Origin of the sequence: Bacillus sp. TH22 (genome assembly GCF_016651015.1) — a bacterium.
Lineage (GTDB): Bacteria > Bacillota > Bacilli > Bacillales > Bacillaceae_G > Bacillus_A > Bacillus_A mycoides.
In genome coordinates this window covers 57,672-115,342 of sequence record NZ_JAEKER010000002.1, presented here as the reverse complement: position 1 = coordinate 115,342, position 57,671 = coordinate 57,672, and the positions used below count along the sequence as shown (strand labels likewise).

Sequence of the window (57,671 nt, the reverse complement as noted above, 5' to 3'; positions counted from 1 at the left end):
ACCGAATATTGGACCAATCATCATTCCGACAGAGTACGCAACATTGAAAACGGCAAATGCAGTAGCATATGCTCCCCCTCCTAAGCGATCAACAGAATTCGCTAGTTCTGGAAGTGTAGGTGTCAAAACCAAACCAGCCGCTGCCCCTAAAAAGAACAATATAACTCCTTCTAATACCAATGAATTTGGAATCGTTACTAAAGGTAAGAATGCAGCCAGAATGATTAAACCAATCATCATAATAGAAAAAGTCCCACTTTTATCTGATAACCAACCGGCAATTGGACTTGCCAATCCATATGCAAGAGTTGTAATCCCGAACAGAAAACCTATATGTACAGTATTTGCGCCTAGATGTTCCATAAGATAAATAGGCAATGTTGGTTCTAGAATGCTTATTGCGGATGACCCAAGTAAAACAACTCCAAAGATTTTTAACACTTCAAAGTCCTTAAATATTTTCAGGATGTCTATACTACTTGCTTCTTTATCTTTCGGTGGATCTTCTAATAAAAACATCCTTGCTAAACCATCTAATAACGCAATACCGGCTGCAAGTAGAAAAGGTAGTTGATATCCTCCCCATTCATATAACAATCCACCAACAGGCGCCCCTAAAAGTGTTCCAGCTGACATGAAAGTAATAACGGTCCCTAAAGCCTTACCTCTTTTATTTGCTGGGTATAGGTCGGTAATAAGGGCTAAGCCAGCGGTCCATGTGGCAGCGGCGGCAATCCCCTGTAATAGCCTTGCTAGAATTAATATGTACATATTACTTGCGAAAGCGAACATTAAAGTGCTTGCTATTAGTACTACCATTCCCCAAAGCATTGAGCCACGTCTTCCGAACTTGTCAGATACTACACCTAAAATCGGGGTAAAAACTATAAAAGTAAAAGCATAGCAACTTATTAAAATCCCAACAGTAGTCTGAGAAGCTCCAAATTTCGTAACATATAAAGGGACGATAGGAACCACTAAACTATATAGCAACATATCGATAAATACAGCCATAGAAATTACAAGTAATCCAGTTAGCGGATTTTTTTTCAGACTTTGAAATCTTGTCACTCAGTATTATCCTCCTTTCCGTTTAGATTCCGGAAATGATTGACGATTTTAACTCGTCTGAAAATTATGATATGACAATATGGTACCTTCTGTCAAATACTTCTAATTATTTTATCTAAAAATTAGGATATGACTCTATGTCATTTTGTGCTAAATAATTCTGATTAATTGCCACTTTCTATTAACATCTTAGTAAATTTTGCAACCTTATCCTGAGAAACTCCGCTTAATTTTATTTATATAATTTGTATATCATGTACATAAAATATAACTTGACGAAATTTTTTCTCAGTGATAGCATGAATTCTGGGTTTGTAAATTCCGTTTTTTTACAAATGACATCTCATTAGGTCACTCTAGTATTGTTGGTAGGTAGCCGTTTTAATTACTAATTAACTATTTACGGAGGGAAATTCATGTTAAACAAAGTCAAATTAGCAGCACGAGTAGCATGGTTTAAAGTTTCGAATCAATATGCAGATAGCTCCAAAGATTACGATAAAGCTAGTGATGATTATGATTCTTTCTTTTCTAGTACAATGGGAATACATTCACTAGGTTTACTAAACAAAATGAATATACAACCTGGACAACACGTATTAGAACTAGCTTGTGGAACTGGTTTTATTACTGCGGAGGTAGCCAATCGTCTAAATGGTGAAGGTACAATTTCAACTGTCGATCAATCTGCTGGTATGCTAGACGTTGCACGGAAAAAAATATCTAAATATTCTGGATTGAAATTCACTATGCACCAAGGAGATATGGTGGAATTTTTAAAACAAATCCCTAGCTCAAGCATTGATACGGTGGTGTGCGGTTGGGCTATTTGCTATACAAATCCAGCTATTTTTCTCAAAGAGGTCCATCGTGTTCTAAAATCTAATGGCCAAGTTGGAATAATAGAAACAAGATGTGATTCAGAAGAAATTCTTATGAAAGCATTTGAACGGGTTCTTAGTAATGACCCTACATATTTAAAACGTTACATCAGTATTAACTTGCCACCGAATTCTCTTACCCTACAAAAATGGTTTAATAAAGGGAATTTAAATACAATTGATCGCTGGGAAGGGGAACAAATCCTGCCTTGTAAAGATGCAGAAGATGCGATGGAATGGGTTTTTCGTTCTGGTGCCGCAGCTGGCTTCTTAGATGTACTCGATAGAGATAGAGAAGAAGAAATATTACATAAAATTAAAGAACAAATAAATCTACTTATTCAACAGGGCAATGAATTTAAATTAAGCCATACATTTGTTGCTGGGGTGGCATCTAAAGGTAGTAGTATATGAAAGGCGGAAGACGAGTAAATGGGCAATGAGAAGCTCCATTATATAAACAACTTAAAAGCATTTCTTGCTGTTTTAGTTGTCTTATTTCATACGAGTAGTGCCTACGGGGGAGCTGGAGGATGGTATTATATAGAACCGTCGGATGATACCATTTCCACATCTGTCCTTACTCTAATAAACGCTCTATGCCAAAGCTTTTTTATGGGCCTTTTCTTTTTTATCGCAGCATATTTTTCACCTAGGTCTTTTGACGACAAAGGCTTTTTCAATTTTTTGAGAGATAGAGTTCCTAAACTACTTATCCCTGCTTTTGTTTATTTCTTTGTTTTAAACCCCTTGAGTATCAACCTTGTAAAGAAACAAAGTTATCTCTCGTCATTAGGCTTTTATAATTTATGGTTTGTTATGGCGTTATTCTACTTTACTGTAATGTATGCCATTATAAGAAAAACTACGGCAATAAAAATACCACAGATTAGTTTCCCAAGCATAAAGAAAATATTCGTCTTTATTATATTTATGGGTATCTGTAACTTTGTTGTTCGATTACTGTTTCCAACTGATCGACTATACATACATGACTTCACACTTGGATATTTTCCTCAGTACATCGTATTATTTATAATCGGAATCATTGCATACAGAAATAATTGGCTGAATCAAATAAACGAAAGAGCTGCTTCCATCTATTTTAGAATTTCAATAGTTTCTTTCTTAACAATGCCTATTGTATTCTTTTTAGATGGGGATCGCATAAATTACTTTTTCGGCGGAGTTACTATGGAATCGCTATATTATTCTTTTTGGGAAGCATTTACTTTTGTAGGCATAATTTTAAAACTATTAGTTCTGTTCAAGAAGAAATTAAACTACACGACTCCCCTTCTTAGTAAAATTAGCCGTTCTAGTTATTCTATATATATAATTCAGGGCCCTATTATTGTTGGTTTGCAACTTATGTTTAGTTCATTTGAATTGAATGTTATTTTAAAAACAATATTAGTAACAATATTAACCTTTGTTTTATCACTAGGAATAAGCATGTTATTGCTTCGGATTCCTAGAATAAACAAAATAATATAATTCACATCCTAGATAAGGCACACTTTATACTAAATTTGTATAGGAGGAACGAATGAAATATTTAAAACCGTTTTTCTTCGTAACTGATATTGGGTTTATTATTTATTGGCTAGTTACTATTTTCCACCTTATACCGGAGAGTTGGGCGTTTAAGGATTATGATAATCCAATCATCGTGGCATGGAATTGGTCGTTTTTCCCTCTGGATATATTAATCTCTATTACCGGCCTTACCAGCATATACCTATATAACAAAAAACGTTCTTCTTGGAGTTCCCTTGCTTTAATATCGTTGATTTTAACATTTTGTTCTGGTTTACAAGCCATTGCATTTTGGGCTTATAACAATGATTTTGATATTACTTGGTGGGTATTTAACGGATATTTACTTATCTATCCATTGTTCTTCATTAAAACCGTTGTTGCCCCAAAAGATGATGATAATTTTGGTCGCAAAATATAGCATCTAAAATTCACTTAAAAGAAGGAGGCGCAGCTTAACATTATATAAGGGTATAGGAATAGAGGATAATTGGCCTATTAAAGAGGCTGGTTATCCTCTTTTCATATACATACTAATCTTAAAATTTAAGAGTTGATTCATAAGGATTCTGGTGCAAAAATAAAATATAGGAGAATAAAGCACATATATTCCTAACGGAATCGTATCTTATGCTGCAAGTCCAAACAATTGATGGATGAATTCTTTCTGATTTTGGACAGACTGGTCCCGTAAATCAAGCTGCTCTTTTTTAATCATATGCATGGCTTCTACTCCAGAAAGAATGGATGTAGCTGTGTCAAAACATTTGAACCCTAGCATAGAACAAGATCATCGCTTCTTTATAAAGCGATGATCTTGTTCTACTATGTTATTCAAGTACTTTTGTTGTCTAAGTTGCATACCATCAGGTATGCTTTTTTCTTTTTTTAACTGTTCAACTGCTATAGGATAAGCCGGGTTCTTATCGACTGTTATAACACGTGGCTTTGAAACATGAAAAGACCGCAAAGCTTTCTTGAAAAAGCGCTTTGCAGCCTTTTGGTCTCTTGTTTTGTTTAGGAAAAAATCAATTGTGTTTTCTTTCGAATCAACAGCACGATACAGATACATCCATTGACCTTTTACTTTGATATATGTTTCATCGACTCTCCAAGAGTCATTTGTTTGTTTGAGGTGACGGCGGATTCGTTTGTCCAATTCAGGACCATACTGATGAAACCAACGCATAATCGTTGTATGAGAAATGGATAAACCCCGTTCTTCTAGCATTTCCACCAAATCACGCACCCTTTTTAAAGTAATAGTAACAGTATGTCCAAGATTTATAGATTCCTTGCAATTGTCCTTAAGTTTTTGCACCAGAACCGGAGTGCGAAACAAGGAAGAAGCTGTCCACAAGGCTCTAGAAATTGGAATTATTGAATAAAAAAATGTTTTTTTGTTTCTTTACAGCAAGGGAAAATGTAGTTACAAGATACAATAAAGGATAAACTTACGAATTTAATTGAGTATCATTTTTGATAGATAATTTTTTAAAAATAGGGTTACTACATATTGAATGTAGTAACCCTATTGTTTTCTATATTAGAAATTAAACATCTTTATTATTGCTATATGGAAGACAGTTCCAGGTCTTTTCATCTGATAATTATTTATTTCTAATTCGAAATAAATATCTCTTAATTTCTCCACCTGCAGAACTATTTTCACGTGAGGATTTCTCTAAGCCCAATGCCACCTAATTCAATAGCTGTCTCTAAACTTATCTACTCAATTCGTATATCATATTAGTATTATATCCCCCTTTCTATCTAAGATGTAAAAAGATATGAAACTGGATACTTTTCAGACAAGAAAATGGGTACTAAATAAACTGTCTCCGTTGATAATTCAGCATTTCACACTATAAAGTAAGCTCATTCTTTCATTTTTAAAAGACTTAAATTCTATAACATACGCTTTAAAACCTTTAATACCTAGAACAAGGACTATAATTATAGACATTATACTATATCGTATTTATGTTTTTATAAAATAAAAAATAGGTGAATTGTACTCCCTGTTTGGGTATACATCCACCTATTTTTTTAATTTAATTAGCATGGCCTAGTATTTGTATGATTTTATCAGCTTTGGAGTTTTGAATATGATAGTACATCTCTAACCCTTTTCTTTCAGCTTTCAGCGCTTTCCCTTTCATTTTGGATAAATGTTGCGATACTGTTGATTGTGGAATATCCAAAATATTAGTTAATTGTGTTACATTTAATTTCTTGCTCTTAGCCAATTCACTAACAATTTGTAGACGTATTGGATGAGCCATAACTTTTAATAGTTCAACGTTTTCTTCAGAAACTAAACCTTGTACATTATCATTATTAAATTTGTTCATAATACAACCTCGCATTCAATTTATATTTTATTCGAATTTTTTAATGTATATTCCTAATATTATTATATTAAAATTCTTTGTTCGTTTAAATATAAGTTAATTATATAATTTCAACTTGTGCTATGTGCGAAGTTAATATGTGTTTGTCGTGAAATTTTTTAGATGTGTTTAGTAATTAAAAAAGCTACAAAGAAATTTTATTTCTTTGTAGCTTTGAATTAATGAATTATGCAGTATAAAAATACTAGTGCCATCAATATACCCATTTACACTTTAGATAAACTAGCTTAGGATATCAAAGGTATTTATTCCCTGAATAAAATTCATATAGAGTTTAATCTTTGGGAACCGTATTATAATTTATAAGGATTATTTTTTGTTGAATTTTTTAATTCGTTTTCAAGGGAAAGCTTAAGGTTTTTTCTTGTCAATGGATATGATCTTATGAAAAGTTAACAAAGATAACAATGTAATTTTCGCCAATTTCCTTTACACAACGTTGAAAGAATTTATATCAAGACGCGTGTATTTCTTCCTGCACCTTGTTTGAACCAGCACATTAGACGGAGGGGAAGGTTCCATTGTACTGGCTCAAACAAAGAGCCGAAGCTCCTTGCTCTCGTTTTGGTCATTAATAAGAATCGTGAGTAATTACTAATGAGCGAGATCACGTATACAACGTTGTACCAGAAACGCGATGTTCATTCAATCAAGAACAACCAACCCATTTCCATTTTCAAGAACCGACATAACAGAGTAATAGACTTATATTCATTATCAACCCAGAGGACGCATTCCGAGCTGAATAGTAAATATAAATCATTTCGGGAAGCTCTTATTCCCTCTAACCTCAGCATCACCGAGTAACGTTATTATAATGGGAACGCTATCCCCAAAACGTATTCTTTTTCCAAAGAACTGTTTATAGGAATAGCTTATAATTTTCATGTTTTTATTTAGTCCCCCAAAAAATTCGCGTTTTGTTCGCCATTTTTAAATGATTCCAAGCGCTGTAGCAATCAATTTAACGGTACTCTGCTTCTTCTCATAGAAGTATGTTTTCTTGAGTAGTAGATCGTGATAAACATCTGAATCCTTCACTCTCTCATTTGTCAGGAACTTCCGCTCAACAATATTACGCTCATCTTCATCTAATAAATTGTTAAGAGCCTTTTCAACCTGCTGCACCTTCCATTTACTCGTATTCCTTGAATCACGTAGTTCCGGAAACAAGCTGATTCCTTCCTGTTCCACTTCATTACTGAATCGCATCTTGAGTGCTCTGTATTCCTTTAATACGCTCACTACTTCCTTCTGTACTTTTTTATCATCGATAACTGGTAATAAAGTTAATTGTCTCTCCACGAAGGAATCGCCCTGTTTCTGTATTTTATTTTCTTATATTCACATCAGGTACGTGAAATTTTAATATCTCTTTATTGAATAAGAGAACCATGCATAGCGAGCAGCCCCCACCATCCAGCCTCTATGGTTCCATTATCCATTAAGCCTTTAATAATTTTCGTTTCTTGTTAGCCATCTTCTCTTTCACTGCTTCAATGTTATTCATTACTTTCTTATGGTCCTGATCAAATTGAATCATGCCATCAATCATAACTGGAGTTACTACTTCATCAATGTATTGTAAATAATCAACTGGTGCTCGTTCTGTCTGATCTACTAAATACCCGTAAATATCAAAGTCCGCTCTTGGTATAGACTTCTTACCTTTTGGCTGTTGCGACATCCTTACATAAGATTGAATGACTGATAGCGGTACTGCGAATACTGACTTGTCCTTGCTAAACCCAATAAGGAAGAAACAAATCGCTCCCATCTTCTCTGCTTTCTCCAGATAATCCAATTGATGCTGCGCAATGTTCTTTAAATCAAATCGTGTAGCATTCTCTGTAGACTTCGCTTCAAATGCAATAGCCCGTCCCTTATACACGCCATCATAGTCTACTGTACTCTTAGCTTCATAGAATCCATTTAGTACACGGCCACCTTTACTCTTTAACACCTTCACAGGAGTCGGACGCTTGTTTATAAGTGCCACTCCCCCTCTTTGATACATTTCATTCGCCAGATTGATAAGCATTTCAAATGCCATTCCGCGGTTTCCTAGTCCCATTGTTATTCCTCGCTTTCTATTTAAAGGATTATTTTGTTTAAATTTTGCTTAATTCTCACCAATAATTATCTAAAAATTAAAAAATCGTTATATAATGAATTTAATTTGAAATTAGGAGTGGTTAAAATTCCAGATACAATAAGACTCGTTCTTTTCATCCTTATAGCAATTAGTGCTGTTTTCTCTTTAATAAAAGAGTTTAAAAAACCTGAGAAAAAAGCACTTTGGATTACAATTGAATTTTTAGTTCTTTTCTGGGCGATATGGGTAATAGTGAATATCATAATCTAATTTATAGATTATGAGTTCCTCCCTGAATAAAACTTAATATTTCGTCAATAATATAGATAGGCGATGGCCATAACTCATTTAATGAAGTCCCTAACTTTTCTCCTTTCCCCCTTTTGGAGAACCAGCCGAGCAGTTAGTTTTTGCTAGCTGCTCTTTTATTTATGAAAAAAGATAAAATCCTTTATAATGATTCTTCTTTATTTCTCAATATAAGGAGCCTTGGATTTTCGTTAATAATCTTGTAGTGTATGAACAAAGAGTAAGGTAAGAGTTACTCTTTGCCATTTTAGGAAAGGTCCTGTTGGAGACAACGGGGCCTTTTTTCATATAGAAATAGTTTTGTTTAATTTTTCACCATTAACCACAAAAACATCTTATAATCGTTATATGCTAAATTAACCAATGGATTAGGAGTAGATCAAATGCCAGTTACACTAGAACTTATTCTTTTCATTCTTATAGCAATTAGTGCTGTTGGCTATTTAATAAAAGAATTTCAAAAAACTAGGAAAAGAACACTTGGAATTTCAATAGAATTTTTGGTTCTTTTCTGGTCAATATGGAGAATATCGGCTATCATAATCTAATTTGTAAAATATAATCTCCCTTGATTAAAATTCAATATTCCGTCAATACTGTAGACACATGGTTATCCTTTCTCTGTTTTCCTTATATGAGCAGTTAGCTTTTGTTAGCTGCTCTTATTTTCTGTAATTGGTTACATTTATCTGATTTTTTTAACGTAATATTACGTTAAAATATAAAAGAATAAAATATATTGAGCTGTTATACCATTACCCTAGGAAACTAGGTTTTTTATTTCTACCAAATGAAATTTTTATACTAATTACTTTCATCTCTCATAATCCAATTCAACTTCATAAGTACGTGGTCCAGGATACCTATTTGATTATTAACACCATCGCGATATTCCTCACTATGGATTCTCGAAAAGCCATTTTGGATCCGTTTTAAACCTGATTTTCTACGTTCTAAATTAGTAATAAGCTGTTTAACTTCTTCAGATTTCAAACTGCACATCCTTTTCCACCAAATAGCGTTTTTGTTTAGTTCTACCACACCAAGACATATAGACAACTATATATTTGGGTGTTAAAATGTTATTGCGATTCCCATATGGTTTCACATACGACTTTTTCTCTGTTTATGGGGCTCTTACATAATTGTAAGAGCTATTTTTTTATTCAAATTTTGATTTTTTTCACTTTTTCGATACATTTATGAAACATTTATATGTTACGTTATACAAGTCCTTTTTTGAATCATATTCATTCTGTCAAAAAGCCCTAGTCCCCTCTAGGGCTTTTTACGTTTAAATAAAGAGGTATACCAGATTTCTCAATGTGCAATATTACTTAACATGTAAAAAAAGATTTGGATAGGAGTTCAATACATATTATTAAAATTAGGATGGTTCAAGTTGGAGGAAGGCACCTTTGGGTGTCTTTTTTATGGAGAATCCGTTTAAAAATTAAAAATAAAAGAACCTCAATAAATGAGGTTCAAAAAATTTACTATTTTAAATTACCTTCGTAAAAAGCAACTCCATTTTGAACATGTTTTAAATACCACGTAATCGTCCCGCCACAAACATTTTCATTAAAACTATTAGCATATACTCCATTTGAGTAATAAAGAGTTCTTTTGAATTTACCATTAGAATACTCATAAGGAATTGAGCATGTTGCTTGCTTCGGAGAGCTCACAGATTGTTGCGTATCAGCTGAAGCTGCTCCAATTCCTCCTGTTAATGCAATACCAGTTGCTAATGTTCCTACTACTAATTTCTTGAACATAATAAATCCCCCTTTAATAGTTTTTATAGCTTACAACTTAAATGTATCATCTTTGTAATTTTTGTAAATATTTTGAATATGTAGAAATATTTATTTAAATTTTGATAATATTGGGATTCTATTTTTTCAACTGGAAAATAGAGGGTTTTAGAAGAGTATGTAGTAATGCATAATAAATCAACCAAATATTATGATATACTCTCAATGTGTGATACATAATTTCTTCAAATTGGAAAACTAAACCTTATCTACCCAATTGTGGGGGACGCCTTATGGCGTCTTTTTTTTAGGACCTGCTCAATTCAGGCGTAAAAACATAAGGTAAAGTGAACCCGTTAAAATACATGGAATGAACCCTAGTTTTACCCTCTTATCTAAAGGAGGAACTATTATTATGGGATATGGTGGTAGTTGCGGCGAAGGCTGCGGTTTTGCTGGAGGATTCGCTTTATTAGTTGTATTATTTATTTTATTAATCATTATCGGATGCAGTTGCTTCTGCTAAAAAACTATTGGAAAAGGCACCTTTGGGTGTCTTTTCTTTATGCGTTAAAAAGCCCACCTATTTCAGTAGGTGGGCTTTATCTTTATTACACAATACCAAAGTATACTCTCTTTTTCTCGTAAACTTAATGCAATTATACATATTCAGCAAAATTACACCAAATAAATATTATATGTAGTAAAATATAATTCGTGGACACGTTCTATAAAGCAGATTCTCCGATTAGAAGGCGTAACACATCTCAACCATATAGATGTGGCGTTTCTTTAATCTAGCCAAACAAACGATCTCGATTCTCTTGTATTTGTACACTAACAATCTGGTGAAAATAAATGATTCTGTTTTATAGGTCGTGTTTACTTGATGTCCAATACATATTATTAAAAGTGGTTCTGGTGCAAAAAGATGATAAATAAAAAAAGAATCAAGGATTCCTAACGGAATCACCTGTTAAGCAGTTAATCCAAACAGCTGGTTGATAAAAACATTCTGATTTTGGACAGACTGGTCCTGCAAATCAATTTGTTCTTTTTTGACCATATGCATGGCCTCAACACCACTCAATATAGATGCTGATGTTTTGTATGATTTAAATCCCAACATAGAGCGTATACGTTTTTTAATAAAACGATGATCTTGTTCTACTATGTTATTTAAATATTTTATCCTTCGGATTTTGGTGCCTATTGATATCCTTTTTTCTTTCTTCAACTGTTCGATTGCAATTGGATAAGCAGGGTTCTTATCAACCGTGATGACACGAGGTTTTGAGACATGAAAAGACCGCAAGGCTTTCTTGAATAATCGCTTTGCAGCCTTATGATTTCTAGATTTACTCAAATAAAAGTCAATCGTGTTTCCTTCCGAATCAACGGCACGATATAAATACATCCATTGTCCTTTTACTTTTATATATGTTTCGTCCACTCTCCATGAGTTATTCGTTTGTTTGAGATGACGTCGAATTCGTTTATCAAACTCCGGCCCATATTGATGTACCCATCGCATAATAGTTGTATGAGCCAGGAATAACCCTCGCTCCTCCATCATTTCCACCAAATCACGAAAGCTTAAGTTGTACCGTAGGTACCAACGTACAGTTAACAAGATGATGTCTGGTTGATAATGTTTCCACTTAAATAAATTTTCCTTTTCCATACTGATCACACACCTTTTATAGAGTAGTACTATCAGTATTTCCAAGTTTGATAGACCATTTTCATATACTTCAAAGTTTTTGCACCAGAACCCTTTTAATTATACACCTATGATTCTACAGAAAGAATAACGTATTTTTTCATTTTAGGGGGCTTTTCTTTTTCTTAGCTTGATAGCGATGTGGCGGTACCCCTAGTGGCTAATTACCATAAGGACTTATTTTTGAAATTTGCTATTTTTTAGAAAGTATGTTAATTTAAGAAAGACCTATTTTTGTTCGGTTTGAGATTGAGAATAAATTTTGTTTTTCGTCTAAGGTATTTGAGCAAGAGTAGTAACATATGTGTGGGTATCCACACTAGGAGGCAACAATTATGGAACAAGGTAAAGTAAAATGGTTTAATGCAGACAAAGGTTTTGGATTCATCGAGCGTGAAGGTGGAGAAGACGTATTCGTACATTTCTCAGCTATCCAAATCGACGGTTTCAAATCTTTAGACGAAGGACAAAGTGTAACGTTTGAAGTAGAACAAGGACAACGTGGTCCACAAGCTACTAATGTTCAAAAAGCTTAATATTAGCTGATGAAAGACCCTCTTGTAGGGTCTTTTTTTGATTTTGTTACAATATTCCGAATACAACTTTTTTAAGGGGATTTGGGGTGCTTAACTTTTAATGAAAAAGAAGATGTTAGAAATCATAATTTTAGCATTATGGGCTTTTTCTTTTGGTTATCTTGCAATTATATTAGGAATACCAAAAAACGGATTATATATAGTCGTAGGATTTCCAATCTTATTTGTTGGTGGACTTTTGATTGTGCATCTATTTCAAAATAAGAATGAAAATGGAAAATAACCTTGTTTGATTGTATATCTCATACACGTCAAGTTAACATAACGCATCATTATCGGTAGCAAGGAAAAGGGAGGAACCCTACTCTCACAAGGGAACCTTCTTTTTTTTCTATGGATCTATGCATTTTTTTATACATTCCTATCCTGGTGCGGTTTTAGGGTTCTTGTTTGTTACTGGATTATCCGAAAAATTGTATAAAATCTTGCATGCTCTTAGCTTGGTGTTTTTCCGAAATGCTGGCGGTACCCCAGTATGTATTACATAGCAAGTGTAGAGATTGCTTGTTTGTAGATTAGTTGTTGTTTACCATGAATCATCATTAGGACGGTAAATTTATCTGTTGCAAGGATCTGCCCACGTAATGGAACGCCATTCTTTAAAAACAAAGTAACTTCCCCTTTTTTCTCTTTCAATTGTTCATACATATCTTCTTGTAAATTAAACATGAAATGCGCCCCCTGGTTTGTTTGTATTTATTTTTCTTCTAATACCTGAAGCTTTTCACTGTTGGATATTTGTGATTCCCATTCACTTTCTATTTTTCTAAACCATTTTCCTATTTTGCTTAGATAATATCTTTTTACTTCACCATAAGGAATCCGAATTTCACGTTCCTGTATTTGATTCATCACTTCATGAAGAATCTCATCATGTTCATACTTTCTAGGTTTTCTTTGATATGTTTTTACAAACTGTGTATATTCTCTACGTAACCAATTAGAAATATGTTCTTTTTGTTTTTGTTTGAGATGTGACCATTTTTTATTTGTTTGAAGGAATTTTTCATTTACTTTTATATGGTTTTTCATCTTCATTCAGCCCTTTTATTTTCAGAACGAATATATAAATATCGTAACATCAAAGATATATATGTCGCAAAAGTTAAATGTAGACTAGTTCGTTGTGTTGTTATTTTTTATAATAAATACGGTACGTGAAATTATTTTATTGATCTTTAAAAAAGCCCCTTTTAAGGAGCCACTTATTTTACAAGGTACTGTTTTACTTCTTTTATTAATAGTTCCGCACCTTCTGGACTTAATGTTATCTTACCATTTGCTAATGCTATGTTATGATTTGACACCTCTCCTGTTAATGCACAAACACGACCCGGCTGATACTTCTGTAAAACAATATCTTCACCTTCTACAAAGATCTCTAATGGTGATTTTTCTTTAATACCTAGCGTATTTCTAAGTTCCTTTGGAATTACCACACGCCCTAATTCATCTATTTTTCTAGTTACTCCGGTTGCTTTCATCTAATATCTTTCCCCATTTCATTATCAATTGTACCCAAGTTATTCTTTACTATTGTAACAAGCTTTTCCCATACATGAAAATTTATTTGCATTTACAAAAGAACAAGTAAAATAAATAGAGGATTTTTGGCACGATAACAAGATAAGTAATTGAAATGAAGCAATTCGTCAGCTCGTAGAGAAAGCGTTAAGTCTTAAATAATGACTATCCTTTTTATTCCCCCTAAAAACCCAAAAAAACACATGTAAAGTCCTTATCTGCCTTTTCATATGTTTTTAAAATGAACAAGACCTATTGCATTAACTTGTCCATCGAAACACAAAATAAACAAATCTGAAGAGTCGTTTTTAAATTAAACCTTATTTTTTTAATACATACTTTAATCCTCTCATTTTCTGTTACTAGTGTAACCAAATATATTACTCTATTAGGCTTTGAATTATTGGTAAGAAATGCTAAAGTTAAATAAGTTAAAAAAATATACAAAGTGAGGCGATATTTTTGAAAAAGCTCAGTTTATTACTAACGGCATTTCTAATGATTGCTGCATTATTTATCCCTAATCTTGCAAGTGCTAAATCTTTCCCTGATGGTACATTTGGTGCAGACGTAAAAGTAACAAGTGAGCAGTCTGCTGCATTCTTGGCTCGCGTATTAGAACCAAGCTTCCGTCCTCCCCTTCCTCAACCAGAGGGCAATTTAGAAGTTCATTATATTGATGTAGGACAAGGTGATGCAACGTTTATAAAATCTCCAAGTGGAGAAACAATCCTCATTGACGGAGGAAACAATGGCAAAGGTAAGGTAGTGGCAAATTATCTAAAAGGACTAGAATTCCAAACCATTGATTATATGATTGCTACACACCCTGATGCTGATCATGTAGGTGGATTAGATGAAGTCCTAAATTCTATGAACGTAAAAAATGTGTATGCACCTAAAGTAAGCCATACTACCCAAACATTTAAAGACTTTTTAACTGCGGTAGCCAACAAAGGATTAACAATTAAAGAAGCAAAATCTGGTTTAAATTTACCAATCAATGGTTTAGACTCACAATTCTTAGCCCCTGTTAAAGAATATGGTGATGACTTAAACGAATGGAGCGCTGTATTAAAAGTAACGCACGGCAGCAAATCATTCTTATTTACTGGTGATGCTGAAGCAAAAAGCGAAAAAGATATGATTGCAGCACATGGTTCAAACCTAAAATCTGATGTATTAAAACCAGGTCACCATGGAAGCAAGACTTCTTCTTCTCAGCCATTTTTAGATGCAGTTAAACCAAATATCGCTGTTATCAGTGCAGGTGCAGGTAACAGATATGGACATCCTACACAAGAAACGTTAGCCAAGTTATCTTCAATGTCTGTTAAGGTATATAGAACTGATTTAAATGGAACTGTAGTTATTAATAGTGATGGTTCAGATATTTCAGTAAGAACGGAGAGATAACGATGCAAAGAGGTATTATTGACCGTTTTGAAGGAGCATTAGCAGTTATTGAAATCAATAACATAACAATTGATGTACCCAGATCCAAACTTCCTTCTAATGTAAAAGAAGGGGACGTTCTTATAATTGAAAATGATACGTATACAATTGATAATCATGAAACAGATAAAAGAAGATGTGAAATTCAAAATTTAATGGATAAGCTATTTGAATAATAGATTTTCAAAGTCAGCTCAATATAAGCTGGCTTTTTCCATTGCTATTATAAACAAGATCCGCCACTTGCATCGATTAATTCCCCAGTTATCCAGCGACTGTTTGATGAAGCAAGAAAAGCTACAATATCAGTTATATCTTTAGGCTCCATCTATTAAAGGTCGAAAAACTTGCAGCATATTTCTGTCCATCTTGATTTCCCAATGTTCCAGCATTCATTTCTGCATTAATTATGCCAGGAAGAATGGCGTTTACCGTAATACCGCGGTAACCAATTTTGTTGTGCTAAAGTATGAGTGCGTCTATTAATTGCCCCCTTAGATATACTGTAAGCAAAAACACTTGTCGAGGTGACACATGTAACAAACGATGAAATATTGATGATCCGTCCTCCATCTTTTAATCGTGGTAAAGCCTGTTGGATAATAAGAAATGGAGCCTTAACATTAATATTCATAATCTCATCAAAAGACTCTTCTGTGGATTCTTCTAATGTTAAAATCCGCCCGATTCCAGCATTATTTACAAGAATATCAACCGTATTATCGCCTATATGTTTTTGAAGGGATTTCTCCATCATTGGATACAATTTATTGATACCGTTAAGAGTGCTTAAATCCGCACTAATTATGAATGCGGAACCACCATCTTTTTTAATTTTATGCACCACTTCTTCTGCTTCTTCTTTTTCCATAGTGAACTACGACCAACGCACCATCCTGTGCCAAATTTATCGCAATATTTCGCACTATCCCCCTACTTGCACCAGTTACTAACGCGACTTTTCCCTTTAATGTATTCATTTCTTCAGCCCCTTGTTTAAAACTCATCCTAGTTATATCACAAGATGACCTTTGAAATGTTGCGCTCTTATTTGGCATCCATAAAACAGCAAAAAAAACATCTCATAAGAGTCGGCCTTTTCACTTCACACATACATTGGCTTTACAGCCCTTTTCGAACGAGAAAGCCCATTGCCTTTAGGAATGGGATGAAAGTGAGGTTGGATAAGGAGTACCACTAAAAATCACAAGGTTTGTGGTACTTTAAGTATCCAAAGTGTTGGTATCTTTTATTTTTCATCCTTTTTGTTGCAGTTAATTGAACAAACTAACACAATGTAACTATGATAAATGATTATAGAAGAACTAAAACAACCGTATCATTCATTAACTATCATTTTGTGTTTTGTCCACGATACAGAAGAAAGATTTTTCTAAATACAAAAGTAGAAGAATGCTTCAAAATGTTGGTTCAAGAAATATGTAATGAACTGGATATTGTTATTATCGCAATGGAATGTGAAAAAGACCACGTTCACTTGTTTTTAAATACACTGCCAACACTTAGTCCCGCCGATACAATGGCAAAAATTAAAGGAGTGACATCAAAGTGTTTGAGAGAAGAATTTCCCCATCTCATGCACCTGCCAAGTCTATGGACACGTTCCTATTTTATTTCTACTGCTGGAAATGTATCAAGTGAGACAATAAAACATTATGTTGAAAATCAAAAAACAAGGGGGTGAAACTTATGTCTCAAACCATAACAGTTAAAGTTAAATTGCTTCCAACAAAAGAACAAATCTGTTTATTGGAACAAAGTAGCCACGAATATATCAAAGTCATTAATGAACTTGTATCTGAAATGGTTGAAGCAAAGAAAAGCACTAAGAAAAGTACAAAAGATGTTCTTGCTAACCTACTAAGTGCGGTTAAGAATCAAGCGATTAAAGATGCGAAAAATGTGTTTTCTACAAAGGTGAAAAAAAGTAAATACCAAATCGTTCCGATTTTAAAGAAACTCGTTTGCGTATGGAATAACCAAAATTATTCATTTGACTTCACACACATCTCAATTCCGTTTAGCACATTGTTTTAGCTCCTTTTATCAGAAAAAAATGATTCATCCTCCACCTTCACTCCGCGCTTAGAGGAGGGGATCTTCTCGTTCACAAAATAAAAAGAGGGACAAATGCCCCTCTTACAATTACATATCACTATTTCACAAGGTTAAATAATACCTTTTAATATCAATCCTAAAACTGACATAACTATCGCACTAATAATGATTCGCAAAATCCAGGTTGTGTTTGTACTTATTTTTTCTAATTGCTTATTGATTGTAGCTATGTCTTTCTCATTAATAGTTGTACGCTTCTCTAAATTACGAATATCTCTCATGATTTCTTTTTGTTCCGTTTTTAGACTGTCAATTTTAGCGTATACATCTTCCATATATTCACACCCTCTGTTCATCTTAATAGAGAAATCTATATGTATATTATGAGACAACCCTCTTAACTGTGAATGCATTCCACATATTCACACGCCAAATCCTTTGGTAAAACCTAATTGAATTACTTACATCTTTCCGTGCTTACATATTAAAATCATTAGTAGGATAATCCGCAGTCTTGCAAGTTCTTTTTCACAATCTGGGCCTCTTCTCCTATCCATATTTAGCTACTCCACTGTATTTCCTAAAACACTCATATATTTATCTACATATAAATATATGAGTGTTTAAATCTTTGCTTATATGTGATTTAGATAAGTCGGAATTAGAAGAGGAATCCTTAGTGATTCCTTTTTCTATTTGATATGAAAAAAGAACGGATTTTTCTACTTTAATTACGTCTTCCAATCCTAGTATCTAGAACACTCTTTATATGCTGTTTCGAAATGGTTCTTATTTTCCTCTGAGTTATATCTCCATTTATATTTTGCCAATCCGAATTATTAAGGTCATACTCACAATCTAACATCCTCTTTTTCTCCAACGTTAAATTAGATGTACAGTGGTGCTTTATGTTTAAAAGCAAAAAATGATTCTATTTTGTTTATGGTTATTTGTTACTTTAAATGTTGTTGAATTTACTATTAGTTATAATCAAAGAGATTATAGACCTACTACAGGCAATGAGGTGTTAATCTCTAAAACATTGCGAATAACATTACTAGATGTCACTGAAGGAATATTTTGTTATTTCAGGTGCAATTTTCATATATCAATTCACAAAAAAATCACCGAACGAAAATGCATCTTTGTAGGTGCTTTTTTTCGGTGAACTATTGATAAATGAAATCCACATAAATCTTCACTAAATGTGACTATAGTCCCTTATTATTTCTTGAAATAATATGACACTTCCAAATTCAACATTTATGACTACTTTCTAATGCTTCTCTTATTACTGATTGCTTTACAAAAAAACTGAAGGAACATTATCAGAGAAGTTTTGGTATATATGTAAAACTACTATATTTCCAAAGAACGTGTATAAACTGTGACAAACAAAAGATATAGTGTTAAAGTACAAGTAAAATACACGATAGAAATACGCCTTATATTTACTTTCTAATTACGTATACTGGAAATCAGAAAATTTACTATCACCACAACAGATCCCTACTCACTAATAATAACAATACAAATGTTATTATTGCTAACAGTGAACGTACTACACGTAAATAAAAAATTATATAAAGATATTTTCGCTACCTACTTGACAGAGAGTTGATCATCCATCAACAACAGCTCTTTTCTAATACGTATATTTATACTTTATTAGCTTTATTTTTTTCTATATGTCCATATAAAATATCTCCTAGCTGTTGTACTGTTATTTCTTCCTTCTCGTAACTCTCTGTAGTTTGTAATAGAAACTCTAAATCAATTATTTCTTTCAAGATTTTATAAATAGAAAAAAAGCTTTATTTTCTACGTGTATATCCAAATCCATTAAAGCTGAAATAAGTTTTAAATTTTCTCTATCTGCTTCTATCATTTTAATTATGAGTTCTTTTAATACCTTTTCCTGCCACACTATAAACAACTCCTTCAGATATTAATCTAAATAACTACTTCAGAATAACCTTATTAAATTTACTGCCATTTACTTATTATCTTTCAATTGCTAAAGAATATTATAATCAATACTCTTGATAACTTATTTCTTTTTATATTATCCCTCAATATATTAAATTACTACTATGTTCTTTTTTTAAAAGTATACATCCTCTTCTTGACTTAAGTATAACAAAGATAATCAAAAAATAATTAATTAGATTTTGAAAATGAAAAATAAAACTATTTATGGAAAATTAAAGACATAATTTATGAATAAAGAAAAGGGTTCTTCTGTAAATAATTACAGAAGAAAACGATTAATAGCAGATTACCGAGCGGATTCGAATTTAATGCCATAAGTCTCCAAACAATTGATCGATGAATTCTTCTGATTTTGAACAAACTGGACCCTTAAATTTATCATTTTCCGACAGAAGACTCCTTCCTCAAAAATGTGAAGGTGTGAAACACCAATTTTAGGTGGGAGATGAATGTCGGTAGGCGTAAGCCTACTTATTTTGTATACTATTAAGAAGAATGCTAGAAAGTGAGGCGCAATCAATGTTAATAAATAAAGCATATAAATTTCGTATTTACCCGAATAAAAGACAAGAAATCTTAATTGCGAAAACGATTGATTGTAGTCGATTTGTGTTCAATCGGTTCCTTACTATGTGGAACAATACTTACAAAGAAACAGGGAAAGGATTAACATATAATTCTTGCTCTGCCGAGCTCACTCAATTAAAAAAACAGAATGATACGATATGGTTAAAAGAAGTAGATAGTATTGCGCTTCAATCTACATTAAAAAATCTGGCAGATGCTTTTTCACGCTTTTTCAAGAAATAGAATGATCCTCCACGATTCAAGTCCAAACGAAATAAAATCCAATCTTACACAACGAAAGAAACAAATAAAAATATCGCTGTGATAGGTAATCGAATAAAACTACCTAAAATCGGACTTGTGAGGTTTGCAAAGAGCCGTGAGGTAACGGGACGTATTCTAAATGCTACCATTAGACGGAATCCAAGTGGTAAATACTTTGTATCTTTGCTAGTTGAGACAGAAGTAAAAGAATTATCGAAAACAGGATCTTCTGTTGGGATTGATATGGGATTAAAGGATTTTGCTATTCTTTCAAATGGCACTACATACAAAAACCCTAAATTCTTTCGTACATTAGAAAAAAAATTAGCGGAAGCACAACGCATCCTTTCCAGAAGAACGAAAGGTTCTTCGAACTGGAGTAAACAACGTGTGAAAGTGGCACGAGTCCATGAACATATTACTAATGCAAGAAAAGATTACTTGGATAAAATCTCTACCGAAATCATCAAAAACCACGATGTAATTGGTATTGAGGATCTACAAGTAAGCAATATGCTAAAAAACGGGAAACTTGCCAAAGCAATCAGTGAAGTATCTTGGTCATAATTTCAAAATATGTTGGAATACAAAGCAAAATGGTACAGGAAGCAAGTTGTAGTTGTCTCAAAAATATTTACTGCTAGTCAGCTATGTTCGAGTTGTGGTTACCAAAATAAAGATATTAAAAGTATAAATCTTCGTGAGTGTCATTTTCCTCCTCGTGGCACACATCACGATAGAGATATTAACACAGGACTAAATCTTAGAAACTACGGTGATAACCTAGTTAAGTTTCTATACTTAGAAATCTCCCGCTTCAAACATTCCGTTAGAACGTTAAGTAGTGAGTGGTTCAAATACAGTTTTGAAATACACTTATATCTCATTACATTACCAAGGATAATACTAATCTATCTTATTCAAAAAACATTTGAAATAAAAAAAGATGCTCGAAAGCATCTCACTGACTAAAAAATTATAATATTTTCAAATTAATATAAATCCAAGTATTTACCAATGTTATTTTTTAGAGCATTCTCATAAATCTCATATGCACATGAAATATCCTCAATAGCCATTCCCATGGGGTTTAGGATAATTAATTCATCCTTATGTTCTCTCCCTGCTTTTAATCCAGTAATAATATCCCCTAATTCAGCATGTAGCATCTCTTTAGAAAATTTACCTTCTAAAACCAATTGATTTATTACTTTTTTTCTCTATTTGCTTGATCCCAATCATCTACAATTACCTTATCCGCTTGTATAAATAATTCACTTTCTAAATCCATAATAGATACATTACTAATAAATGTTCCTTTTTGAATCCACTCTGCTTTAATATATGGCTTATTCGCTACTGTACATGTAACTAATACTTCTGCTTTTTCAACAGCATCCTGAACTTTATCGGCAACCCGAAATGATATATTTTTATATTTTGACTGAAACTCTTTTATTAGTTCTTGTGCTTTATTTAGCTCCACATCGTATAGTACAACATTCTTAATACTTTTGAAATTTTCTAACATAGACATTACATGCATTTTAGCAATCAAGCCACAACCAACAATAGATAGATTTCTAAAGTCTTTATTGGCTAAATGTCTCGTAGCAACTACAGAAACAGCTGCTGTTCTCATTGCACTTATAGAACTTCCCTCTAAAATAGCAATCGGGAAATTTGTTTGAGGATCATTTAAAACAATTAATGCACTTGCCCGTTCCATGTTTCTCAAAGATGGATTATCATGCTTACTTCCAATCCATTTAATACCAGAGATAGACGGCTCACCTAAATGTGCAGGCATAGCGATAATCCTATCAGCAATATGTTCATCTTTTTTGTTAGTTTTTAAGTATGGTTTCAGTGGTTGACTAAAATCCTTACGAGAGTGTAGGATTAATGCACGTTCTACGCCCTTAATATAAATATCAGAACTATTTTCTTCTAACTTATGAACATCTGCTCTACTAAGATAAAGAATTTTCGGCTCAACAGCTTTATTAGTCATTCATATCACCCTTTATTGTATTTTCATATATTACTAATATTATAAGTACTAGTCAATCTGTAATACTTCTCTCCATTATGTTTAATTTTTGATATACAGTATCTATTTCCTTATGAATATCCTTCTCAACAGACATTAGCTCTTCCAATTTCAATTGAAGGGTAGGTATAATTTGTTGAGGATCTTTATTCTTTAAATTTGCCTGCATTATAATAAAAGAAATTTTCCGTGTAATGCTAAGGGAATATCCCAAATAATTAATCAACTTTTCCATATCAAGAGAAACTATATGGTGATATTTATTTAAGTAATATAGCATCCCTTCTCTACTATAAAGAAAACAAGTATTAAATCTACGAATTAAAAAATTCCAATTATCCTGTATACTTTCTTGTCTACTCATTGCATTTGAAAATACTTGATCTATCTCCATATATAGTTTAGAAATTGCTGTTGTCCCTGTATAATAACTAACACCGTCGAATTGAAAATGCCCCTGTAAATACTGAGATAATTTCAATAAAAACTCATATTTCAAACATTTTATCATTTCATCATTAAAATTATTAATTCGTGCAGTTTCTATATTTAACTTAATAACTTCGCCTGCTTGTTTAATCTTTTTAGACTGAATAGAATTATTAATTAAGTCAATAGGTATCGGACCATGATAACCAAAATATTGATCTTTAACATGAACATTTTCGTTCTCTACTCCTACTATGTTCAAATAATGATAATCATGAACTGGTGGAAAGGTTGGATACATAGTTGAAAGAACCTTAACATCTACGCATAATAAAAATGATTCAGTATTATTATGAAGAAACTCTCTTAATTTATGAGGAGCTACCTTAGATTTACTAGTGCCAATATAATTTTGCAACCATCCAAGAGTATTAGGCTGTTCCGCCTCAAGCTCAAAAGTAATATCTAAACTAGGATTACTATATACATATCCAAAATTTAAATGCTTTAAAATTAATGGCTCTAAACCAAATTGCTCCAATAACAAAGACATACTATTCCAATAACAATTGACACCTCTTCTCAAATAGCTATACCTTTCATTAAGCATCTCATAAAACTTCCTTTGCGTTTTCACTAAACTCAAAAAGAACATTTACAGGAGAGCATACTAATTTCCCTGGATGTCTTGATAATTCAGACGTCTTAATGTTCCTTACTGCAAACATTCGCTGTAACCACCGATCATTTCCATCGTATTTTGGAGTAAAACCTGTCCGAGCATGAATAGCTTTTTTATTATCCACAACTAATAATTCACCTGGTTTAAGAGCGACTTGTATACAGTTCTCTAACAATTGCTTTTTCAAATATTCTAGCGCCCACTTAGCCATAGGTGTTTGAGGTTCCATTAGATAAAAATCTATGCAAATATCCGGATCTAATAAAGGTCCACTTAACACAGGTATAGTAGTATGATAACTGTCTTCATCCCCATTTTCTAAAAATGATGATGGTGCATTAATTTTATATAAAGGTTTTCTTAATATCTCTATTACATCATTAGATAAGTTAAATAAAACTTTTCGGATTGAGGAAGTAATTGTCTTTGCCTTAGCTTCTTTATCAGATTTTACACAGTATAAAGCTAAAAAGTCAGGTTTATATGGATGAAACCCATCTTCAGTATGGAACTCTAAGATATCAGATCCTGTATTCTCTTGCTTTTTTTCTTGTCCTTTTACCGGGCAAATATTTTGAACTAATAACCCCTGTTTTTCATCTTCATATGCAAGTGGTTCCCCTAAACAAAGCATAAATAAAAATAAGATATACTCACTAATGGCCGTTTGCTTATCTTCACTTAACTGACCCTTTACTGGTGTATTCGGAAGAATTGGATCTGTTGGTAAATTAGAGAATTTTAAAGTCCCAAATAAATTAGAAAACCTTTTAAATGTAACTAATTCCTTTAAAATACGTATAGGTAACTTACTTTTAATAATATCTAATTCGTTTAATAATTTATCATCCATCTTGGTTATATCAAGTAATGGAAGCTCATTAATTAAATGCTTTAATTGTTTCTTCTCCTCCTCGGTTAAATGCACTTCCCAATTACTGGAATAATTAGTCATAAAACTCATCTCCTTCCTTTCCTATGCCGATCCTTAATTCCCGAGCCTTTTGTTGAAAAAAACTATTAATAGAATATGGTTTAAATTCATCTATAAAGTTCTCAAAATTCGAAAAACTAAGGCTGTTACTTGCAGTTTTAGCAATACAAAAAATATTTCCTTTTGTAATTTTCCATTTGATAGTCCCATTTAAACTTTTATTAAAAGCTCTTATACTTTCATCTAAGCAGGACTTAAGAGGACTAAACCATCCTCCACCTACTACTAGATTAGTCCATTCTCTATCAATATAGGACTTTACTCTTAGTTCATCTCTAGTTAATACCATTTCTTCTAATAATAAATGAGATTGATGTATTAACATTGCTGCTGGAGCTTCTCGAATTTCTGGATTCTTAACACCAAAACAACTATCTTCTAAACCTGCATATCTTCCAATTTTATAATCCGATAAGAGATCATTTAATAAAATCACTATCTCCTTTAAACTCCTCTTATCATTATTAATCTTAAACGGAATACCATTTTTGAACGTTATATCTAGGTATAGAATTTCTTTTTCTTCTATTTTATTTGTCCACTCAAATACGTTATCTCTAATTTCTAACTCAGTATACTCTAAAGTATCATTCTCTATAACTCTGCACCATAAGTTCTCGTCAATAGAATATTTAGATGTGGTAGGGAAATCGATACCTAATTCTTTCTTCAATATTCTCGCTTTATCTTCACGTGTAGTATATTCTCCTATAGCCGGACAAAATATATTAACATTTGGATAATTGGCCATTATAGAAAGGTTAAATCTCATAGCAGAATTCTGATATGGTGTTGAATTATGAACAATTAGTGATCCTCCAATATCTTTAGCATACTCACATGCCAATTTAGCAAGTAACGGACGTGTGTAGCTAGAAGAAATAGGGAAATGGTTGTTATATAAAGCTTTGGCCATTATCCCATGTGATATATAGCTATTACACAAATCTTCTGAAGCATCAATAATATGAAGTTTCAATTCTAATTTTCGAGATAATTCCATAATTTCATCAGAAATGTTTTGTCCAACATCAATTAAAACGGCATGTATATCCATATCGTATTTTTTCAATTCATAAGCTGTATAAAAACTATCTAGTCCACCAGAAAACAAGAGTACAGCTTTTTCATTTTTAAAAGGCAATAGTTCTTGGAATTGACCATATATTTTACTCATATAAATTAGTCCCTATTTCATTTTTTGCGATTAATTTATTGTTAAAATATCTTATATTACGAGGAATATTCAATCCCCTTCCAAATTCTATAATCCATTTAGCAAATACTGTGGTGACAATTTCTGAATTTCTATAAAAGTCGAAGTTAACACTGAACCATTCTTTGATTACATCCGGAACTGCATCTTTTGGAGAATTTAAGATACGTATCTCAAGGTCTGTAATATCATCTAATAACATACTTAGATTTTCTTTGATTTTCATAATATCCAACTCAATTTTAAAATCTTTAAATGTAATTGCTCTAGCCTTTAAAAGGTACTCAAATAAAATATAATTTGTTAGACAGTCAAAACTTTTTTCAGGATCATCAGCATAGCTATAACGAAATAGTCTTTCCACAAGAAATATCTCTTTTGCTAGTTTATCAATATAAGAGTCCTTATTTAATAAATACAAATATGCTGATATATCTACTCTAACTTCTTCAAATGAACTTCCTAGCAGTGAACTTTTTTCTTTAAAGAATACATTTAAAGGTAATACTCCTTTGTAATGATAGTAATCATGTAAGTACGAAAGTAGCATTCTTGCCGTATAAATATCATTAAGATTAGCTTTAAATATTGATAGAGGTGTTTTTAAGACCTCTTCACTAATAGGTTTAGTAATCTGATGGAACACTTGTAAGTACTTGTTTATAAAGAACAAAGAAAATTTATCTTGTTCTATGCTACTATTTGTTACAATTGCTTCTGGGAAAAAGCTAAATACATTAGCTTCTAAAATACCCTTCGTTCCCAAGATTAATTCTACGCCCATAAAAGTATCAAATGGTAACTCTTCTCTTAAATGTGTGATAGCTTCTGGTTCATTCCGATAATAAAAGCATGCTTCAAAATTAATAATTTTATTTTTTTTCACAGGGAAAAAGAACATACCAAATTCTTTATTCTCAATTTTATTGTATTTCCCAAAAGTAAAATCAAATTTGGGTGTATTATTAATACCAGATTCTTTCCATGCAATCAAATCTTTTATAATTGCTTTTACTAAGCCTTCATCAAAATGGATCTTTAACTTTTCTAAAATGAGTATAATACGTTCAATAATTTCTTCACAATATGAATCTTCTTTATTAATTTGACCTAAATAATTTTGATGTACTCTTAATTTTTCAACTTCTAAAACTAACTCTTCTGCACTGTTATACCATAACAAATTTTTCAAATTATCCATATCACTTGAAATTAACATAAACTACCTCCTATTTAATAATTGTGTTATCGAACTAATTGAATTGAAGTTTTCAAATGAAATTTCAGACTCCATGAATTGAACCTGTTGTACATTTTCTAAATAAGTAATTAACTCCATAATTTTTAAAGAATTAAGTATACCTGTCCCTATTAAATCTAGATCATGTGGGATACTTTCAATACTTCCATCCTGTAATAATTCTCTTTTTATATAATCTTCTAATTCCGTTTCCAGCATGCACTTTATTCCTCCGTATATCCCATTAGTTTCTTTCGATCAATTTTGCCAGTACTAGTTTTAGGTAATTTATGCTCTGTAAAAATAAACTTACTAGGAATTGCATAAGCATCTAAAAACTCAGAGCAATACTCTCTAATATCTAAGGAATTTAAAGTTGCTTTAGAATGAATATAACAAGTAAGACCATCATTGTTCATTACAATAAACACCTCATCTATAAGATTATGTTTAGAAATTACATTCCTGACTTCTGAAAGATAAACCCTTTTCCCTTGAATCTTAACCATGTCGTCCATACGGCCCATGTAATAATACAGACCATTTTCATTTTTAACCAAATCACCAGTTGGAAAGTATTTTAAGTTATTTGAATCATTCATTTTAAAGGTCTCATTGTCTGTTTTATTCAAATACCCTTTTAACATCGTCGAAGAATGCACATATAACTCTCCAACTTCTCCTTCACCACATGGTAGCAAATCAGCATCTAAAACCTGTAATTGTACATGTTTTAATGGTCTGCCAATAGGAAGAATTTTTAATGCCTCTATGTCTTGAGGAAACAAATAAGATAATGCCTCATTAACCTCTGTATTACCATAAAAATTCACAATATTAGCATTTTCAAAACAATTTCTAACCAATTTCACATCGCCGAAAGGTAAAGCTTCACCCGCTAATCCCAAAAAACGAACAGAAGTATAATTTTTGATTTTTTCATTTAGAAGCAATTTAATTGATGAAGGAACCAAATGCAAAATGTTAATTTTTTCCTCTTCAATCAATTGATTCATATATCGCGGATTATTCCTCTTTTCACTTGAAGGAAGTACACAGCAACCACCTACAGCAAAAGGGATAAATAAAGAGAATATAGACATGTCAAAATATAAAGGCGCATGACATAAAAATTTATCCGCATTTGTGGCTCCAACAAACTCGCTTCCCCAGCTAATAAAGGCACGAAAACTTTCTCTTGCTAAAATTACCCCTTTTTTCATACCTGTCGAACCTGAAGTGAAAAATATAAAAGATTCAAGACTATCATCTATTCTACCAACATCAACATTTGATTCCATAGACTTAACATATGCTAGATCAAACAAATTTTGTTGAGGTTTACATAGATCCAATGAGAATAATAATAGGTCTTCTACAAAATTCAATTTAGAATCTATAGCATTTTTTTTGTTAACTATACAGCATTTTATTTGAGCGCTTTTAATACTATCTTCAAAGATTTTCACTTGTTCATCTGGATTTAGCGGCACACTTACAGCCCCTATTTTTAGTGCTGCTATATAAGTTATTACGTTGTGTATTGGATTTGTACTTAAAATTCCAATTCTTTCTCCAACGGTAATACCTTTTGACAATAGAGCATTGGCCAATTGACCAGATACATTATCAATTTCTTTATACAAATAATTTTCTGTATCTGTTTTATAAGCTATTTTATCTTTATATTTTTCAATCGTATTATTAAGCATTGTTTTAAGGCATACTTTCAAAGCATCTCCCCCTTTTAATACCTATATATATCCTCTCACGAAGTTTTAATTTTCAGAATAAAACCAATGTTAAATTCACATTAGTTTGTAATAAAATTAAAAAACATATTTGTTAAGTAACGTTAAACTAACCCCTCTTATACAAATACGATATGTAGAAATGTAAGGGCTTGTATTACAATTAAAGAAACTATTTTATGGAGTTGATTTTTATGTCAAATGAAAAAACAGTAGTAAGCTCTAATTCCCCATTTGAAGACTTTTTAGGATCTTCTAGGGCAATTAAAAAAGGAAATATCATTGTAGTTGCAGGCACAGCCCCCTTAAATGCTAATGGAGAGACCACAACCTCTGATGTTTATGAACAAACAAAAAGTTGTATTAATGTAATCAAAAGTTCTTTAGAAAAAATGGGTTCTTCTTTAGAGGATGTTGTTAGAACAAAAATTTATATTACAGATATGAATAAGTGGCATGAAGCAGCTAAAGCCCATAAAGAATATTTTTCAAAAATCAAACCAGCTTGTACAGTTTTTGAAGTAAATAGATTTATAAAGGAAGAGTGGCTTGTAGAAGTTGAAGCTGACTGTCTGCTATAATACTATCCCACCTAAGCATAGACTTAAGGTGGGAGATTTTTATGGATTGTCCACGAAAAAATCAACTCAAGTTGGTTCACAAAATTCCCTTGCAGCAATCCCTTTGTTCCATTTGCAAATGTATTTGAATCTACTTTATATAAAATCTTTCAGTCGGATTATTAGTGTTTGAAAGTTTTCTCTTAGCTCTGTACACCTCTCATTTACAAGTCTTCCTCAAAATCACTATTCTACGTGATTTTGAATAGGATCTTCAGTTTAGAAAAGAAACTTTTATTAATAATCACTTTATAAATATATAAATTCAAACACATTATTTTGTATCAAATATATCCTTAAGTAAGGCATTTAATAATGTATAACTTATCATAGGTTTTTCCTTTGTCAGAAATTTAAATAAGGAAGCAACTTTAATTGTTTTCATACATTAATTAGCATTTATAACTCTTTTTGTCGAATTTGATGATAAGGATACACTTTTTTAATCATGGTAAAAATTCAAGATTTAACTAATCATTTTAGTTCGGCTGAAAACTTACCTTACCTCCATTTGATAATAAATTAAATCCAAAAAGGTTTAATAGTAACTTTCATCCCACTTTTATCACCGAATTATGACTTTCACAGTACTCGAAGTGGAAATTAAACTCGCTTAAAAAATCATAATAGTCATATATAATAATATAAATTTAAGTTCAAAAATATTACTATCATTCAAAAAAAATAGTCAAATTAGAAGGATATAATTCAACCTAAGGAGAATAGTATCTAAAAGGTTTAAAAATTCAAAAATTAATTTTATACATACGTAAGAGACATGTAGAATTCTTCTTATTTTAAATAAGCAATTCTAACACGCCTCTTTTTAATAAGTTATTAAAGCCCTACAAGAAATTCGTTTCCTTTACCAATTAAGGTATAACCAACTCCTTTTCGGTGGACTATAAGATTAAAATTTTTCTGACTAGTATATAATTTTTTTCTGAGCTTATAAATATATTGTCTAACTGTTTCAGTAGTTGTATATTCATCCCAAATAGCAAGTAGGATATCTTCTGTTGTGACAAATTTGTCTCGCATGTTTATAAAGAACATGAGCATTTCATACTCTTTTCCAGCTAAAGGAAAAATTTCACCTGCATTATCTAGATAATGCATATCTACATTCACAAATATACCTGGATAAAGTTCAACAATATTTTTGTTGTGCTGCTTATTTCTATTCAATTGGACAATATGTTTATAAAAATGACTCACGCACTCCTGTATTTGTTGATGAGTATGAATTTCAAAAGACATTGTAGAATTTTTTTTCAAAAGTTCTAATCCTGCCTTATTAGTACTAATATCTTCATCAAATAATATTAATATTGGGATATTTTCTAACTCTTTTTTTATATTTCGAAATTGTTTTACCTCTTCAAAATCTAAGCTTTTTAATCTCCATATTATCCCATCAAAATGGTTTCTTTTATCTTTTAAAATATAATTTAGAGAAGTAATATCTCCCACATGTATAATTTCCCAATTGGGATAGTATGCAGATCTCCGAGCTAACTTTGGTAAAAATAATTCAGGACTAATAACGACAATTTTCATTTCCCATTCCTCCATAATATTTTTTATTTGGTAAAATTAGATATCAAGACTACCTGTGCGATAGAGTAGTCTTTGGAATGAGAAAGTGATACAAAAGCTTCCAACTTTTGTTTCTTAATCGTTTGTTCAGTCGTATTATAGAATTTAAAATACGGTTCGCCCGTCTTCTTCTTAAGTATAACAGCATCTGTAAAACAGAATCCATTACCAATCCCTGTACCTAATGCTTTAAAAAGGGCTTCCTTTGCAGAAAATCTTGCTGCAAAATGTTGGGATGGGTTACTTTTTTTTCTACAATATTCAATTTCTTCTGGAACGAAAATTTTATTTAAAAATTTGAGGTCATATTTTTTTATTGCAGATTGAATCTCAGTAATATCTTGAATATCAATCCCTATACCATATACATTAGGCACGGATAAGATTGAATTTCCCTGTTTCATGGTATACATCGACTCCCGAATAAATTTTTTTATTATTCTAGCTATTTTTCAACTCCATAATATAATTTGCAATGGTAGTAACACTTTCTAAATATGAAGGATCCAACTCTTCCATATCAAATTCAATTTCACATTTCTCTTCAAGAGCTAATAAAAGTTCAATTATACCTGTTGAATCAAGCCCTAGTTCTTCAAAAATATTTGCATCTACTTTCACATCTGCTACAGCAAGTTCTAATTGCTGTGCAAGAATTTCAGTAACTACATCCATTAAATTATTTAGCTTATTCATATACTTAACCCCCGATTATTTAATTTTATTATTAATTAATTCCCAGTAGTTCTTGAGCAACTTCCCGTTTATGAATATTTGTTGATCCTTCCATAAACTCTATCATTCTTCCATCCCTTAGCCATTTTTCTAATAATGGATGGTCAATAATAGCTTCCGATCCTACAACCTGATTAATTCGTCTGGTTACTTCATATACCAAATTATTTGCCATCCATTTTCCCATGGAAGAAGTACCTGCATTATAAATACCCCTATCAACTTCTTTAGCTGCCCGATAAACTAATCTCCTAGTTCTTTCAATTTTCCATTGAAGTTCATCGAGTATAATTTCTTCATTTAAATTCAACTTAATATTTTCTCTCACGTAATCTACCATGGCTCTCGATGTTCCAATTGCAATCGAAGATGTCGAAGGTCGCATTCTAAAAAACACTTTCATAGCTCCCCGTAATCCTCTTTGAAGAGGTGGTTTATTTAAACCAATAATTTGAGATTTATCTACTTCTAAATTGTTATAGACTGTATGACCTAACCTAGCTGCATGCATTCCTAAAGTCCGACCATAATCTCTATTTACAGTATCCGAATTTTTAAATTGATCTTCATATATTAAAAAACTTTGAATTGCAAACGTGTTATTTTTATGGCCCATCTTAGCAAAAGTAAGTGCCCATTGCGCTCTTTCTGCATTAGCTATATATTTTTTTTCTCCTTGTAATAGATACGTTCTATCATTTTTTTTGGTTGCAACCGTTTCAATAGCTGCTATATCTGATCCAGCATTAGGCTCCGTTAAATTGAAAGCCGTCCAAACCGGATTCCTCCCCATAAAGGAGTTGAAGAATTTATCCTGTTGTTCCTGAGTCCCTAGCTCTTTTAATATTGGTCCTAATAATTGTGGTCCAGGTAAAGATAACATCATCGCTGGATCTCCATATGCTAACTCCTCAGTCCATATCGCTAACTCCAAAGAGGAATCTCCATAATAGATTTGATTATCTCGTCCACTGATACCAGTATAACCATACTCCTTTGGGACACCTAAACGCCATAAAGGCTGGTAAAATGAGTCTTGCTGAAGATAAGTGGGTGGTAATCCTCGACTCTTATCTGCTTCTAATGCAAATTCCCTTAATGATTCCCCGTATACTCTTAATTCAGTTCTAAGTGATTCAAACATATTAATTAGACCCCCTTCAACATTGAAATATGGTGTATTTTGAGAAAGTTTTTTATAATGAAAGGATCCTCTAATCCAAATGCCCCCAAAACAGGTAATATCTTATCTATAATTTGAGTACTATTTTCCAACATAAAATTAATCTGTTTAAAGAACTTACTATATTCTGCTTCATCTATAATAGATTTTGTTGATAGTTCCCTTAAAAACAGTATATTCCCTTCAATTTCACTACTTGCAATGACAAATGTATCATAAACCATTTGGTGTTTAGCTATTGGTACGCCAAAAGTTTTACGTTCTTTAATATAATCTTTACAAAATTGTAATATCAATTTACTGAATTTCAAAACAAAAGATGCTAAAATTATTTTATATCGAAGTCCATAAATCCATAGTTTCTTTTGTTGATGAGAGGGAACTTTTATAACGTTTTTATACTGTTCAACCTTTTTAAGGGACAACTCCTCCTCATCTAAACTGTAAACTTTCACACTATCTTCAAAACTCATTTTCCACCAGACATTGTTGTCTAGGTATAGAATAGAACCATCCTGATGCTTTCCGGCAAACAAATATAAATCTCGATTTTTCCATCCCAAGCTTACTTTGACTTCTTTTAATTCTTGTAATAATTTTTGTTCTTCTTTAAGTAGTTCATTATAAAGAGTATTTTCATCTATATTATCTATTATGCTATCTATTCTTGTTGAAAAAGATGGAGATTTCAGTGTTTTCATGTATAAACTACCTCCTATTAACTTTCAAATGTTTGTACTACTGGCAGATCATATTCTGTTTTCTTACGAATGACTATATACTTATCATCTTTCACCAATACTTCAGTAGGAAGGTGATGACTTAAAAATAATACAGGACTTGCAGTCAATCCATATGCTCCAGCATTCAAAATGCCAATATAATCACCGGGCTGGGATTTAGGAAGGCTTATCTTCTTTGCAATTAAATCGTTTGGGGTACATAAAGGGCCAGAAATATAATATTCGGTATTAGGTTCATCACTCCATTTATTAAGAACCTTGATTGGGAAATTTTTCTTTAGAGCATTCCCCATTCCACCAGCGGCCATATGGTGATGTGTTCCTCCATCTACCGTTAAAAAATCGCAATTTTTAGATTTTTTTTCATATAATACTTTTGTAACATAAATCCCACTTTCACCTACAACATATCTACCTGACTCTAAAAATATCGGGATTTCTTCACCAAAGCTACTATAAAACTCCTGAATCATAGCATGTAATCTATCAGAAATATCATCCAAATCAAGCGTGCTTTCATTAGAAAAATACGGTATTCCCATTCCACCACCGATATCTACATAATCTAATTTAACATGAAATTGTTCTTGAACTTTCTTTGCCAAATTTAAAATATATGCTGTATTTTCTATGAACACATCACTAGATAGAATGCGTGTGCCATTATATACATGTATCCCTACAATCTTGAGATTTGATAATCTTTCTTCTAACTCAAATATATTTTCCAGCTGTTCTTCATCCATACCAAATTGCCTTGGTTTTCCACCCATAGTTAATTTTGAACCTTTTGCTGATACACTTGGATTAATTCTAATACCAACTCTAACGGTTACTTCTTTTTCTTGAGCTATATTATTTACTTTTTGCATCTCTTGTAGTGACTCTACAATAAAATATTTAACTCCGTACTCAAATACTTTTCTAATTTCTTCTTCAGTTTTTCCTGGTCCCAAATATAAAACTCGTTCAGGAGAAACTCCTATTTTTTTTATTATCTCTAATTCCTTTAGTGAACAAATCTCTAAATTGGCCCCTAAGTCATAAATTAACTTTACAATAGATGGATTAGGGTTTGCTTTTAGGGAATAAAATAGTTGAATTGCCTTGTGAAGGTTCAAGAGCTTGTATACTTGCTCTTGAATAACACTAGCATCATATACATAAGCTGGTGTACCTATCTTTTTTACCACTTCTAAAAGGTTATTTTTTTCAATATTCAGTTTGTTTGTGGTAATCATTTATATTAAACTCCCTTCTTCAACTGCAATAATTTTTCTGCATTTTTATAAAAAATCTGATCCCATTCTTCTTCTGTGATATGAACTCCTTGTTCTTCTAAGCGCTTTTTTATATTCTTAAAGCGATTAATGCTTTCCTCCATTGTACACATTGGATAATCCGTACCCCAAATTAACTTATTAATAACCCCCTGTTCTTTTGCCATCTTAAAAATATTACACATTTCATCAATTGGTTGATAAAAAGATACAATTGATAAATCAGTATATACATTTTTAAAATTTTTAAGAAGAGATAATGTATCGTTAATCCACGGCCATCCCATATGTGCTATTATAATATTAAGATTTGGAAATTTAATTAGTACATCATTTAGTAGTATAGGGTGACAATAACGTAAACTTGCTTGTTTTATCGGAGTAAACCCCATATGAACTAAAACTGGTAGGCTACGCTCCTCTGCATCTTCATACAGAGGATACCAGCCCGGATCATTAGGTGAAATGCCCAAGTATCCAAAAGCTAATTTATATCCATGTAGGTTATAATTAGTTAACTCTTGTTCTAGACTCTTTTTACACAAGGATTTTTCATAAGCATCAAAGGAAGCAAAACCTACAAAATATTTTGGATATTTTGTGCACAATTTTGAAACATACTCATTTGTAACATGTACTCCTAATGTGCGTTTAGCATTAAAAGCAAGTAATACCGCTTTTTTTACTCCTACTCCTTCCATTTCTTTGATTAAATTTTCTATTCTTACTTCCATATTTGTATGAGATTTATTACATGAATCCATCATTTGTTGGGCAAACTCTTCAGTGTACTCACTTTTTAATTCTCCAACATGAACATGAAAATCAATCAAACAATCACCCCCTTTCCAAAAATATTTATTAATTATGTTCTAAAAATCCCTTTAAAAATTCCCCTGTAAGCGAACGGGGTACATTACATATTTCCTCAGGAGTCCCTGCAGCTACTACCTGTCCTCCATTTTCCCCTCCATTAGGCCCCATATCAATAATATAGTCTGCTGTTTTAATAACTTCTAAATTATGTTCTACTATCAAGACTGATGATCCCTTTTCTACTAGTTGATGTATAACTTTTAAAAGTCGGTTTATATCTTCTAAATGTAGACCTGTAGTAGGTTCATCAAGGATATATAAGGTTTTACTAGTAGATGTCCTTGATAATTCTGTAGCTAGTTTAATACGTTGTGCTTCTCCACCTGACAAAGTTGTTGCTGGTTGTCCAATTTTCATATAACCTAAACCAACTTTATTTAAGCTGTTTATATATTTTATTATTTTAGGATGATCTTTAAAAAATTCTGTTGCATCTGCTACAGTCATATTTAAAATATCGGAAATATTATTATTTCGATATTGAACATTTAAGGTTTCTTGATTATATCGATGCCCTTGGCAATCATCACAAACAACATAAACATCAGGTAAATAGTGCATTTCAATCTTAACTACCCCATCGCCCTTACAAGTATCGCATCTTCCTCCAGGTACATTAAAACTAAATGCCTTTTTAGTTAATCCCCTTACTTTAGCATCTGGTGTCTTTGCAAATAAATCTCTAATTTCATCAAACATACCTGTATACGTCGCTGGATTAGATCTAGGTGATCTTCCTATCGGTGATTGATCAATATTAATTACTCTATCAATGTGTTCTAAACCACTTATCTCATCAAAATCACCTGGCAGCAATTTATATGCTCTGTGAATTTTTCTAGCTAAATGCTTATATAATATTTCATGGATTAGGGTACTTTTCCCTGAACCTGAAACACCAGTAATACAAGTCAGTAGCCCTAAGGGAATATCGACGTCAATATCTTTCAAATTATTTTCTTTAGCACCTCTAATAGATAAATATTTCCCATTTTCTTTTTTTCTTTCTTTAGGAATCTTTATTTCTTTAGCACCAGATAAATATTGACTAGTTAACGAACCATTTCCTTTTTTAAACGCTTCAGGAGTGTCGGCTGCTACAATTTCTCCACCTTGATTCCCTGCTCCAGGTCCTAGTTCAACTATATAATCCGCTGCTAACATTGTATCTGTATCATGTTCTACAACTATTACCATGTTACCTAATTCTCTTAACTTTTTTAGAGTATTTATTAAACGAATGTTATCTCTTTGATGCAATCCAATGCTGGGTTCATCTAAAACGTATATCACTCCAGATAAAGCCGACCCTATTTGAGTAGCTAATCTAATACGCTGAGCTTCTCCACCAGATAGTGTTTTTGCTTCCCTATCTAAGGTTAAATATTCTAAGCCTACATCCAATAAAAACTGTAATCTACTATTAATTTCCTTAAGTAACCTTTCGGAAATTTCTATTTGTTTTTCAGTAAGAATTTGATTGATATGCTTAAAAAAATTAGCTACATTATCAATAGACATGCTAGATAATTGTGCAATATTTGTATCACCAATATATACAGCTAAACTTGTTTGTTTTAATCTCTTACCACTACAAGATTGACATGTAATGCTAGACATTACTTCTTCTAATTTTTCCTTCACACTGTCCGAATTACTAGCATTGTATCTACGATTTATATTAGGAATTACTCCCTCAAAAGGCGCTGAATGTGTTCGTTGTTTACGCTCTGACTCATATTGAAATAGGATTTCCTCTGTTCCACTTCCATAAAGAAGAATATTCTTATGTTGATCAGAAAGGTTTTTAAATGGCGTTTCTTTAGAAATACCATAATGATTACACACTATATCAATTATATTGTGATACCATTTTGCAGTACTCGTAGCCCAATTTTCAAACACGCCTTCATTTATAGACTTATTCCAATCTGTTATTAACAGTCTTGGATTCACTTGTAATGTAGCCCCTAACCCATGACATTGTTCACACGCGCCATATGGACTATTAAACGAGAAATTCCTAGGTGTTAGCTCATCAATAGAATAACCACATTCGGAACATGCTTGTAAGCTATTAAAAAAGTATTTGTTTGTTTTTCCATTTTGTTCTAACGTCTCTATTAATACTTGTCCTTTTGCTTCTAACGCAGCTTTTTTGATCGAATCTGTAACCCTTCTTTTATTAGCATGTGAAAAAGTGACCTTATCAATAAGAGCCTCTATTGTATGTTGTTTATTTTTATCTAAAACGATGGGACTAGTAATCTTTAATAATTCGCCATCAACCCTAATTCGAATAAATCTCTTCTGAATAGCTCTCTCAATTACACTCTTGAACTCTCCCTTTTTTCCCTTAATGAGAGGGGCATATATATACAACTCTGTCCCATCTTTTAAATCTTTAAGCTGATTCATCATTTGATCTATTGATTGGGGTTGTATAGGAATATTATGTTCTGGGCAATAAGGAATACCAATAGAAGCAAACAATATTCTCATGTAATCATATATCTCAGTTATCGTTCCAACTGTAGATCGAGGATTCTTATGTATAACTTTTTGCTCAATAGATACTGATGGTGTAAGGCCTTCAATAGAATCTACATCTGGTTTTTCCATTTGTCCTAAAAACTGCCTCGCATACGATGATAAAGAGTCAACATACCTACGATGTCCCTCTGCAAAGATTGTATCAAATGCTAAGGATGATTTTCCTGAGCCACTTAAACCTGAAAACACAGTAAGGCTATTAAAGTCTAAATCTATATCTACACTCTTCAGATTATTAGCCCTTGCTCCCCGAACTTTGATTACCCGGTCAGACATACCTTAATCCTCCTTGTTCCCACTTAACGCTCCTCAGGGATACCTAATAAATTTTTCAAAGAAACAGGTTCTTTTTTTACAATTGTTTTAGGTACAATATTGTTATCTTTGTTATATTGTATTTGAATTTCTCTCCTACGCTCGGTCTCCTCAATAGCACCTTCAATATTATCTTTTATACTATCGGCAAACAGAAGTGCTCTTCCATTAATATTTCTAGCAGCACGACCAATTAGTTGTAATAATGCACTTTTAGATCGAAGGAATCCCCTTTGATCTGCTCCAATTACAGCTACTAGCGATACCTCTGGTAAATCTAACCCTTCTCTTAAAAGATTAATTCCTACAAGCACATCAAAATTACCCATTCTAAAATCTCTAATAATTTCTGATCTCTCTATATTCTCCACTTCAGAATGCAAGTATTCTGCTTTTATTTGTAAGTTATTAATTTCTTTCGTTATTTCTTCTGCTTGTTTTTTGGTTAACGCAATAACTAATACCTTTTCATTTCGACTAATAGTATTTTTTATTTCATTTATTAAAGTCTCAAAGTAATTTTCGCTACTCTTCACTTCAATAACTGGATCGATAAGCCCAGTAGGGCGTATTACTTGTTCCACAAAAACCTCTTTAGAATCTACTTCATGTTTTCCAGGAGTTGCCGACATAGACACCATACATTTCGTATTGTTCATAAATTCTTCAAACTTAGGTGGTCTATTGTCTAGTGATGAAGGTAAACGATATCCATAGTCAATTAAATTTTTCTTTCTAGACTGATCTCCAGCATACATAGCGTGAAACTGCGGTAATGTTACATGAGATTCATCAACTACTGTTAAATATCCATCTTCAAAATAATCCGTCAAGTTAAAACATCTCGACCCTTTTTCTCTATTTTGCATATATAAAGAATAATTTTCGATTCCCATACAATGACCTGTATTCTTTAACAATTCCAGATCATATAATGTACGTTGTTCCAACCTTTCTGCCTCATGAAATTTACCTAAACCTCTTAAAAACTTTAACTGCTCAACTAAATCCTTTTCAATTAAAGGTAGAGCTGTTTCAATTTGTTTTGTTGTTGTAATAAAACTTGTAGCAGCAAAGATATGAACTTCCTCTAGACTATCCACTATCTCTTCAGTAACAGGATGAATAGTAAGGATCTCCTCTAGTTCATCTCCAAAAAATTGTAACCTGATAGCTTCCTGTTTACCCATTGGATAGATATCAATTGATCCCCCACGGATTCTAAATGTTCCAGGCTCAAACTCTATATCATTTCTTTTGTACTGATTATCAATTAGATGCTTAATAACTTGCTCATATGTGTAAACAAAATACCCATCTGGTTTTACAGATAAAACGAAAGAAGTACTATTAAAGTCCTCGGGGGCACTCATTGGATACAAACATGAAATACTGGCTACTACAATGACATCTGTTCGTTTTAATAGACTGGCCATAACAGAATGCCTCATTCTTTCAATTTCACTGTTAATTTTAGAGTCCTTTTCTATAAAGAGATCTTTATGTGGAACATAAGCCTCTGGTTGATAATAATCATAATAACTTACAAAATACTCTACTGCGTTATTAGGGAATAATTCCTTTAATTCGCTCCATAGTTGAGCCACTAATGTTTTATTATGAGCGATAATTAAAGTTTGACGATTAAGTTGATGAATTACATTAGCAATAGTAAATGTCTTTCCGGTACCTGTAGCCCCTTTTAATAACAACCTACTTTTGCCATTCTTTACTCCCGTTACTAGCTTTTCAATGGCTTGTGGCTGATCACCCATAGGTTCCATAGATGATTGGATCTGAAAATCTATCGATTTTCTCATATTGTATCTCCTTTTATTTCTCCTCTAAGTAACATTTAAATTTCCTAATTTATTCTTCAAAATTTTCACCATATCTTCACATTGATTGATAGTTTCACCAAATATAATTGTATATAGCCTCCCTTTCTTATTAATTCCCAAATTCAACGTAGAAAAGCCATTAATAATTACACCATGCTCTTTTTCCTTGGTATATAAAATATCTTTTAGCTCCTCTTTAATTATTTTGAAAGGTACTGTTTTTTCCAAGACAACCTCAAAAGGTATAGCCATAAAGAACGCATGGGGATTGAAAAATCTTTCAATAATATTATTTTGGTATGTTGCCATGTTGAATCTAGCATTTATTTCGACACAAGGGTACAAAAATCCTTTCCTATCAATCATTGCATCAACACCAACTACACCATAAAATCCATCTCTCGCTAATATTTTCCCAATAATTTCATAACTTTCTAGAAGTTCTTTTTCCTGAACTTTTGTTAATTGAACTGGTAATTTATGCCCCAAATGTACACCTTTATGTACCAACGCTTCTCGAACTGATGTAAATTTGACATTCCCTTTTTTATCTATGATGAATTGATAGTTAAGGTCTCTTTCTTTTTCAATCCAATTTTCTAAAATCATTTCTATATTTTCATGTCCCTTTTTTACGGACATCCTTTTTAATAAGTTTAAAATATTTTCAAATTTACTATCTGAATCAATTAGAACCATTCCTTTTCCAGATACTCCCATAGAGTCTTTTAAAACTAATGGATTTTCTAAATATCTTTTTCTAATTTCATGATAATTAAACTCAAGTTCTGAGATAGTATGACTCACTTTTCCTGCTACTTGGCGAAGATCAAATTCATCTGCTAACTTCCAGCTATAAATCTTGCTATTAACCTCACGACATATAGTTGATGCAGGAGTACATAAAGAAATTGAAGTTTGTTGAGATACCTTTTCCTCAATGTTTGATGTACCATATGGTAGTAATGAATACGAATTATCTCTATTAATATTTTGAAGCCTATTAATATTTTTAGTGCTAGATAAAATTGTTTCCGAAATATTATCTGCCGAGTTATCAGAATAGAAATTCAATACATTCGGAACAAATCCTCGAGTTTCTTCTATATATTGTACATAATCCTCATCAATGTCTTCTTTAAGACAAACAATGTCTTCTTTTCCAGCAAGAAATAATGCCATTTCACCTATTTTATTAACCAATGGTTGCGCTTTCGAAATATTACTACCCGGTATTGTAATGATGTTTTCTTTTTTCCAATGCTGTTCTACTTCAACATTACCCAACCATATAAAATTTTTTCCCGATTCACTAAGACTGTTCTTTAGTTCCTTATAGAAAGACATAGTTTCCTCCTAGACTAAATTTTGCAGTTCATTTTTTAAAACCTTTCCATTATTATTACGGGGAATAGCGGATACAAATTTAACAATTTGTGGTATTTTGTAACTAACTAATCTTTCCTCACAAAATTTCACCACAGTTTCCCTTTTTAAATAATCATTAGCAACTACAACTGCTGCTAAAATTTCCGTTCTTTTTTCTAGATTTTTTTTCCCAAATACAGATACATCATATATTTCGGGATGTTGTCGTAGGACATCCTCTACTTCAACTGGATCTACTTTTTTACCTGCTACATCTACAACATCACTTTTTCTTCCTCTTATATATACTTTTCCATCTAGCTCCATTTCACCTAAATCCCCAGTCAAATAATAATTTTGAGATAACCTTTTTTCTAACTCGCCTGGAAGATTATAATATCCCTTCGCCCTTGACTCCGTATATAACGCTACTTCTCCTACTTCTCCTTTTTGTAACTCTTCACCATCATTACCCAAAATTTTCACTTTAACATTATGGAGTGGATATCCTACACTGTTATAGTCATCCGTTTGATTTAAGATTGATAGTCCAGTTTCAGCTACGCCATATAAGTCTGAAATATTAATACTAAACAGCCTTTTGAATTTTCTTTTTATACTTTCATGAAGAATTGTACCTGAAGATACACACATTCTTACATTTTTAAATTGCTTTGTATTTTTTATTCTAGTCATTAAATCATACAAAACTGGAAAAGCCACAAATATAGTAGGTTTCTTATCTAATATAATTTCAACTACTTTTCTTGGGGTTATATTATCATGGAGTAAAATTGTAGCACCAACTCTCAATGGAGCAAGTATTGAGGTATTAAAAGCTAAGCCGTGCGTTAAATATGCGGCACAATATACTATATCATTCGAATTTAAATTAACTGATTCTAACCAATTTGTAGATGCTGCGATTACATTTTTCTCTTCGTACATCATACATTTTGGAATACCTGTCGTTCCCGATGAATAACGGCATGATATTATATTTTCTAATCTCTCCGTCGCAATCTCATTAGACAAATATTTTTGTTGAAGAATAATTAGTGATATATTTCCATATTTATAAATATGTTTTATCTTTTCTACTAAAGGAAAATCATCTATTTCTTCCGTCCTAACAATAAATCCGCCAAGATGAACATGCTTTATTAAGTTGTCTAACTCATTCTCTCGCCATTTATGATCGACTAAATGAGCAACTTTCTTAGCTTTAATAAGTGCATAATAAGAAATGATGAAATCTGGATGATTTTTAATATAAATACCAATTGGATAAGAAAAACCACTTATATCTTGCTCTATTTTTTCACCAATACTATCAAATTCATTTACAAATTGTTTATAGCTTAATTTATAATCTTTATACATTAAAGCTTCTTTATCCGGAAACTTCTCTGCAGATTTATATATGTATTCCAATATCTCCACTTTCTAATCACCTCTGTCATATAATAATGTTATTGCATACATTCTAGATGAAGCGTCCCAATAGTACCTTTAGAACCAGCAAAGATTAGTAGAATATGCATCCCTTTTTTGATTTGTCCTTTTTGATGCATCTCTTTTAGACTATAATACGGATCTGAAGTAGTTAAGTTAGCAGTATTTCGATATTCACGTTGATAAAAATAAAAACCCTTACAATCTAATTTAATTTTATCTATAAAGTTCGAAGAGAAATTTTGTAAAATCACATGGTAGGGCATAATATTTAAATTTTCTTCTTTTATGTGCTTTAACTGCTCTTGAATATGTACAATTAGCTCATCTTCACAATTATTTTCTTCCCTAACATGCCATGAATGAAGATCCCATGAAACAATCTTAAATTGTCCAGTAGTTCTAGAAATTGTAAACGAAGCAGCTCCGTCGCCATAAGGAAATTGATTATGTTTAACACGCATTTGTGGAAGATTACATTTATCAGCACATACTATTTGAAATTCCTGCTTATTATCTTCTATAAACATTTTTGCAATATTTATAGCTGTTAAAGATACAACGGATCCCTGATCTTTGATAGCATAAGGTAGCGCTTGAGATAAATCCCCATGTCTTTTTATATTCATTGCTACAGTTATAGGTTGTGGGAGATTTAAAAATTCATGGCAGTAAACGAGATGTTTAATATTCTCCTTAGATTTTCCGTTTAAAGATTTTCTCACCACATCCCCTGACATTTCCGCAATATTATTATCACTAATTGGGATTGTATACATATATTTTTTAAAGGAATCTAGTCCCAAATCTCTGCTGTCTTGACTAGACTTCTTTTTATACGCTTCAAACATTCCATTAAAATCTGGATTAACCTCTGCTCCTTTTATATCGCACAAATAATCCTTTACAGTCTTATATTTATCTAGATAAAGTACTTCTAAGTTAGAAATATATAACTCCATTCTATAGTCTCTCCTAATTATTATTTTTTTCACTTTCCATTACTTCTTTAATTAAAGACATACCAAAATTAAATGCAGATAATCCTTTAAATAAGAATGCTAGCTTAGCTACATCAAATAACTCGTCCCAACTAGCGCCACTCTTCTTGAGGCAATTAAGTGCACCTTAGCCCCAGGTGCAGCTAGCATAAGTAACATACCAAATAACATTATTTGTACATATTTTTCTGGAATATACTTTGATTCCATGCTATTTTTTCTAAACATTTCATGTAATTCAAGCTCTTCTGGCCTAACTTGAAGAGTCACCTCATGCCTAGCCTCAGTTGGAGCTGGAATAAAACCAAATAGATTTTGATAAATTTGATTAATATCATTCATATTCATATATAACCCTCCAAATTTTTAATAATTAGAAATAGATGAGTTGTATTTTTTATTATATTGGTATTAAATATTAATAAAACTATTTTATAGTGTTTATTTTTGAATATAGATATTTTCATTAATTGACTTAATTGCTCTATGGAGCTGTTCTTCTTCAACATTTAAGGAAATCCTTATAAATCCTTCTCCATAACCTCCAAATCCTACACCTGGAGTCATCAAAACCCCCGCCTTTTCTAATAACATCTTACAAAATTCCATAGAACTATTATTATTTGGTACTTTCACCCAAATAAAGTACCCTGCTTTAGGCACCTGAATTTCCCAACCAAGAGGCTCTAATCCTCTTTTAAGGATATTCATACGCTCTAAATAACGCTCTTTGATTTCTTTAGGAACTTCGTTATAAGAATCTAGTGCAAATGAAGCTGCTTTTTGGATAGCTCCAAATACACCTGAATCTACAAATGCTTTCGTTTTGGCTATATTATCTATAACTTCTGCATTCCCAACCACCATTCCAATGCGCCAACCAGTCATACAAAATGTTTTTGAAAAGGAATGAAATTCCACCCCTATCTCCTTAGCTCCTTTTGCTTTTAAAAAACTAGGCGCTACATAATTACCAAAAGAAACTTCTGAGTATGCAGCATCATGTGCGACTATGATATTATTTTTCTTTGCAAACTCTACTGCTCGCTCAAAATCCTCAACACCTGCCACCGCACCAGTAGGATTATTAGGATAGTTTAAAAACATTAATTTTGCTTTTTTAGCTATCCTAGGAGAAACGTTAGAGAAATCCGGAAAAAAATTATTCTTTTCTAGTAAAGGTAGCTCCTCTACTTGCCCTCCAGCAAGAGCCACTCCACCTGCATATGCTGGATAACCAGGATTAGGAACTAATGCTATTTCTCCCGGATCTATATATGAAAGCGATATATGAGATAATCCTTCCTTTGAACCCACTAAAATCAATACTTCTTTCTCCGGATCTATATCCACACCAAACCGCCTTTTATACCACTCGGAAATTGTGATTTTTAACTGATCAATACCGCGAAATGGAGGATATCGATGCGTTTCATATTCAGATAAAACTTCTTTCATTTTTTCGACAATGTGACTTTGTGTTGGAAAATTAGGATCTCCCACACTTAGATCGATAACAGGATATCCTTCCTTTACTCTCTTTTGTTTCATATTCTCAAGATGTGCAAATAAATAACTAGGTAAATTAGATACTCTATTTGAAATTTTGAAATTCATCTAACTCCTCCGAATTTTTAGATTTTTTTTATGTTATTTTAGTAAAATTATAATAGTATATTTTACCAAAATACATAAAATCTATGTTAATCCCACGTGATTTATATATTAATATTATTTTCTCATTAGAACACTACCATAAGCACCTCCAAGGCCCACACTTAACATTAAATAATATGAATCCTTTGGGATATCAAATTCATATAAGGAATCCTGAAGATTAAGTAATAAGTCACAACCGCTAACATGCCCTAATTTAGCTATATTGTTTGTATATATATTTTCAAACGGGATGTTTAAAGAACGTGAGGCTAACTCCCAAGTATCAAAATTCACATTATGCGGGATTATGAGTTTAATATCTTGTAAATTAATATTGGATTTTTTCTCTGTCAATTTAAGTATTTTCTTTATACCCAAAAAATATGACATTTGAAACCAACGGTATGATTGATCATCCCATTCCCCAAAACTTGATACTTTAGAGTCTACAAATTGATTAACACATATGATTTTATTACTATCACCCTGAGAAGATATTAAACATGCTGCTGCCCCATCGGAGAATACAGTCATGTCCTCAATTTTTCGCATTGAATCAGTATACATCTTCTCAGCAAATAGTAGCAAAATATATTTTTTGTTGGAATTTTCAAGTAATTTAGTCGCTATTTCAATAGCTGTTATTGGTGTTACACAATTCAAATCTGAAATTGTAAATGCTGGGATATCCCCTAAATCAAATTCTTTTTTTAACTTCTCTAAAAACACGTTACCATCAGGATGACTTTGCATGGCATGTCCATATATAATTCCCCCTAAATCATCAGGGATTATTTTGTTAGTTTCAAATAAATCTTTAACTGATTTTTTCACCATACTATATGAGGTCTCTGTACCAGAATCCATAATATATCTTAACTTATGAAAATCCGTTATTCTCTCATATTCTTTATCACTTAGTCCAACTGATTCTTTAATATCATAAATATCTACTCTCTTTTCTGGTCTATACGTGGAAATCTTATGCAAATACATTAAATACACCTCTTTTAATAAAATTTAAACTTATAATAACTCAATAAATGTATTTTTTTAAGAATATTCAGTATTTTTAACATGTCATTAACTTTAGATTGATGTAGTTAAATATGGTATTTATTGTACCTTAGCTTTAATAATAAATACTATTAGGAGGAACTAGATGAGGATAGGCATTCAGGGAATCGGTATTTACGTTCCTAACAATCGCGTAAATTTAAAAGAATTAGCAAGTACCTTATATTTATCTGAAAATGAACTTGATGTACTAATGAATACTCATCACTTAAAAGAAGTAGCTGTTGAAACTGAAAAAAATGCTAATGAGATGTTAATTGCGGCTATAGAGAACCTTATGTTGCACAATAAAATTGATTCAACAGATGTTGGGTTAATTTTATTTACCCATACAATCTTGCAATTTTCACCTTTTCTATCTGAACCACTTCTAGCTATTAAAGATCAATTTGGCTTTCATAATGCACACAGTATGTCAGTAGCAAATCTGAATTGTGCAGGAATGGATTTTTTACTATCTCTCTCCCATACATGGCTACTAAATAATAATCACGCAAAAAGTGTCTTAATTTTAACAAGTGATAAAACATTTGTAAAAGACTTTAGGTATCTCAAGGAAAGTTCTGTAATGGGAGATGCTGCTTGTGCCGTCTTGGTTTCAAAAGGTTCACAGCAAAATCAAATCATCGCATCTAATATTAATGTAGATGCTACTATTTTTAATGGGGAAGCATCTGCTCCAGAGGAATTTGATTGGTTTCTAAAAAGTGTCTCAACAGGAATAATAAAAAATCTAAAGTCCCTTTTAAAAGACGCTAATTTCAATTCAGATGATATCACTCTAATTATTCCAAGTAATATAAACTTCCCAACTTGGAGTAACATAGGAAAAATTTTAAAAATACCTATTGAGAAATTCTATTTCCCTACTTTATCTAATACTGGACATGCACATAATTCTGATCCTATTCTTAATCTTCACCATGCAATATATTCAAAAAAAATTCATCCAGGAGATTATTATGTAACATTAACTGCTGGAATAGGTGGTACTTTTGGATGTACCTTATTCAAATGTTAATCAAGAGGTGTAATTCATGAACTCAAATATATTCATTTCGAACATAACAACTTATGTTCCCAATTCTCGCAAAATACAAAAAAATAATCTTATAAATCAAGAGAATATTATTAAGAAATTTGAATCTCAAAAACGGAAATTCCCATTATATTCTTTGAACAAAGAATACGGATTAGATAATAATTATGATGGAACAAATTTACAGTTTATTCTTCCAAATAATTCACTGCCAATATCTTTAAATGAAACTTCTTCTGATTTGGCATTAGAAGCAACAAAAAAATTAGTGGGTAAAACATCAAAAAGAGACCCCTTATACTTTGCATATTGTCATGATACAAACGAGCCTAGTATCTATTTAACTCCTGCTTTAAAAGTGAAAAAAAAACTGAAGTTAAAAGGTTCTATACCCTTCTCGATAAGTCACCAAGGTTCTGCTGCTTTTACTAGTTCTATATTTCTGTTAGATACTTTGCACAAGCAAAATTCAAAAAAGACATTTTCTATCATTACTACTACTGATCAAGTATGTCCACCCCACCCTAGAATTTTTTTCAACTCTTATCCTAAGGGAGATAGTTCTGCTTCCTGTATTTTTAGTAAAGACAATGGACAGTATCGCATTATTGACTACACTTTACATTCTTTTTCTTCAACTCCTACACCGCTAAGGTGGAGTATAACAGATTATAATTTATTTGAAGAAAAATTGATTTCTATTACAAGCAAATTATTAGATGAATTTATTAATACCCATGCCATAAAATGGATAATCGCACAAAATTTGAGTGAATATTTCATTGAAGCATTAGAAATGTATACTCAAAAAAACGAACTAAAACTCTTCAAAAGGACCATTGCTACTAGCAGTAATCTTCTGACTAGTGATTGTTTAGTTTCATTAGAGCAAGCTGAACAAACTGGCGTTTTAGATGCTAATGATAACATTTTATTACTACAAGTTGGTCCGCTTTCACATATTGGACTATTACTATTAAAAAAGAGAGAGCTGATAATTTTGTCTATCTTAAATAATTTAGATTTAATTCCAATAGATTCTTTACGATTTCATGAAGATCACGACCCACATAGATTGAAACGTATTACAAATGACATTCATAGCCTAAAATATTTAAATAATCCTCCTATGGTAACTGTCTGTCATGATAATACCTATTTAATATTAGATGGATTACACAGGGCTAAATCTTTAATAGAGATGAATATCAATAACATTATAGTACAAAAAGTAGACTTGGATCATCCTAAACTTAAAATTCTATCATGGACACATGTCATACCTGATTATATAGAAATCATTAATAATAATTATTATGCTAAAGAGGTTCCGATGTTTACTTTATTTCGTTCTAATCAAACTACAGTATTTCTAGGACCAAAATCTTTAAAATTACGTTTAGAAATACTTCACAAAATATCTTCAAGTTATTTAAATAAAGATGAAATTGAAAGACTTCCAGAACCGCCAGACTTTTTAGAACCTGGTAAACAGTATCTTTCTTTTCAGCCTTTTACATTAGAAGAATTTAAGGAATTGAGAGACTATCATTATATTACCCCACCAGGAATGACTCGATTATTAATTCCAGATCGATTATTAAACCTAAAAATGCCCTTACATCTTTTAGATCAAAAAGATGACGAATCTTTCCAAAAGAAAATACTTTCTTATAAACATCGCCTAAGAAAATATACAGAAGATGTCTATATACTCGAATAGAATTACTTTTACATTTCTTAATTGAATAATACGCTAACGTTTTCTTAACAAATGATTTATGGTCCACATAGACAAAAGTATTATAAGCTCATGTTAATAACTATTGTAAAAAGTGAGGGATTTATATTGAAAGATTACCACCTTAATTTAAGTGATTTATTTAATAATCATGGTATTCTTGGTGAAAATGAACCTATTAATGATAGTAGTTTTAGCTTAGGAATTTCATTTTATCCAGCAGAACATCTCCCTAAATACGGAGAAAAATTCCATTGGGAAAATACTTCATTTCTTTTTCCAACGAAGACTAGTGAGGGTTTCGATAATTTAACTTTAGATTATCAAACTATTCAAGTTCCTAAAGGGAAATTTACTGACCTCTATATACTTGGTTCTTCAAATAATGGTAACTTTTATGATGATGTTCAACTCCTATTTAATAACAAAACAGTTTATACATTTAAATTAGCATTAACAGAATTTGTTTCAGAAACCTCCTGGTTTGGGGATCCAATTATTTTAGAATGTCCTTTTACTAGAAACAAAAATCTTGATTTATTCAGCTTACAACCCAAGATATATTGTCATCAGGAACAACTGCCTTCTAATATTGCTTTCGATGAAATTAAATTAGGTAGCAATCCCTTTATCCATATATTCTCAATTACATTAAGAGGTGAAACAATTGAATAAATCCAAACTATTTACTCATCCCTATCATAATTGCTTAACTATGACGGTTACAGGAGTAATTCATGAAGAGGTAGAAATTGAAGGCCTGTGGTTTCTTAGTCAACTCTATACTATTAAACGTCCAGATAACTCGGTAAGGTTTATACCTAGAATGAGTTTTTTTAATGAAGAGATTTCTGAATTTTCTAACCTAGTACCTGAACATAAAACATTTTCCAACTTTAATGATTACAGGGAAAGTTTAGATTCTACCCTCGATAAGGGGATACAAGTAATTGCGCCAGTCGATACTTTCTTTCTCCCTTACTCATCTAGATACCAAGTTCAACATAATTTTCACTGGATGGAAATTTGGAAAAAAGAAGAGTCTAATTATAAATTAATCGATCATTACTATCATTTCGTAGGCGATCTGAGTGAAGAAGATCTTCAAAAAGCTGTCGAAGGATCTAAAGAACTGTTACAACCATCAAGTTATCAGTATTATTCTTTAAGTACTAAAAATTATAAGTCTTTTGCTAAGCAATCATATCAAAAATCTATAAATATAAACCTAACGAGCCTTCTTTCTACTGACCAAGTTGGTTTGCCCGTGTCATATAAGATTTTTGATGAATCCTATATCTTCTCACAAGGATTAGACGTCTTTAAAGATATTTATCATAAGTTAAATTCAATCAATCAAGATATGGACGAAGAATTACGTCAAGCAACTCTCGAGGAGCTCTATGAAGACTTTAATGAATTGGGAAATTCTCGATATGTATTTGGAGAATTTCTCGAGAAATATGATACCTCAAAAGAAACAACTACTCTGGTACAAATCCTTACAGATTTAGCACAAGAATACAAGATTTGTGCTAACCTAGCACTTCGTAATGTTGTACGTAATGATCACTTCTCACAAAAGGTTTTTGATAGGGTATCTCAATTGAAAGAAAAAGAAGAACAATATATTAAACAGCTTATAAAATTATCCAGTAGTATTAATTAGTACTATATATTTGATTACTTAGTTCTCTATCCCTCTTCATTAAAACTATCTAATATGACTAAGCTGTAAAAGGAGTATAAAATGAAGAAATTAAAAATAGCACATATGGATAATCAGCTCGCAGATTGTATTACAGTATATTGTATGGCTGCCTTAAAAGGTTTGGGTAAAGTTAATTTTCAAGAAGTAACAGGATCTTTTTGGCGTTTTAATTATAAAAAAGATCCCCTGATTTTCTTCTCATTAAGTCTATTTAATTCACCATTTGAAAGAAATAGACTTCTTAATGATTATTTTAATATTCAACTTACGGCTATAGAGGAACCTATAGTAGACTATCATCAAATAATTATTTCCTCTCTTAGTAAAACTAGATTACCAATGGTTTTTATTGATAGGTTTGACTTGCCACATGATAATATATGCTTTCAAAAGTTTCATGAAAATCACTATTTACTTATTAGAGGATATGATCCTATTAATCAGGAGTATCATATTGTAGATTTTTTCACTACACCTTCCTTTACTAAAGTTAATCGTAATATTATTGAAGAATCTATAAAAAAGGCATTCCATATAGAACACCCTATAATTATTGCTAGCATCGAAAAAATTGAACATACTTTTAACCAAAATACACTAACTGAATTAATTCAATCAAACTACAAACATATGACACAAAAAAATTCTAACTCTTCTGGCTTATTAGGAGTTGAAAGTTTATATACGGATTTGGAGAAAAGAGATGACTATTTGCAAGATTATATAAAGGTAATAAATCTTTTTTCTAAACTAAAGCATATGGGATCTTATAGAGCTCAACATGCAGATTTTATTAATACTTATTTTGGACATCCTGTATTAGAAAATGCATTCCACGAATTAGATCACAAATGGAAATTGGTTGCAAATTATATATTAAAAGCCCATCTGACTAAGAACGATACACTAATTAGTCGTTCATTAAATACTTTGCAAGAAATCATCCAAATAAAAAAAGAAATATTACCCTTATATGAACAACTAACTAAAGGAGAGTAATTATAAATGAAGGATCTTATTATCATTGGAGCTGGCCCCTGTGGTCTTGCTGCAGCTGTAGAAGCTCATAAATCTAAACTTGATTACCTAGTTATTGAAAAAGGCTGTATTGTAAACACTATTTCTAAATTCCCTACATATGTTACGCTTTTTGGACCTCCTGAAGATTTTGAAATAGATTCTATTCCTTTCTCTTTAAAGTATGGTCCCCCAACAAAACAAGACTCGATGAGATATTACTATAAGGTTTCCAAATATTTTAATTTGAATATTAAACAATATGAAGAGGTTTTAGATGTCTCTTCAGTTAATAAAATGACTCAAACGTCTTATGAAATCCGTACGGATAAAGGAATCTATCATACAAAAAATGTTGTTTTTGCCACAGGCTTCTTTGATAATCCTAGAAATTTAAATATCCCTGGAGAAGACTTGAACAAAGTAAAAAACTATTTTACAGAATCTCATCCATATTCTAATCAAAATGTTGTTGTTGTTGGAACAGGACACTCTGGTTTGGAGGCCATAATGGATTTACTAACTGTGGATGCAAAGGTTACTCTTGTCCACAGAGGATCGAATCTCAGTTATACACCAAAAAGGTGGATGTTGGCATCTGTACGAAAGGCTATAGATGAAGGAAAAGTTACTGCCTATTTTAATTCTAACATACAAGAGGTTACAGAAAATACTGTAACTATCAATACTCCAGATGGCGTAAAACATATTAAAAATGATTTTGTGTTAAAGCTCATTGGATTCCAACCTAACTATGTTCCACTCCAATCACTTGGGGTTGAGTTCGACGAAGTTACAAATATACCAAAATACAACAAAGACTCTTTAGAAACAAATATCCAAGGTATATATTGTTGTGGTGTGGTCGCTGGAGGATCCGATGTTAATACTATCACTATTTCAGACGGACGCTTTCATGGCGAAAAAATAATTCAGAGTATCTTAAATAAAAATAAATTATATATTTAAAATTAGGGAGAAGATTTTATGCGAGATTCTATTATTGAGTTGCTTCAAAAACAAATTCACATTGATAGTAATACAGACGATGATCAAGACTTATTATTCGTTGGTTTCAACTCTATTGCATTTATGCATTTTATTGTAGACTTAGAAGTTTATTTTGAATTTGAAGTATTTGATGAAGAATTAACACTAGATAATTTTACTACTATTAATAAAATAATAACTTTTGTACAAAATAAAAAAGGAGTTGTTTTGAAATGAATGAGCTAATTATTGATAATTTCACAAAAAATGAAGAAGAATTCCAACAATTCCAGTACCTGCTTCGTTTTTTAAATAATAATATTATCTCTTGTAAAATTGATCATGATAAAATTAAGATTGATCATACTGAAAAAATTACTATTCATCTAGAAAAACTAGTCCACAAGTTAACAGAAAGAATTTCAGGAGGAAGGAATCTTCCTTTTAAAAGTCAAATTATTCATGAGCATTCGGTACAACCACCTTATATAAATGACATATTTACACAACTTATAGATCAAAATATTATTGTGAAAAATCATGAGGGAATCTTCACATTCCGTCCCCCTTTCTCAGACTTAATCCTTTTTTTAGACCAATTAATTGTTGATTATGTTGCAAAACCACTAGGTGCTGTAAATGAATATTATCCTACATTAATTTCAATGGATACTTTAAATAAAACCAATCACTTCACTTCTTTCCCGCATCATGTACTATTTACTCAACATTTAGAAGAAGAGTTAACGAATATAGATAAGTTCACAGAAAATGTAAGAGCGAACGATGGTTTGAATGCAGATATGATTAAACCTAATGACGTCAGAACAACTAGCCTTGTTAAAAATCCAGCTGTTTGCTACCATTGTTATCAAAGTTTAGAAAATAAAGAAGTCCCTAATGAGGGGAGTACAATAACATCTGTTGGAAGATGTAGCCGATATGAATCAAATAATCATTCAGATTTTGGCAGATTACTTGATTTTTCAATGAGAGAAATTATCTTTATCGGTAGTGACGAATACGTAAAATCAATGCGTGAAAAATCAATTATATTATTGAAAGAATTTCTTAACATATGGGAAATTGATTCTTTCCTTGAAAATGCTAATGATCCATTTTTTACAGATGATTATAAAGTTAAATCTTTTTTCCAAAGAGATCTGGATATGAAGTATGAGTTAAAATTCAAGATTCCTTATCTAAATAGTTCTATTTCAGTAAGTTCATCTAATTACCATGGTAATGTTTTTGGACAAGCTTTTTCAATTAAAAATAATAATGAATTTGCCTCTACGAGTTGTATGGCATTTGGTTTAGAGAGATGGATATTTGCATTCTTGGCTCAGTATGGTTTAGATACCCAACTATGGCCCGAAAAAATTAAAGAATTATTTTCAAAGTATTTAAAGGGATAATAATGCATTTTAAATATTTATCATTACAACCTTATCATTCTCAATATAAAAATGAGCATTAATATATTTTTACAAACATAACAAATACCAATCTAAGTTTAGATTGGTATTTGTTATGTTTGTACTTAACTAAAAAATTTCCTCCTTAATAATTATCTATCTAGCTATTCCTTCTCTTTTCCAAAAACTTCCTTACACTTGCCTCTTGTCCCACATCCCATGGCGTAAAAAATACTCTGTTTCTACACGATTCAGGCAGAAAAGGAGTGTCTATTTCCCCCGCTTTTTTATTTCCTTTATAATAGTTCAACAAATATTCTGGCACACTCGGTAAATATCCACTTTCAATTTCCTTAAATGTTGTTTGTACAGCTTCAACAATACTTCTTGATTTTGGAATTAAAGAAAGATACACTACCAAATTTGCTAATATTAATATTGAGTCGTATTCTTCATCGCCTAGATTATTATATAATTGTTGCGCACTTGCAATAGACTGCATAACATCAGGTTTTGCAAGTCCTACATCTTCAGCTGCAAAAATAGACAGCCTTCTAAATATTTGGCTACCTGGAACTCCAACGCGTATCATACGACATAGATAGTAGAGTGACGCATTCTCATCACTCCCACGTAGAGATTTAATAAAAGCTGACATTAACTTTGAAGGATCATCCCCTTGAGTAATTCCTAAAACTGATTGTACATCCTCTAAGGTTATAATATTCTCTTCTATATTAAATAATAAATCTAAGGTCGTTATAAACTTTCTAACATCATTCTCATACGCACCCATTATTAATTCTTCTGCTTCAGGCTCAATCTCAATATTATTAAAAATTTTTTTTATTTTCTGGATTAATAACTTCACTTCTGTTCTGTTTGGAGGATATACTTTTGTTAAAAACATTCTGGACCGAATAGCATCCGCGATTGTTTTATATGGATTTTCAGTTGTTGTACCAATACAAATAACTTTCCCTTCTTCCATATACGATAATAAAATACTTTGCAACCTTTTATTTAAATAGTGAATCTCATCTAATATCAGCACAAAAGAACTGGAGTGCTTTTCGATTACTTCTCGAATATCACCAGTTGAATTTACTGTTGCATTCATCTCTTCAAAAGGCAGATCCGATGATTTTGCTAAAATCTTTGCTAAACTCGATTTACCTGTACCTGGGGGACCATATAGTAGGATAGATTTAAGATTTTTATTCTCTAGCATTTTCATAATAGGATGATTTTTCTTTTTTAAATGAGACTGTCCTAGGACCTCTTCCATACTTTTAGGTCTAAGGAATTCTGTTAATATTTTTACCATTACTTTTTCCCCCACTCTAACTCTCTCACATTTTTTCTAAAACTACCCCTGCAATCCCATGATCAATGCTTGCAGATACAAGCAATATATCATCTCCTGGTTTTAATTTCTTATTAGACTCTAAATCTAGTAGTGATAAAAAAACATCACTACTTAATAGATTTATCTCTTGAGATTTTATTCGATTCCAAGAATTTAATCCTTTGTTAAATCCTATCTCTTTAAACATATTATCTAATCTATTGGATACGTTCTGATATACTGTCCATTTAATTGAATGTTCTTTATTATTAATATCATCCAATAATTCTCTATATTTTGCAACTAGTAAATCCTCAGCAGTTAAATAATCATTGATACTCCAATGCGCAGGACTTATATTATGGCAGGTAGGATATACTTTAAAATATTTAATTTTGTAATCACCATTCTGGTTATTTAATAGCAAAGAAATTGCCACATCCCCTTTTGTATAGCCATTAAAAGCAGAACGTGAAAAAGGAGCATGCATCGAATCTACAATAGTAGCCAGAAAATTTTTATACCCATTGTTCAATAGAGCTTTCGCTATGTCCATAGCCATAATACTACTTAAGCTGCCTGCTTGCCCAATTGAAAATGGCAAAGCTTTTTTTAATTTTAATTCCTTCTTAGCCTTAAGTACAGGTAACATACTATGACTTTGTTCTAACGTTTCATGACAGTAACATAATACATCTATTTCATCAGCGGGTATATTAGATTCACTTATTAATTTTAGTAAAATATCTGAATGAGGAGCATTGAATGTAGGTACTTTGATTGTTTTTGAAAGAAACTCTTCTTGTTTTTTTGAATCATGAATTGACGGTATGTTATGAATATTATCCTCGAACAGCCAATCCAAAGCGCTGTCTACGTTCGTTTGCTTTTTATTGAAATCTTGCAAATAGTCTGCCTTATTAGCATATAAGGGATTTTCAACATTTAAAATTGATAAAAAAAAACTATTCACACTATGACCTCCTTATAGATACTGGTGTAAAGCACAACCATATGTACCTCCTAGTCCCACTGTAATAGTTAGATAATAAGAACCTGGTTTTATTTTTTTTCTATATCAATCATTTGTAAATTAAATAGAATATCTGAACAGTATAAATGTCCTACCTTATCTATAGTGTCCGTATAGAATTTTTCTATAGGAAAATCAAGTATTTCTGATACTTTTAGCCACGTCTTATAGTTAGCATTGCTCCCAATTATAAGGCTGATCTGTTCTAATGTAAGATTTGCCTCTTTTAATACTTCCCTCACTATTTGTCTAATAGCAAAATAGTACGTTGTATTAAACCATTCTAACTGATTTGGGGTAGAATTCACGCCATTATACGTTACCGCATCAACATTATTTTTTATAATTTGAATTGTATGGTGGTTCCCTTTAAGATTTTTACTCAAATAACAACAACTAGCACTATCACCTAATAATGAATCAGGGATACGTCGTAGG

54 protein-coding genes and 6 pseudogenes (2 of these 60 cut by a window edge) are annotated in these 57,671 nt (G+C 31.7%); 21 read left to right on the top strand and 39 right to left on the bottom strand.

The features are described 5' to 3' along the window. Nucleotides 1-1,071 carry the 5' portion of an MFS transporter gene (locus tag JFU18_RS28240; protein WP_201033368.1) on the bottom strand. The gene continues 132 nt to the left of window position 1, outside the view, so 1,071 of the gene's 1,203 nt are visible here — the first part of the coding sequence; its start codon is at nt 1,069-1,071; the stop codon falls past the left edge of the window. Nucleotides 1,072-1,487: 416 nt separating this feature from the next. Between JFU18_RS28240 and JFU18_RS28235 the strand changes: the two genes are divergently transcribed. Genes JFU18_RS28235 through JFU18_RS28225 form a run of 3 tightly spaced genes read left to right on the top strand, consistent with a single transcriptional unit; the run spans nt 1,488 to nt 3,912 of the window. Beyond that, nucleotides 1,488-2,366 carry a class I SAM-dependent methyltransferase gene (locus JFU18_RS28235; RefSeq protein ID WP_201033369.1) on the top strand — a complete coding sequence of 293 codons (879 nt, stop codon included), beginning with the start codon at nt 1,488-1,490 and terminating at the stop codon, nt 2,364-2,366. Between the two features lie 18 nt (nt 2,367-2,384). After that, the gene (locus JFU18_RS28230; RefSeq protein WP_201035005.1) at nt 2,385-3,449 is read left to right on the top strand and encodes an acyltransferase family protein; all 1,065 of its coding nucleotides are present in this window, start codon (nt 2,385-2,387) and stop codon (nt 3,447-3,449) included. A 52-nt stretch (nt 3,450-3,501) separates the two neighbouring features. Next, nucleotides 3,502-3,912 carry a YvaD family protein gene (locus JFU18_RS28225; RefSeq protein WP_201033371.1) on the top strand — a complete coding sequence of 137 codons (411 nt, stop codon included), beginning with the start codon at nt 3,502-3,504 and terminating at the stop codon, nt 3,910-3,912. Nucleotides 3,913-4,119: 207 nt separating this feature from the next. Here the strand turns inward: JFU18_RS28225 and JFU18_RS28220 are convergent. The 6 genes and pseudogenes from JFU18_RS28220 to JFU18_RS28195 all read right to left on the bottom strand — a co-directional run. Beyond that, a pseudogene (locus JFU18_RS28220) lies at nt 4,120-4,737 on the bottom strand (IS6 family transposase); the annotation flags it as partial. Nucleotides 4,738-5,545: 808 nt separating this feature from the next. Beyond that, complete coding sequence (locus JFU18_RS28215; protein ID WP_085313165.1) at nt 5,546-5,845, bottom strand: ArsR/SmtB family transcription factor; 300 nt, start codon at nt 5,843-5,845, stop codon at nt 5,546-5,548. 993 nt (nt 5,846-6,838) lie between these two features. Then, the gene (locus JFU18_RS28210) at nt 6,839-7,210 is read right to left on the bottom strand and encodes an ArpU family phage packaging/lysis transcriptional regulator (RefSeq protein WP_201033372.1); all 372 of its coding nucleotides are present in this window, start codon (nt 7,208-7,210) and stop codon (nt 6,839-6,841) included. A 139-nt stretch (nt 7,211-7,349) separates the two neighbouring features. Further along, entirely contained in the window at nt 7,350-7,979 is a 630-nt protein-coding gene (locus tag JFU18_RS28205; RefSeq protein WP_201035006.1) for a Holliday junction resolvase RecU, read from the bottom strand. A 1,134-nt stretch (nt 7,980-9,113) separates the two neighbouring features. After that, a complete protein-coding gene (locus JFU18_RS28200; RefSeq protein ID WP_201033374.1) occupies nt 9,114-9,311 on the bottom strand; it encodes a hypothetical protein in 198 nt (65 codons plus the stop codon). A 494-nt stretch (nt 9,312-9,805) separates the two neighbouring features. Then, on the bottom strand, nt 9,806-10,087 hold the full coding sequence (locus tag JFU18_RS28195) for an LCI fold-containing protein (RefSeq protein ID WP_088037994.1): 282 nt from the start codon (nt 10,085-10,087) through the stop codon (nt 9,806-9,808). Between the two features lie 394 nt (nt 10,088-10,481). Between JFU18_RS28195 and JFU18_RS28190 the strand changes: the two genes are divergently transcribed. Continuing rightward, a complete protein-coding gene (locus tag JFU18_RS28190) occupies nt 10,482-10,592 on the top strand; it encodes a YjcZ family sporulation protein (protein ID WP_000540371.1) in 111 nt (36 codons plus the stop codon). 450 nt (nt 10,593-11,042) lie between these two features. Here the strand turns inward: JFU18_RS28190 and JFU18_RS28185 are convergent, their stop codons facing one another. Then, nucleotides 11,043-11,750, bottom strand: coding sequence for an IS6 family transposase (locus tag JFU18_RS28185; RefSeq protein ID WP_201033376.1), 708 nt, complete (start codon nt 11,748-11,750; stop codon nt 11,043-11,045). 374 nt (nt 11,751-12,124) lie between these two features. Here JFU18_RS28185 and JFU18_RS28180 point away from each other — a divergent pair, with 374 nt between their 5' ends. Both JFU18_RS28180 and JFU18_RS28175 read left to right on the top strand, forming a co-directional pair. After that, nucleotides 12,125-12,325 (top strand): cold-shock protein, encoded by a 201-nt coding sequence (locus JFU18_RS28180; RefSeq protein WP_012261563.1) that lies wholly within the window; start codon nt 12,125-12,127, stop codon nt 12,323-12,325. Between the two features lie 100 nt (nt 12,326-12,425). Beyond that, a complete protein-coding gene (locus JFU18_RS28175) occupies nt 12,426-12,608 on the top strand; it encodes a hypothetical protein (protein ID WP_201033377.1) in 183 nt (60 codons plus the stop codon). A gap of 257 nt (nt 12,609-12,865) precedes the next feature. Here JFU18_RS28175 and hfq read toward each other — a convergent pair whose 3' ends face one another. From hfq to JFU18_RS28160, 3 genes are all read right to left on the bottom strand, one after another. Continuing rightward, on the bottom strand, nt 12,866-13,054 hold the full coding sequence (gene hfq / locus JFU18_RS28170; protein WP_201033378.1) for an RNA chaperone Hfq: 189 nt from the start codon (nt 13,052-13,054) through the stop codon (nt 12,866-12,868). Nucleotides 13,055-13,081: 27 nt separating this feature from the next. Continuing rightward, complete coding sequence (locus JFU18_RS28165) at nt 13,082-13,417, bottom strand: transposase (protein WP_201033542.1); 336 nt, start codon at nt 13,415-13,417, stop codon at nt 13,082-13,084. A gap of 173 nt (nt 13,418-13,590) precedes the next feature. Then, nucleotides 13,591-13,869 (bottom strand): AbrB/MazE/SpoVT family DNA-binding domain-containing protein, encoded by a 279-nt coding sequence (locus JFU18_RS28160; protein WP_201035007.1) that lies wholly within the window; start codon nt 13,867-13,869, stop codon nt 13,591-13,593. A 583-nt stretch (nt 13,870-14,452) separates the two neighbouring features. Here JFU18_RS28160 and JFU18_RS28155 point away from each other — a divergent pair. Both JFU18_RS28155 and JFU18_RS28150 read left to right on the top strand, forming a co-directional pair. Continuing rightward, nucleotides 14,453-15,325, top strand: a pseudogene (locus JFU18_RS28155) (ComEC/Rec2 family competence protein); the annotation flags it as partial. 2 nt (nt 15,326-15,327) lie between these two features. Beyond that, on the top strand, nt 15,328-15,540 hold the full coding sequence (locus JFU18_RS28150) for a DUF3006 domain-containing protein (protein WP_088031164.1): 213 nt from the start codon (nt 15,328-15,330) through the stop codon (nt 15,538-15,540). 47 nt (nt 15,541-15,587) lie between these two features. Here JFU18_RS28150 and JFU18_RS28145 read toward each other — a convergent pair. Then, nucleotides 15,588-16,344: pseudogene (locus JFU18_RS28145) on the bottom strand (SDR family oxidoreductase). Nucleotides 16,345-16,667: 323 nt separating this feature from the next. Here JFU18_RS28145 and tnpA point away from each other — a divergent pair. Then, nucleotides 16,668-17,069, top strand: coding sequence for an IS200/IS605 family transposase (tnpA, locus tag JFU18_RS28140; protein ID WP_201035008.1), 402 nt, complete (start codon nt 16,668-16,670; stop codon nt 17,067-17,069). A gap of 5 nt (nt 17,070-17,074) precedes the next feature. Then, nucleotides 17,075-17,404 (top strand): annotated as a pseudogene (locus JFU18_RS28135) (RNA-guided endonuclease TnpB family protein); the annotation flags it as partial. Between the two features lie 149 nt (nt 17,405-17,553). Here JFU18_RS28135 and JFU18_RS28130 read toward each other — a convergent pair. After that, the gene (locus JFU18_RS28130; RefSeq protein ID WP_201033381.1) at nt 17,554-17,778 is read right to left on the bottom strand and encodes a hemolysin XhlA family protein; all 225 of its coding nucleotides are present in this window, start codon (nt 17,776-17,778) and stop codon (nt 17,554-17,556) included. A 590-nt stretch (nt 17,779-18,368) separates the two neighbouring features. On the opposite strand from JFU18_RS28130, the gene JFU18_RS28125 reads away from it, so the two are divergent. Beyond that, nucleotides 18,369-18,611 carry a DUF3937 family protein gene (locus JFU18_RS28125; RefSeq protein WP_242483558.1) on the top strand — a complete coding sequence of 81 codons (243 nt, stop codon included), beginning with the start codon at nt 18,369-18,371 and terminating at the stop codon, nt 18,609-18,611. A 618-nt stretch (nt 18,612-19,229) separates the two neighbouring features. Here the strand turns inward: JFU18_RS28125 and JFU18_RS30035 are convergent. Then, nucleotides 19,230-19,370, bottom strand: a complete 141-nt coding sequence (locus JFU18_RS30035) for a hypothetical protein (RefSeq protein ID WP_242483559.1) — start codon at nt 19,368-19,370, stop codon at nt 19,230-19,232. A 584-nt stretch (nt 19,371-19,954) separates the two neighbouring features. Here JFU18_RS30035 and tnpB point away from each other — a divergent pair. Next, nucleotides 19,955-21,037, top strand: a pseudogene (gene tnpB, locus JFU18_RS30030) (IS200/IS605 family element RNA-guided endonuclease TnpB); the annotation flags it as partial. 221 nt (nt 21,038-21,258) lie between these two features. Here tnpB and sbnB read toward each other — a convergent pair. The 7 genes and pseudogenes from sbnB to JFU18_RS28075 form a co-directional block, all read right to left on the bottom strand. Further along, nucleotides 21,259-22,280: pseudogene (gene sbnB / locus JFU18_RS28105) on the bottom strand (2,3-diaminopropionate biosynthesis protein SbnB). A gap of 52 nt (nt 22,281-22,332) precedes the next feature. Continuing rightward, a complete protein-coding gene (locus tag JFU18_RS28100) occupies nt 22,333-23,358 on the bottom strand; it encodes a hypothetical protein (protein ID WP_088031170.1) in 1,026 nt (341 codons plus the stop codon). A 1-nt stretch (nt 23,359) separates the two neighbouring features. Then, nucleotides 23,360-24,385 carry a TauD/TfdA family dioxygenase gene (locus JFU18_RS28095; protein WP_242483560.1) on the bottom strand — a complete coding sequence of 342 codons (1,026 nt, stop codon included), beginning with the start codon at nt 24,383-24,385 and terminating at the stop codon, nt 23,360-23,362. Next, on the bottom strand, nt 24,378-25,601 hold the full coding sequence (locus JFU18_RS28090) for an argininosuccinate synthase domain-containing protein (protein ID WP_201033384.1): 1,224 nt from the start codon (nt 25,599-25,601) through the stop codon (nt 24,378-24,380). Before JFU18_RS28090 ends, JFU18_RS28095 begins: the two co-directional genes overlap by 8 nt. Beyond that, nucleotides 25,594-26,859 (bottom strand): DUF6421 family protein, encoded by a 1,266-nt coding sequence (locus JFU18_RS28085; protein WP_201033385.1) that lies wholly within the window; start codon nt 26,857-26,859, stop codon nt 25,594-25,596. The genes JFU18_RS28090 and JFU18_RS28085 overlap by 8 nt, the downstream gene beginning before the upstream one ends. A 3-nt stretch (nt 26,860-26,862) precedes the next feature. Then, nucleotides 26,863-27,099, bottom strand: a complete 237-nt coding sequence (locus tag JFU18_RS28080; RefSeq protein WP_149191255.1) for a hypothetical protein — start codon at nt 27,097-27,099, stop codon at nt 26,863-26,865. Nucleotides 27,100-27,104: 5 nt separating this feature from the next. Continuing rightward, a complete protein-coding gene (locus JFU18_RS28075; RefSeq protein ID WP_201035009.1) occupies nt 27,105-28,613 on the bottom strand; it encodes an AMP-binding protein in 1,509 nt (502 codons plus the stop codon). A gap of 212 nt (nt 28,614-28,825) precedes the next feature. On the opposite strand from JFU18_RS28075, the gene JFU18_RS28070 reads away from it, so the two are divergent. Continuing rightward, nucleotides 28,826-29,212, top strand: coding sequence for a RidA family protein (locus tag JFU18_RS28070; RefSeq protein WP_201033387.1), 387 nt, complete (start codon nt 28,826-28,828; stop codon nt 29,210-29,212). An 876-nt stretch (nt 29,213-30,088) separates the two neighbouring features. On the opposite strand, the gene JFU18_RS28065 is transcribed toward JFU18_RS28070, so the two are convergent. From JFU18_RS28065 to JFU18_RS27995, 15 genes are all read right to left on the bottom strand, one after another. After that, nucleotides 30,089-30,811: a winged helix-turn-helix domain-containing protein gene (locus JFU18_RS28065; RefSeq protein ID WP_176280899.1), complete on the bottom strand. Its 723-nt coding sequence runs from the start codon at nt 30,809-30,811 to the stop codon at nt 30,089-30,091. A 23-nt stretch (nt 30,812-30,834) separates the two neighbouring features. Beyond that, entirely contained in the window at nt 30,835-31,254 is a 420-nt protein-coding gene (gene acpS, locus JFU18_RS28060; RefSeq protein WP_187770560.1) for a holo-ACP synthase, read from the bottom strand. Between the two features lie 37 nt (nt 31,255-31,291). Continuing rightward, nucleotides 31,292-31,546 (bottom strand): acyl carrier protein, encoded by a 255-nt coding sequence (locus tag JFU18_RS28055; RefSeq protein ID WP_088031179.1) that lies wholly within the window; start codon nt 31,544-31,546, stop codon nt 31,292-31,294. A 31-nt stretch (nt 31,547-31,577) separates the two neighbouring features. After that, the gene (locus JFU18_RS28050; RefSeq protein ID WP_088031180.1) at nt 31,578-32,729 is read right to left on the bottom strand and encodes an acyl-CoA dehydrogenase family protein; all 1,152 of its coding nucleotides are present in this window, start codon (nt 32,727-32,729) and stop codon (nt 31,578-31,580) included. A 5-nt stretch (nt 32,730-32,734) separates the two neighbouring features. Further along, entirely contained in the window at nt 32,735-33,469 is a 735-nt protein-coding gene (locus JFU18_RS28045; RefSeq protein ID WP_201033388.1) for an acyl-CoA dehydrogenase family protein, read from the bottom strand. Between the two features lie 17 nt (nt 33,470-33,486). Beyond that, on the bottom strand, nt 33,487-34,752 hold the full coding sequence (gene lysA, locus JFU18_RS28040) for a diaminopimelate decarboxylase (RefSeq protein ID WP_201033389.1): 1,266 nt from the start codon (nt 34,750-34,752) through the stop codon (nt 33,487-33,489). A 5-nt stretch (nt 34,753-34,757) separates the two neighbouring features. Next, entirely contained in the window at nt 34,758-35,624 is an 867-nt protein-coding gene (locus tag JFU18_RS28035) for an amidohydrolase family protein (RefSeq protein ID WP_201033390.1), read from the bottom strand. Nucleotides 35,625-35,652: 28 nt separating this feature from the next. After that, a complete protein-coding gene (uvrA, locus tag JFU18_RS28030; protein ID WP_201033391.1) occupies nt 35,653-38,496 on the bottom strand; it encodes an excinuclease ABC subunit UvrA in 2,844 nt (947 codons plus the stop codon). A gap of 23 nt (nt 38,497-38,519) precedes the next feature. After that, nucleotides 38,520-40,355 (bottom strand): excinuclease ABC subunit UvrB, encoded by a 1,836-nt coding sequence (gene uvrB, locus JFU18_RS28025; protein ID WP_149191262.1) that lies wholly within the window; start codon nt 40,353-40,355, stop codon nt 38,520-38,522. Between the two features lie 24 nt (nt 40,356-40,379). Continuing rightward, nucleotides 40,380-41,723, bottom strand: a complete 1,344-nt coding sequence (locus JFU18_RS28020; RefSeq protein WP_201035010.1) for an ATP-binding protein — start codon at nt 41,721-41,723, stop codon at nt 40,380-40,382. Between the two features lie 9 nt (nt 41,724-41,732). Then, nucleotides 41,733-43,187: a class I adenylate-forming enzyme family protein gene (locus JFU18_RS28015; RefSeq protein ID WP_088031187.1), complete on the bottom strand. Its 1,455-nt coding sequence runs from the start codon at nt 43,185-43,187 to the stop codon at nt 41,733-41,735. Between the two features lie 29 nt (nt 43,188-43,216). Beyond that, nucleotides 43,217-44,161, bottom strand: coding sequence for a hypothetical protein (locus tag JFU18_RS28010; protein ID WP_088031188.1), 945 nt, complete (start codon nt 44,159-44,161; stop codon nt 43,217-43,219). A gap of 108 nt (nt 44,162-44,269) precedes the next feature. Continuing rightward, on the bottom strand, nt 44,270-44,548 hold the full coding sequence (locus JFU18_RS28005; protein ID WP_201050427.1) for a hypothetical protein: 279 nt from the start codon (nt 44,546-44,548) through the stop codon (nt 44,270-44,272). Nucleotides 44,549-44,641: 93 nt separating this feature from the next. Then, on the bottom strand, nt 44,642-45,817 hold the full coding sequence (locus JFU18_RS28000) for an LL-diaminopimelate aminotransferase (protein ID WP_201033393.1): 1,176 nt from the start codon (nt 45,815-45,817) through the stop codon (nt 44,642-44,644). A 114-nt stretch (nt 45,818-45,931) separates the two neighbouring features. Then, nucleotides 45,932-46,855 (bottom strand): 3-oxoacyl-[acyl-carrier-protein] synthase III C-terminal domain-containing protein, encoded by a 924-nt coding sequence (locus JFU18_RS27995; protein ID WP_201033394.1) that lies wholly within the window; start codon nt 46,853-46,855, stop codon nt 45,932-45,934. A 166-nt stretch (nt 46,856-47,021) separates the two neighbouring features. On the opposite strand from JFU18_RS27995, the gene JFU18_RS27990 reads away from it, so the two are divergent. The 8 genes from JFU18_RS27990 (at nt 47,022) to JFU18_RS27955 (ending at nt 54,852) form a co-directional block, all read left to right on the top strand. Continuing rightward, nucleotides 47,022-47,957 (top strand): 3-oxoacyl-[acyl-carrier-protein] synthase III C-terminal domain-containing protein, encoded by a 936-nt coding sequence (locus JFU18_RS27990; protein WP_201050425.1) that lies wholly within the window; start codon nt 47,022-47,024, stop codon nt 47,955-47,957. 16 nt (nt 47,958-47,973) lie between these two features. Beyond that, nucleotides 47,974-49,698, top strand: a complete 1,725-nt coding sequence (locus JFU18_RS27985; RefSeq protein ID WP_201033396.1) for a ParB N-terminal domain-containing protein — start codon at nt 47,974-47,976, stop codon at nt 49,696-49,698. 126 nt (nt 49,699-49,824) lie between these two features. Further along, nucleotides 49,825-50,391: a hypothetical protein gene (locus JFU18_RS27980; protein ID WP_193657802.1), complete on the top strand. Its 567-nt coding sequence runs from the start codon at nt 49,825-49,827 to the stop codon at nt 50,389-50,391. Then, complete coding sequence (locus JFU18_RS27975; protein ID WP_088031196.1) at nt 50,384-51,385, top strand: BtrH N-terminal domain-containing protein; 1,002 nt, start codon at nt 50,384-50,386, stop codon at nt 51,383-51,385. The genes JFU18_RS27980 and JFU18_RS27975 overlap by 8 nt, the downstream gene beginning before the upstream one ends. 81 nt (nt 51,386-51,466) lie before the next feature. Then, nucleotides 51,467-52,426, top strand: a complete 960-nt coding sequence (locus JFU18_RS27970; RefSeq protein ID WP_201033397.1) for a cysteine peptidase family C39 domain-containing protein — start codon at nt 51,467-51,469, stop codon at nt 52,424-52,426. Between the two features lie 6 nt (nt 52,427-52,432). Further along, complete coding sequence (locus tag JFU18_RS27965; RefSeq protein WP_149191271.1) at nt 52,433-53,413, top strand: YpdA family putative bacillithiol disulfide reductase; 981 nt, start codon at nt 52,433-52,435, stop codon at nt 53,411-53,413. A gap of 18 nt (nt 53,414-53,431) precedes the next feature. Beyond that, the gene (locus JFU18_RS27960) at nt 53,432-53,671 is read left to right on the top strand and encodes an acyl carrier protein (RefSeq protein WP_088031199.1); all 240 of its coding nucleotides are present in this window, start codon (nt 53,432-53,434) and stop codon (nt 53,669-53,671) included. Beyond that, nucleotides 53,668-54,852 (top strand): hypothetical protein, encoded by a 1,185-nt coding sequence (locus tag JFU18_RS27955; protein ID WP_201033398.1) that lies wholly within the window; start codon nt 53,668-53,670, stop codon nt 54,850-54,852. Before JFU18_RS27960 ends, JFU18_RS27955 begins: the two co-directional genes overlap by 4 nt. Nucleotides 54,853-55,012: 160 nt before the next feature. Here JFU18_RS27955 and JFU18_RS27950 read toward each other — a convergent pair whose 3' ends face one another. The 3 genes from JFU18_RS27950 to JFU18_RS27940 all read right to left on the bottom strand — a co-directional run. Further along, the gene (locus tag JFU18_RS27950; RefSeq protein ID WP_088031201.1) at nt 55,013-56,179 is read right to left on the bottom strand and encodes an AAA family ATPase; all 1,167 of its coding nucleotides are present in this window, start codon (nt 56,177-56,179) and stop codon (nt 55,013-55,015) included. A 25-nt stretch (nt 56,180-56,204) separates the two neighbouring features. After that, a complete protein-coding gene (locus JFU18_RS27945; RefSeq protein WP_201033399.1) occupies nt 56,205-57,173 on the bottom strand; it encodes a beta-ketoacyl-[acyl-carrier-protein] synthase family protein in 969 nt (322 codons plus the stop codon). A gap of 89 nt (nt 57,174-57,262) precedes the next feature. Next, on the bottom strand, nt 57,263-57,671 hold the end of the coding sequence (locus tag JFU18_RS27940) for a hypothetical protein (RefSeq protein WP_201050423.1). Its footprint extends 470 nt past the window's final position; the window shows 409 of its 879 coding nt (coding positions 471-879); the start codon falls outside the window, past its right edge; it ends in the stop codon at nt 57,263-57,265.

Coding starts and splice junctions, on each gene's coding strand:
- JFU18_RS28235 (WP_201033369.1), top strand. CDS start 1,488: ATGTTAAACAAAGTCAAATTAGCAGCACGAGTAGCATGGTTTAAAGTT.
- JFU18_RS28230 (WP_201035005.1), top strand. CDS start 2,385: ATGGGCAATGAGAAGCTCCATTATATAAACAACTTAAAAGCATTTCTT.
- JFU18_RS28225 (WP_201033371.1), top strand. CDS start 3,502: ATGAAATATTTAAAACCGTTTTTCTTCGTAACTGATATTGGGTTTATT.
- JFU18_RS28215 (WP_085313165.1), bottom strand. CDS start 5,845: ATGAACAAATTTAATAATGATAATGTACAAGGTTTAGTTTCTGAAGAA.
- JFU18_RS28205 (WP_201035006.1), bottom strand. CDS start 7,979: ATGGGACTAGGAAACCGCGGAATGGCATTTGAAATGCTTATCAATCTG.
- JFU18_RS28200 (WP_201033374.1), bottom strand. CDS start 9,311: ATGTGCAGTTTGAAATCTGAAGAAGTTAAACAGCTTATTACTAATTTA.
- JFU18_RS28195 (WP_088037994.1), bottom strand. CDS start 10,087: ATGTTCAAGAAATTAGTAGTAGGAACATTAGCAACTGGTATTGCATTA.
- JFU18_RS28190 (WP_000540371.1), top strand. CDS start 10,482: ATGGGATATGGTGGTAGTTGCGGCGAAGGCTGCGGTTTTGCTGGAGGA.
- JFU18_RS28185 (WP_201033376.1), bottom strand. CDS start 11,750: ATGGAAAAGGAAAATTTATTTAAGTGGAAACATTATCAACCAGACATC.
- JFU18_RS28180 (WP_012261563.1), top strand. CDS start 12,125: ATGGAACAAGGTAAAGTAAAATGGTTTAATGCAGACAAAGGTTTTGGA.
- JFU18_RS28175 (WP_201033377.1), top strand. CDS start 12,426: ATGAAAAAGAAGATGTTAGAAATCATAATTTTAGCATTATGGGCTTTT.
- hfq (WP_201033378.1), bottom strand. CDS start 13,054: ATGTTTAATTTACAAGAAGATATGTATGAACAATTGAAAGAGAAAAAA.
- JFU18_RS28165 (WP_201033542.1), bottom strand. CDS start 13,417: ATGAAAAACCATATAAAAGTAAATGAAAAATTCCTTCAAACAAATAAA.
- JFU18_RS28160 (WP_201035007.1), bottom strand. CDS start 13,869: ATGAAAGCAACCGGAGTAACTAGAAAAATAGATGAATTAGGGCGTGTG.
- JFU18_RS28150 (WP_088031164.1), top strand. CDS start 15,328: ATGCAAAGAGGTATTATTGACCGTTTTGAAGGAGCATTAGCAGTTATT.
- tnpA (WP_201035008.1), top strand. CDS start 16,668: ATGATAAATGATTATAGAAGAACTAAAACAACCGTATCATTCATTAAC.
- JFU18_RS28130 (WP_201033381.1), bottom strand. CDS start 17,778: ATGGAAGATGTATACGCTAAAATTGACAGTCTAAAAACGGAACAAAAA.
- JFU18_RS28125 (WP_242483558.1), top strand. CDS start 18,369: ATGATTCTATTTTGTTTATGGTTATTTGTTACTTTAAATGTTGTTGAA.
- JFU18_RS28100 (WP_088031170.1), bottom strand. CDS start 23,358: ATGCTTAATGAAAGGTATAGCTATTTGAGAAGAGGTGTCAATTGTTAT.
- JFU18_RS28095 (WP_242483560.1), bottom strand. CDS start 24,385: ATGACTAATTATTCCAGTAATTGGGAAGTGCATTTAACCGAGGAGGAG.
- JFU18_RS28090 (WP_201033384.1), bottom strand. CDS start 25,601: ATGAGTAAAATATATGGTCAATTCCAAGAACTATTGCCTTTTAAAAAT.
- JFU18_RS28085 (WP_201033385.1), bottom strand. CDS start 26,859: ATGTTAATTTCAAGTGATATGGATAATTTGAAAAATTTGTTATGGTAT.
- JFU18_RS28080 (WP_149191255.1), bottom strand. CDS start 27,099: ATGCTGGAAACGGAATTAGAAGATTATATAAAAAGAGAATTATTACAG.
- JFU18_RS28070 (WP_201033387.1), top strand. CDS start 28,826: ATGTCAAATGAAAAAACAGTAGTAAGCTCTAATTCCCCATTTGAAGAC.
- JFU18_RS28065 (WP_176280899.1), bottom strand. CDS start 30,811: ATGAAAATTGTCGTTATTAGTCCTGAATTATTTTTACCAAAGTTAGCT.
- acpS (WP_187770560.1), bottom strand. CDS start 31,254: ATGAAACAGGGAAATTCAATCTTATCCGTGCCTAATGTATATGGTATA.
- JFU18_RS28055 (WP_088031179.1), bottom strand. CDS start 31,546: ATGAATAAGCTAAATAATTTAATGGATGTAGTTACTGAAATTCTTGCA.
- JFU18_RS28050 (WP_088031180.1), bottom strand. CDS start 32,729: ATGTTTGAATCACTTAGAACTGAATTAAGAGTATACGGGGAATCATTA.
- JFU18_RS28045 (WP_201033388.1), bottom strand. CDS start 33,469: ATGAAAACACTGAAATCTCCATCTTTTTCAACAAGAATAGATAGCATA.
- lysA (WP_201033389.1), bottom strand. CDS start 34,752: ATGATTACCACAAACAAACTGAATATTGAAAAAAATAACCTTTTAGAA.
- uvrA (WP_201033391.1), bottom strand. CDS start 38,496: ATGTCTGACCGGGTAATCAAAGTTCGGGGAGCAAGGGCTAATAATCTG.
- uvrB (WP_149191262.1), bottom strand. CDS start 40,355: ATGAGAAAATCGATAGATTTTCAGATCCAATCATCTATGGAACCTATG.
- JFU18_RS28020 (WP_201035010.1), bottom strand. CDS start 41,723: ATGTCTTTCTATAAGGAACTAAAGAACAGTCTTAGTGAATCGGGAAAA.
- JFU18_RS28010 (WP_088031188.1), bottom strand. CDS start 44,161: ATGGAGTTATATATTTCTAACTTAGAAGTACTTTATCTAGATAAATAT.
- JFU18_RS28005 (WP_201050427.1), bottom strand. CDS start 44,548: ATGAATATGAATGATATTAATCAAATTTATCAAAATCTATTTGGTTTT.
- JFU18_RS28000 (WP_201033393.1), bottom strand. CDS start 45,817: ATGAATTTCAAAATTTCAAATAGAGTATCTAATTTACCTAGTTATTTA.
- JFU18_RS27995 (WP_201033394.1), bottom strand. CDS start 46,855: ATGTATTTGCATAAGATTTCCACGTATAGACCAGAAAAGAGAGTAGAT.
- JFU18_RS27990 (WP_201050425.1), top strand. CDS start 47,022: ATGAGGATAGGCATTCAGGGAATCGGTATTTACGTTCCTAACAATCGC.
- JFU18_RS27985 (WP_201033396.1), top strand. CDS start 47,974: ATGAACTCAAATATATTCATTTCGAACATAACAACTTATGTTCCCAAT.
- JFU18_RS27970 (WP_201033397.1), top strand. CDS start 51,467: ATGAAGAAATTAAAAATAGCACATATGGATAATCAGCTCGCAGATTGT.
- JFU18_RS27965 (WP_149191271.1), top strand. CDS start 52,433: ATGAAGGATCTTATTATCATTGGAGCTGGCCCCTGTGGTCTTGCTGCA.
- JFU18_RS27960 (WP_088031199.1), top strand. CDS start 53,432: ATGCGAGATTCTATTATTGAGTTGCTTCAAAAACAAATTCACATTGAT.
- JFU18_RS27955 (WP_201033398.1), top strand. CDS start 53,668: ATGAATGAGCTAATTATTGATAATTTCACAAAAAATGAAGAAGAATTC.
- JFU18_RS27950 (WP_088031201.1), bottom strand. CDS start 56,179: ATGGTAAAAATATTAACAGAATTCCTTAGACCTAAAAGTATGGAAGAG.